At 62.9% G+C, this 55659-nt stretch carries 54 protein-coding genes (1 of these 54 cut by a window edge); 36 read left to right on the top strand and 18 right to left on the bottom strand.

Annotated elements, in window-relative coordinates; all coding sequences use genetic code 11:
• Together AC1RNA_RS09410 and glk are read left to right on the top strand one after the other, a co-directional pair.
• A protein-coding gene (locus AC1RNA_RS09410; RefSeq protein WP_492950931.1) for an MlaD family protein crosses the window boundary here: on the top strand, positions 1-134 show its end. The gene continues 730 nt to the left of window position 1, outside the view; the window shows 134 of its 864 coding nt (coding positions 731-864); its start codon lies beyond the left edge, outside the window; its stop codon occupies positions 132-134.
• Positions 131-1111 carry a glucokinase gene (glk, locus tag AC1RNA_RS09415; RefSeq protein WP_492950932.1) on the top strand — a complete coding sequence of 327 codons (981 nt, stop codon included), beginning with the start codon at positions 131-133 and terminating at the stop codon, positions 1109-1111. The genes AC1RNA_RS09410 and glk overlap by 4 nt, the downstream gene beginning before the upstream one ends.
• A gap of 63 nt (positions 1112-1174) precedes the next feature.
• Here the strand turns inward: glk and AC1RNA_RS09420 are convergent, their stop codons facing one another.
• A complete protein-coding gene (locus AC1RNA_RS09420; protein ID WP_009337013.1) occupies positions 1175-5440 on the bottom strand; it encodes an apolipoprotein A-IV repeat region-like domain-containing protein in 4266 nt (1421 codons plus the stop codon).
• Positions 5441-5792: 352 nt separating this feature from the next.
• Here AC1RNA_RS09420 and AC1RNA_RS09425 point away from each other — a divergent pair, with 352 nt between their 5' ends.
• The 3 genes from AC1RNA_RS09425 (at position 5793) to AC1RNA_RS09435 (ending at position 7783) form a co-directional block, all read left to right on the top strand.
• Positions 5793-6182: an Hpt domain-containing protein gene (locus AC1RNA_RS09425; protein WP_009337012.1), complete on the top strand. Its 390-nt coding sequence runs from the start codon at positions 5793-5795 to the stop codon at positions 6180-6182.
• A gap of 78 nt (positions 6183-6260) precedes the next feature.
• A complete protein-coding gene (locus AC1RNA_RS09430) occupies positions 6261-6581 on the top strand; it encodes a 2Fe-2S iron-sulfur cluster-binding protein (RefSeq protein WP_009337011.1) in 321 nt (106 codons plus the stop codon).
• A 173-nt stretch (positions 6582-6754) separates the two neighbouring features.
• On the top strand, positions 6755-7783 hold the full coding sequence (locus AC1RNA_RS09435) for an NAD(P)/FAD-dependent oxidoreductase (protein WP_492950933.1): 1029 nt from the start codon (positions 6755-6757) through the stop codon (positions 7781-7783).
• Positions 7784-7833: 50 nt separating this feature from the next.
• On the opposite strand, the gene AC1RNA_RS09440 is transcribed toward AC1RNA_RS09435, so the two are convergent.
• Together AC1RNA_RS09440 and AC1RNA_RS09445 are read right to left on the bottom strand one after the other, a co-directional pair.
• Positions 7834-9798, bottom strand: a complete 1965-nt coding sequence (locus tag AC1RNA_RS09440; protein ID WP_492950934.1) for an SGNH/GDSL hydrolase family protein — start codon at positions 9796-9798, stop codon at positions 7834-7836.
• A gap of 46 nt (positions 9799-9844) precedes the next feature.
• Positions 9845-10897, bottom strand: a complete 1053-nt coding sequence (locus AC1RNA_RS09445; protein WP_492950935.1) for a lysylphosphatidylglycerol synthase transmembrane domain-containing protein — start codon at positions 10895-10897, stop codon at positions 9845-9847.
• A gap of 353 nt (positions 10898-11250) precedes the next feature.
• Here AC1RNA_RS09445 and AC1RNA_RS09450 point away from each other — a divergent pair, with 353 nt between their 5' ends.
• Positions 11251-11757 carry a YciE/YciF ferroxidase family protein gene (locus AC1RNA_RS09450; RefSeq protein ID WP_009337007.1) on the top strand — a complete coding sequence of 169 codons (507 nt, stop codon included), beginning with the start codon at positions 11251-11253 and terminating at the stop codon, positions 11755-11757.
• Between the two features lie 41 nt (positions 11758-11798).
• Here the strand turns inward: AC1RNA_RS09450 and AC1RNA_RS09455 are convergent, their stop codons facing one another.
• Both AC1RNA_RS09455 and AC1RNA_RS09460 read right to left on the bottom strand, forming a co-directional pair.
• Positions 11799-12233, bottom strand: coding sequence for a hypothetical protein (locus AC1RNA_RS09455; RefSeq protein WP_009337006.1), 435 nt, complete (start codon positions 12231-12233; stop codon positions 11799-11801).
• A 70-nt stretch (positions 12234-12303) separates the two neighbouring features.
• Complete coding sequence (locus tag AC1RNA_RS09460) at positions 12304-12834, bottom strand: SixA phosphatase family protein (RefSeq protein WP_492950936.1); 531 nt, start codon at positions 12832-12834, stop codon at positions 12304-12306.
• A gap of 85 nt (positions 12835-12919) precedes the next feature.
• Here AC1RNA_RS09460 and AC1RNA_RS09465 point away from each other — a divergent pair, with 85 nt between their 5' ends.
• Positions 12920-14326: an NAD(P)/FAD-dependent oxidoreductase gene (locus AC1RNA_RS09465; protein WP_492950937.1), complete on the top strand. Its 1407-nt coding sequence runs from the start codon at positions 12920-12922 to the stop codon at positions 14324-14326.
• 116 nt (positions 14327-14442) lie between these two features.
• Positions 14443-14943 (top strand): peptide-methionine (R)-S-oxide reductase MsrB, encoded by a 501-nt coding sequence (gene msrB, locus AC1RNA_RS09470; protein WP_492950938.1) that lies wholly within the window; start codon positions 14443-14445, stop codon positions 14941-14943.
• A gap of 4 nt (positions 14944-14947) precedes the next feature.
• On the opposite strand, the gene AC1RNA_RS09475 is transcribed toward msrB, so the two are convergent.
• Positions 14948-15445: a DUF6428 family protein gene (locus AC1RNA_RS09475; RefSeq protein WP_492950939.1), complete on the bottom strand. Its 498-nt coding sequence runs from the start codon at positions 15443-15445 to the stop codon at positions 14948-14950.
• Between the two features lie 47 nt (positions 15446-15492).
• Here AC1RNA_RS09475 and AC1RNA_RS09480 point away from each other — a divergent pair, with 47 nt between their 5' ends.
• From AC1RNA_RS09480 to AC1RNA_RS09505, 6 genes are all read left to right on the top strand, one after another.
• Complete coding sequence (locus tag AC1RNA_RS09480) at positions 15493-15858, top strand: ArsR/SmtB family transcription factor (RefSeq protein ID WP_492951203.1); 366 nt, start codon at positions 15493-15495, stop codon at positions 15856-15858.
• Between the two features lie 7 nt (positions 15859-15865).
• A complete protein-coding gene (locus AC1RNA_RS09485; RefSeq protein WP_009336997.1) occupies positions 15866-16393 on the top strand; it encodes an arsenate reductase ArsC in 528 nt (175 codons plus the stop codon).
• A 3-nt stretch (positions 16394-16396) separates the two neighbouring features.
• A complete protein-coding gene (gene arsB / locus AC1RNA_RS09490) occupies positions 16397-17440 on the top strand; it encodes an ACR3 family arsenite efflux transporter (protein ID WP_492950940.1) in 1044 nt (347 codons plus the stop codon).
• A gap of 354 nt (positions 17441-17794) precedes the next feature.
• Positions 17795-19609 (top strand): flagellar hook-basal body complex protein, encoded by a 1815-nt coding sequence (locus AC1RNA_RS09495; protein ID WP_009336993.1) that lies wholly within the window; start codon positions 17795-17797, stop codon positions 19607-19609.
• A gap of 205 nt (positions 19610-19814) precedes the next feature.
• A complete protein-coding gene (flgK, locus tag AC1RNA_RS09500; protein WP_040297677.1) occupies positions 19815-21677 on the top strand; it encodes a flagellar hook-associated protein FlgK in 1863 nt (620 codons plus the stop codon).
• A gap of 7 nt (positions 21678-21684) precedes the next feature.
• Positions 21685-23232, top strand: a complete 1548-nt coding sequence (locus AC1RNA_RS09505; RefSeq protein ID WP_009336988.1) for a hypothetical protein — start codon at positions 21685-21687, stop codon at positions 23230-23232.
• A 77-nt stretch (positions 23233-23309) separates the two neighbouring features.
• Here AC1RNA_RS09505 and flbT read toward each other — a convergent pair whose 3' ends face one another.
• Complete coding sequence (flbT, locus tag AC1RNA_RS09510) at positions 23310-23735, bottom strand: flagellar biosynthesis repressor FlbT (RefSeq protein ID WP_009336986.1); 426 nt, start codon at positions 23733-23735, stop codon at positions 23310-23312.
• 382 nt (positions 23736-24117) lie between these two features.
• On the opposite strand from flbT, the gene AC1RNA_RS09515 reads away from it, so the two are divergent.
• From AC1RNA_RS09515 to AC1RNA_RS09530, 4 genes are all read left to right on the top strand, one after another.
• A complete protein-coding gene (locus tag AC1RNA_RS09515; RefSeq protein WP_492950941.1) occupies positions 24118-25737 on the top strand; it encodes a flagellin N-terminal helical domain-containing protein in 1620 nt (539 codons plus the stop codon).
• Positions 25738-25840: 103 nt separating this feature from the next.
• A complete protein-coding gene (locus AC1RNA_RS09520) occupies positions 25841-27742 on the top strand; it encodes a tetratricopeptide repeat protein (RefSeq protein WP_492950942.1) in 1902 nt (633 codons plus the stop codon).
• A 42-nt stretch (positions 27743-27784) separates the two neighbouring features.
• The gene (gene flaF, locus AC1RNA_RS09525; protein ID WP_009336980.1) at positions 27785-28150 is read left to right on the top strand and encodes a flagellar biosynthesis regulator FlaF; all 366 of its coding nucleotides are present in this window, start codon (positions 27785-27787) and stop codon (positions 28148-28150) included.
• 20 nt (positions 28151-28170) lie between these two features.
• Positions 28171-28545 (top strand): hypothetical protein, encoded by a 375-nt coding sequence (locus tag AC1RNA_RS09530; RefSeq protein WP_009336978.1) that lies wholly within the window; start codon positions 28171-28173, stop codon positions 28543-28545.
• Between the two features lie 84 nt (positions 28546-28629).
• On the opposite strand, the gene AC1RNA_RS09535 is transcribed toward AC1RNA_RS09530, so the two are convergent.
• The 4 genes from AC1RNA_RS09535 to AC1RNA_RS09550 all read right to left on the bottom strand — a co-directional run bounded on the left by AC1RNA_RS09535 (position 28630) and on the right by AC1RNA_RS09550 (position 31115).
• Positions 28630-28995 carry a hypothetical protein gene (locus AC1RNA_RS09535; RefSeq protein ID WP_009336977.1) on the bottom strand — a complete coding sequence of 122 codons (366 nt, stop codon included), beginning with the start codon at positions 28993-28995 and terminating at the stop codon, positions 28630-28632.
• Between the two features lie 177 nt (positions 28996-29172).
• Positions 29173-29664 carry a hypothetical protein gene (locus AC1RNA_RS09540; RefSeq protein ID WP_492950943.1) on the bottom strand — a complete coding sequence of 164 codons (492 nt, stop codon included), beginning with the start codon at positions 29662-29664 and terminating at the stop codon, positions 29173-29175.
• A gap of 15 nt (positions 29665-29679) precedes the next feature.
• Positions 29680-30006, bottom strand: a complete 327-nt coding sequence (flgJ, locus tag AC1RNA_RS09545) for a flagellar assembly peptidoglycan hydrolase FlgJ (RefSeq protein WP_009336975.1) — start codon at positions 30004-30006, stop codon at positions 29680-29682.
• Positions 30006-31115 (bottom strand): flagellar basal body P-ring protein FlgI, encoded by a 1110-nt coding sequence (locus AC1RNA_RS09550; RefSeq protein WP_009336974.1) that lies wholly within the window; start codon positions 31113-31115, stop codon positions 30006-30008. The genes flgJ and AC1RNA_RS09550 overlap by 1 nt, the downstream gene beginning before the upstream one ends.
• 305 nt (positions 31116-31420) lie before the next feature.
• On the opposite strand from AC1RNA_RS09550, the gene AC1RNA_RS09555 reads away from it, so the two are divergent.
• Together AC1RNA_RS09555 and dksA are read left to right on the top strand one after the other, a co-directional pair.
• Positions 31421-31831, top strand: a complete 411-nt coding sequence (locus tag AC1RNA_RS09555) for a flagellar assembly protein FliX (protein WP_009336973.1) — start codon at positions 31421-31423, stop codon at positions 31829-31831.
• Positions 31832-32115: 284 nt separating this feature from the next.
• Entirely contained in the window at positions 32116-32481 is a 366-nt protein-coding gene (dksA, locus tag AC1RNA_RS09560; RefSeq protein WP_002715155.1) for an RNA polymerase-binding protein DksA, read from the top strand.
• Positions 32482-33522: 1041 nt separating this feature from the next.
• Here the strand turns inward: dksA and AC1RNA_RS09565 are convergent.
• From AC1RNA_RS09565 to flgF, 5 genes are all read right to left on the bottom strand, one after another.
• Positions 33523-33696 carry a hypothetical protein gene (locus AC1RNA_RS09565; protein WP_197083197.1) on the bottom strand — a complete coding sequence of 58 codons (174 nt, stop codon included), beginning with the start codon at positions 33694-33696 and terminating at the stop codon, positions 33523-33525.
• Between the two features lie 587 nt (positions 33697-34283).
• Positions 34284-35033 carry a flagellar basal body L-ring protein FlgH gene (gene flgH / locus AC1RNA_RS09570; protein WP_009336969.1) on the bottom strand — a complete coding sequence of 250 codons (750 nt, stop codon included), beginning with the start codon at positions 35031-35033 and terminating at the stop codon, positions 34284-34286.
• A complete protein-coding gene (flgA, locus tag AC1RNA_RS09575; RefSeq protein ID WP_492950944.1) occupies positions 35033-36064 on the bottom strand; it encodes a flagellar basal body P-ring formation chaperone FlgA in 1032 nt (343 codons plus the stop codon). Before flgA ends, flgH begins: the two co-directional genes overlap by 1 nt.
• A gap of 15 nt (positions 36065-36079) precedes the next feature.
• Entirely contained in the window at positions 36080-36868 is a 789-nt protein-coding gene (flgG, locus tag AC1RNA_RS09580; protein WP_009336967.1) for a flagellar basal-body rod protein FlgG, read from the bottom strand.
• Positions 36869-36880: 12 nt separating this feature from the next.
• Complete coding sequence (gene flgF / locus AC1RNA_RS09585; RefSeq protein ID WP_009336966.1) at positions 36881-37651, bottom strand: flagellar basal-body rod protein FlgF; 771 nt, start codon at positions 37649-37651, stop codon at positions 36881-36883.
• 356 nt (positions 37652-38007) lie between these two features.
• Between flgF and fliL the strand changes: the two genes are divergently transcribed.
• The 5 genes from fliL to AC1RNA_RS09610 all read left to right on the top strand — a co-directional run bounded on the left by fliL (position 38008) and on the right by AC1RNA_RS09610 (position 44639).
• Entirely contained in the window at positions 38008-38511 is a 504-nt protein-coding gene (fliL, locus tag AC1RNA_RS09590) for a flagellar basal body-associated protein FliL (RefSeq protein ID WP_492950945.1), read from the top strand.
• Positions 38508-39707 (top strand): flagellar motor switch protein FliM, encoded by a 1200-nt coding sequence (fliM, locus tag AC1RNA_RS09595; protein WP_009336964.1) that lies wholly within the window; start codon positions 38508-38510, stop codon positions 39705-39707. Before fliL ends, fliM begins: the two co-directional genes overlap by 4 nt.
• Positions 39704-40129 (top strand): DUF6468 domain-containing protein, encoded by a 426-nt coding sequence (locus AC1RNA_RS09600; protein WP_492950946.1) that lies wholly within the window; start codon positions 39704-39706, stop codon positions 40127-40129. The genes fliM and AC1RNA_RS09600 overlap by 4 nt, the downstream gene beginning before the upstream one ends.
• Entirely contained in the window at positions 40126-40887 is a 762-nt protein-coding gene (locus tag AC1RNA_RS09605; RefSeq protein ID WP_492950947.1) for a MotE family protein, read from the top strand. The genes AC1RNA_RS09600 and AC1RNA_RS09605 overlap by 4 nt, the downstream gene beginning before the upstream one ends.
• Before the next feature lie 104 nt (positions 40888-40991).
• The gene (locus AC1RNA_RS09610) at positions 40992-44639 is read left to right on the top strand and encodes a tetratricopeptide repeat protein (protein WP_492950948.1); all 3648 of its coding nucleotides are present in this window, start codon (positions 40992-40994) and stop codon (positions 44637-44639) included.
• A 9-nt stretch (positions 44640-44648) separates the two neighbouring features.
• Here AC1RNA_RS09610 and fliP read toward each other — a convergent pair whose 3' ends face one another.
• Together fliP and AC1RNA_RS09620 are read right to left on the bottom strand one after the other, a co-directional pair.
• Positions 44649-45407 carry a flagellar type III secretion system pore protein FliP gene (gene fliP, locus AC1RNA_RS09615; RefSeq protein WP_009336960.1) on the bottom strand — a complete coding sequence of 253 codons (759 nt, stop codon included), beginning with the start codon at positions 45405-45407 and terminating at the stop codon, positions 44649-44651.
• On the bottom strand, positions 45404-46342 hold the full coding sequence (locus tag AC1RNA_RS09620; RefSeq protein WP_492950949.1) for a flagellar biosynthetic protein FliO: 939 nt from the start codon (positions 46340-46342) through the stop codon (positions 45404-45406). The genes fliP and AC1RNA_RS09620 overlap by 4 nt, the downstream gene beginning before the upstream one ends.
• A 353-nt stretch (positions 46343-46695) precedes the next feature.
• Here AC1RNA_RS09620 and flgB point away from each other — a divergent pair, with 353 nt between their 5' ends.
• The 11 genes from flgB to AC1RNA_RS09675 all read left to right on the top strand — a co-directional run bounded on the left by flgB (position 46696) and on the right by AC1RNA_RS09675 (position 55615).
• Positions 46696-47091 (top strand): flagellar basal body rod protein FlgB, encoded by a 396-nt coding sequence (gene flgB, locus AC1RNA_RS09625; protein WP_009336958.1) that lies wholly within the window; start codon positions 46696-46698, stop codon positions 47089-47091.
• 11 nt (positions 47092-47102) lie between these two features.
• Positions 47103-47528: a flagellar basal body rod protein FlgC gene (flgC, locus tag AC1RNA_RS09630; RefSeq protein WP_009336957.1), complete on the top strand. Its 426-nt coding sequence runs from the start codon at positions 47103-47105 to the stop codon at positions 47526-47528.
• 17 nt (positions 47529-47545) lie between these two features.
• Positions 47546-47869 carry a flagellar hook-basal body complex protein FliE gene (gene fliE / locus AC1RNA_RS09635; RefSeq protein ID WP_009336956.1) on the top strand — a complete coding sequence of 108 codons (324 nt, stop codon included), beginning with the start codon at positions 47546-47548 and terminating at the stop codon, positions 47867-47869.
• Between the two features lie 34 nt (positions 47870-47903).
• Entirely contained in the window at positions 47904-48167 is a 264-nt protein-coding gene (gene fliQ / locus AC1RNA_RS09640; protein ID WP_009336955.1) for a flagellar biosynthesis protein FliQ, read from the top strand.
• 19 nt (positions 48168-48186) lie between these two features.
• Positions 48187-48966: a flagellar biosynthetic protein FliR gene (gene fliR / locus AC1RNA_RS09645; protein ID WP_009336954.1), complete on the top strand. Its 780-nt coding sequence runs from the start codon at positions 48187-48189 to the stop codon at positions 48964-48966.
• A 3-nt stretch (positions 48967-48969) separates the two neighbouring features.
• Positions 48970-50040: a flagellar biosynthesis protein FlhB gene (gene flhB, locus AC1RNA_RS09650; protein ID WP_492950950.1), complete on the top strand. Its 1071-nt coding sequence runs from the start codon at positions 48970-48972 to the stop codon at positions 50038-50040.
• A 156-nt stretch (positions 50041-50196) separates the two neighbouring features.
• Positions 50197-52734 (top strand): cell cycle histidine kinase CckA, encoded by a 2538-nt coding sequence (gene cckA, locus AC1RNA_RS09655; RefSeq protein WP_492950951.1) that lies wholly within the window; start codon positions 50197-50199, stop codon positions 52732-52734.
• Between the two features lie 129 nt (positions 52735-52863).
• Positions 52864-53811: a Tim44 domain-containing protein gene (locus AC1RNA_RS09660; RefSeq protein WP_492950952.1), complete on the top strand. Its 948-nt coding sequence runs from the start codon at positions 52864-52866 to the stop codon at positions 53809-53811.
• A gap of 120 nt (positions 53812-53931) precedes the next feature.
• Positions 53932-54642: a glutathione S-transferase gene (locus AC1RNA_RS09665; RefSeq protein ID WP_492950953.1), complete on the top strand. Its 711-nt coding sequence runs from the start codon at positions 53932-53934 to the stop codon at positions 54640-54642.
• 68 nt (positions 54643-54710) lie between these two features.
• Complete coding sequence (locus AC1RNA_RS09670; protein ID WP_492950954.1) at positions 54711-55115, top strand: (R)-mandelonitrile lyase; 405 nt, start codon at positions 54711-54713, stop codon at positions 55113-55115.
• A gap of 137 nt (positions 55116-55252) precedes the next feature.
• Positions 55253-55615: a hypothetical protein gene (locus AC1RNA_RS09675; protein WP_492950955.1), complete on the top strand. Its 363-nt coding sequence runs from the start codon at positions 55253-55255 to the stop codon at positions 55613-55615.
• The last annotated feature ends 44 nt before the right edge of the window (positions 55616-55659 follow it).

Here is a 55659-nt window from a genome sequence, read left to right on the forward strand (position 1 = left end):
TCAGCCGCGCGGTGAACAATTTCGACCGCAACCCGACCCGTGTGCTGTTCGGCGCCAGTGCCACCGACAACCGCACGGCACCTCCGCAACCGCAGCCGGCACCGGCACGGCCGCACCGCCCGCCGGCGCGATGAACGTCACGGCAAGCGCAGGACTGGATGACCTGCGGGTCATCGGAGACATTGGCGGCACCCATGCACGCTTCGCGCTGGCGCAGCATGGCGCGTACAGCCATGAGCGGCGCAGCGATGTCGGCAAATACAATTCGCTGTTCGAGGCGATGCAGGATTACCTCGCCGCGCTGCCGCCGGATAAGAAGCCTTCGGTGGCTGTGATCGATGTCGCGGGACCGGTGCGCGGCGACAAGATCAAGATGACGAATCTTGCATGGTCGTTCTCCGCCGAGGACATGAGGCAGCGCCTTGGCCTGAAAGCGTTTCGGGTGCTCAACGATTTTGCCGCGGCGGCCTCATCCATTCCCTATCTGCCGAAGGCGGATTGCTTTGCCATCGGGCCGGATCATGCCGGTGCGAAAGGGCCAATCGGCGTGATCGGTCCCGGCACCGGCCTTGGTGTCGGTGCGCTGGTGCCGAACGGCGACCGCTGGACGCTCATTCCGGGAGAGGGCGGTCATGTCAGCCTCCCGCCGTCCAATGAGATGGAAGACCGGATTCTCGTCATTCTCCGCAAGCGGTTCGGCCATGTGTCCGCCGAGCGCGTGTTGTCGGGTGTCGGTCTCGTCAATCTTTATCAAGCCCTGTGCGAGATCGAGGGCGCGATGGCTGCGCCGCTGACGCCTGCCGATGTCACCGACCACGCCATGCGCGGCACCGATCCGACTTGCGTGAAGGCGTTCGGACATTTCTGCGAGATGCTGGGCACGGTCGCGGGCGATCTTGCGCTGACGTTGGGAGCAACGGGCGGCATCTACATCGCGGGCGGCATTCTGCTGCGCTTCAAGGAAGCTTTTGCAGCCTCCGGTTTCCGTGTGCGGTTCGAGAGCAAGGGCCGCTTCCGCGAATGGTTGCAAACCGTTCCCACGCCCTTGATCCTCGAAGAATCCCCGGCGCTGCTCGGGCTCGCCAATGTGCCGATCGAGGTGGATGCCTGAAGCCAAATAAAAAAGCGGAAGCCTGAGGCTTCCGCTTTTTTATTTCATTCGTTCGCGTGGCTGTCAGCCGAGGCGGCCTGCGGCGTGGGCGAGCAGGGTGTAGACAAGACCCGTTTCCGACGTCAGGTGGCCACGCAGCGCGGCCGGGCCACGCTCGTCGCGCGAGACTTCGTCCAGCAGCCGTTCGAACTCGTTGATGTAACGGTCCACGGTCTGCTTGAAGGCGCGGTCGGCGCGATACTTGCGGGCGACTTCATCGAATGCCTTCTGGCCCGACGGCGTGTAGAGGCGCTTGTTGAAGGCCTTGCGTTCGCCGCGCTGATAGCGGTCCCACATCTCGGCGGCGAGATCGCGATCCACCAGACGCGAGATGTCGAGTGACAGGGCATCCAGCGGATTGCCGCTCGGAGCGCGGGCCGTCTGAGAGGAGCGGCCGCGTTCGTTGACGGTCGCGTCGGTGCGATTGAGCAGGTCGGACAGCCAGCCGTCGCGCGCCTGATCGGAGCCGGCGGGGCTGACGGACGGTGCTTCGGTGCGGCGGCCGTTCGGCGCGCCGAGGTCCGGCGGCGGCAGGTTCGAGGCGCTGCCATAGTCGCGGCTGCGCGGCGCAGGGGCTGCGTTGCGGCTGTTCGCTACGGCCATCGCGGGCTCTTCCTGACGCGTCGTCGCGGCAACGTCGAGGCCGCGGCCATGGCGGGCGACAATGCGGTTGAGCTCGGCCAGGGCTTCGATCTGATCGACGATGACCTTGCGCATCTGCGCGGTGCTTTCGGATGCTTCCTGCGGCAATTCCAGCACGCCACGGCGCAGATCGGCGCGGGTGGCATCAAGTTCCTGATGCAGTTCGGCAGCCATCTGCTTCATCGAGTGGACGATGTTGCTGAACTTGTCGGATGCTTCCGCGAACATGCTGGCTGCATCCTGAGTGCCGCGATCGTAAATCTCGCCCATCGCCTCGAGCGTCTGGCGGCGCTCGTCCTCGACAGCCATGCGAACGGCTTCGAACTGACGGCCAACCGCGGAGGAGCTTGCCCCGGCGCTTTCGGCAACGACACGCGCGATATCGCGCGCGCGCAGCTCGGCGGCGTTGAGCGATTCCTCAAGCAGGCTGACGAAGCGGTTGAGGCGCTCGTCGAGATCGAGGGTGCGGGTGTCGATCGTGGTGGTGAGCTGTTCCAGCAGGCTCTGGCGCTCGGCGACGGACTGCGAGGTGCGCTCGTTGCTCTCTTCGACGGTGCGAACCGCATCGGACAGCAGACGGCCATGGCTCTCGAACTGGGCCGAGAGGCTGCTGAGGCCTTCCAGCGCGCCGGAGGTGGATTCGTTGAAGGTGCGCAGCTGTTCTTCCAGCGCGCTCGTCGAGGCGCTGTTGCGGCTGGTGACATCGTTGAGCGCGGTGACGAAATCGGCGACGCGCGTGACCAGTGCCCGCTCCAGCGAGTTGAGGTTTTCGTGGGCGCCGGTGAGCACTTCCTGCAGCAGGATGTTGCCTTCACGCAGCCGCTCGAACAGCGCGACCGTATCCGTGCGCAGGATCTTGCTGGTCTCCTGCATTTCGGTGACGGCGGCGGTCGCAACCTGGCGCGACTGGTCGATCGCAGCGCGGGTGCTGGTCTCGACGTCCTTCAGCGCCCTGCCGACGGAGCCGGTGGCCAACTCGCTCGCGGCGGTGATCTGGCGCGAAATGTCCGAGCTCTGGTTCATCAACTGCACGGTGAAGTCGCTGCTCTGGGTCTCGATCGCCTTGAGCGCGCTGGTGGTCGCGCCGCTGATGGTATGGGCAAACTCGTGGGTCTTGGTGCTGAGCGCCTCGACAAGCTGCGCGCTCTTGCCATCGATCATCAGGCTGAGCTGGCCGCTTCTGTCGCCGAGGATCGCCGCAAGCTGTTCGGTCTTGGCGGTGATGGCCTCGGTGAGCGGTGCACGCTTCTCGTCGAGGATGGCCGCGATGCGGTCAGTCTGTTCGCGAACGCCGCCGGTGATCTCCTCGACCTTGTTGCTGAGGGTCTGGCCGAAGCTTTCGGTACCGGTGGCGATAGTGCGCTCGATCTCGGCGGAAGCCGACTTGATCTGAGCACTGGCGTTGTTGGAGGCGAGGAAGAGGGTGCTCTCGGTCTCGCGCGCACTGGTCTGGATGGTGCGCTCCATCTCGGTCGTGGTGGCGCGCAACTGCGAGCCGACTTCGCCGGACAAGGCCAGCAGCGACTGCTGGGCGTTGCGGGCGCCGCTCTGGATCGCTTCGCTGGTTTCCACGGCGAGGTTGGTCAATGAGCGCTCCGAATCCTCGACGCGGGCCTTGATGCTCTGCGTGATTTCTTCGGTGCGTGAAATCAGGGTCTCGCTGGCCTTCTGCCCGCTCGCCTCGACGCGGCTGGCAGCGGATTCGACGCGGATGTCGAGCAGGTTCTCGAAGCGGACAACGCGGGCCTCGATATCGGAGGCAACCGAGCCTGCGTGGTTTTCGATGCCCTTCTGCATCTCGCCGAAGCGGGTAGAGAGAGTATCGGCGAGAGCGGTGCTCTGTGCGTCGATGGCCTGAGTGACTGTCTCGGCGCGCCTGTCGAAGGAGCTTTCGAGTGCGGACAGGCGCTGGTCGATGGTGTTGTCGAACGACTTGATCGTGGTGTCGAGCGACACTTCAAGCGTGGTGACGCGGGAATCGAGAGCGCTCTGGAAGACGCCAAGGCGTTCGTCGAGGGTGTCGCGGATCTGGGCGCCATGCGTAGTGACGCGCGTGTCGAAGGTGTCGACATAGGCTTTCAGGCTGTCGGAAATGCCCTGGGTGTGCTGGCCCATGCGCTCGACGATCTCGCCGCCATAGGTCTTCACCGTGCGGTCGAACTCCGCGACGTGACGCGTGATCAATGCGCCGAGCGTGCCGCTGTCGCGGGCGAATTTCTCGGCCAGCTCGCCACCCTGTTCACGCATCAGCGTCTCGAACGAGGCAATGCGGGAGGAGAGGGCTTCGTGCGTGCTTTCGGTCTGGCTCGCGACCTTGGCGACCAGCGTGTTGATGGTGACGTCGAGGGATTCGCTCACCTTGTCGCTGCTGGTGAGGATGTGGTCCGCAAGACGGGTGCTGGCCTCGTCCACCTTCGCGGCGAGGTCGATGGAGCGCAGCTCCATCTCGTTCAGCAGCGAGTCGCCGGAATTCTTGAGGGTGTCGTGAACCTGCTCGGTGCGCAGCGTGATGCCGTCGACGATCGAATTGGCACGCTGTTCGAAGTCGCCGGTGATGCGCTCGACGCGGTCGTTGAGCAACTCATGGATGTTGTCGGCGAGTTCGGCGAATTCGTCGTGGATGTGGCTGGTTTTGAAATTGAGGTTGGCGGTGAGCTGTTCGCTCGCCTCCAACACCGCGTTGGCGGTCTGGTTGCTGGCTTCCTCGAGGCGGTCGAGCAGGTCGCCGCCGCGCTCGCCGAGCGCGATGATCATGTTGTCGCCGGCAGCGGCGAACGCGCCGGTAATGTGGTCGCTGCGCTCTTCCAGCATGTGGGTGATGTTGTTCGTCACCTCGTCCACGCGCGCGGCGATGGCGTCGCTGATGATGGCGATGTCCTGACGCAGGTCGATCTGCACGCCCGAGATCGCGTTGCGAACCTGCTCGGCCTGGCCGACGAGGTTGTCGCGCTGGGTGGAGATGTCCTGAAGCAGGGCGCGGATGCGCACTTCGTTGTCGCTGTAGGCGCGTTCAAGCGCAGAAACTTCGTTGGTGACGAGGGCTTCCAGTTCGCCGGCACGCGCAATGGCGCGCTCGACGCCGTCGCCCATCGCCGCGACTTCACGGCGGATCGCCTGACCGACGGTGACCATGGCATCGCTCGCGACGTGCTCGGGCTCGGAGAAGCGCACGGCCATCTGCGCCATGGACTGGGCGATCATGCTCAGTTCCTGGCTGCGCCAGGAAACGCTCGCGATGAAGTAGAACAGGATGAGGGGCGTGACGAACACGCAGGCGAGGCCGACGAGAGCCAGCGCGCCGCCGTTCGAGCCGACCATGGCTTCGAGCGAGGGCAGGAAAGAGACGATCAGGAAGCCCGCGGCGGCAATCCACAGTCCCGAGAAAATGGCGGCGAAGGTATAGGCGCTGCGGCGGGGGCGGCCGCGCTGAAGCGACTGGAGGACCGCGCCGATGGCTTCGCGGTCGTCATTGGCGGCCTGACGGCCGAAACGGACATCGCCGAAATCGTTTTCGGGCGCACGGAGAGGTTCGTTGGACAGGGACGATTGGTCATCGGCCGCTTGCGATGGATCGGAGATGTTCAGCGCTTCCTGAATCGCGGAGAGGGCGACTTCAGTTGGGTCTTTGACCTTCGAATTTTTCGCCATTTACTGGTACGCCCTTGTTTATTCACGCACTTAAAGAGGGGAGCCGCAACCATGTGCCGCCGCGCCAGCCCGTCCTTGCCACATCCCGCAGGCCATGACTGCTGCGGATGGTGGCTTGTCCCCCATTTCCGCCAACATCCTATTGGCTGATTGGATCGAATGAAATGGTTCGCGTTAAGAACATTTTAATCATCGTTAACACGGCCATGGCCACCCCCGCCAAAGCCGCTGTTTTAGCGGCCGTCTGAAATTGTGGCAAAATCGTGTTGGGGGTGACGGGCCCGGTTTGGAAAGATTGCGTTAACCGAATCCGTGTTCGCTGGCGGTTAGGCCGTCCTGCGAGCAGGGTGCGATGCAGTTTTCAATCGAACAGGTTCCCTGGATGCCTTCGCCGCCGCTGGTCCCGATGCCAATGCCGCTCGACTTGTCCTATCTGCGCAGCATGACGCTCGGCGACATACGGCTCGAGCGCGAAGTGCTGGAGATGTTCAAGGCGCAGACCCGCGATCTGCTCGCGCAACTCGCTCCGCGACCTGAAAACGCCGCCGAGCTTGCGCATACGCTGAAGGGCTCCGCGCGCGCAATCGGTGCCTTCGAGGTCGGCGAGGCGGCCTATGCGCTGGAGAGCGGATTGCGTGAACACAGCGGCTTTGCGGCTGCGTTCAAGCAGCTTCGGGGCAGCGTGGATGAGGCTTTCGCGGCGATCGACGCACATCTCGCGGGCGGCAATTTATCCAGATAATCCGCGGCTTGACGCTGGTATGACGCTGTTGGAGCGGCTATAGACTGCTGCGAACTCACTGCCGCATCCAAGAGATCCATGGTCAAAATCAACTTCATCGATCACGCCGGCACCACCCGCACTGTTGACGTCGATGCCGGCGCGACGGCGATGGAAGCCGCTATCCGCAACGCTGTTCCCGGCATCGATGCCGAATGCGGAGGAGCCTGTGCTTGCGCCACCTGCCACGTCTATGTCGACGAAGCCTGGCAGGAGAAGGTCGGCCCGCCTTCGCCGATGGAAGAAGACATGCTCGATTTCGGCTACGACGTGCGCCCCAATTCGCGCCTGTCCTGCCAGATCAAAGTCACCGACGAACTGGACGGCCTCGTGCTGCGCACGCCTGAGCGGCAGGCCTGAGCGGCCGCTGCCTGCTTAGAATTCTTCTATCCTTACAATCTGTTAGATGCATGGCTGGGGGTGGTATTTTAGCCCTTTCCCCGGCGGCGATCCTTGGCTAGACAGACGCCGACAGCGGCCGCCGTTTTGGCCCGAGCCGCTTCCATTCCATTTTACGGCGACGAAACACCATCATGAGCGAAGCGATCAAGACCGATGTGTTGATCATCGGCGCAGGCCCCTGCGGACTGTTTGCGGTTTTCGAACTCGGCCTTCTCGACATGAAGACTCATGTCGTAGACATCCTCGACAAGATCGGCGGCCAGTGCGCCGAGCTCTATCCTGAAAAGCCGATCTACGACATTCCCGGCATCCCAATGGTGACGGGACAGGGCCTCACCGAGGCGCTGATGGAGCAGATCAAGCCGTTCAATCCGACCTTCCATCTCAACGAGATGATCCAGAGCGTCGAGAAAATCGGCGATCCTTTGTTCCGCGTCACCACCGACGCGGGCAAGGTGTTCGAGACCAAGGTCGTGGTGATCGCCGCGGGCGGCGGTTCGTTCCAGCCCAAGCGCCCTCCGGTGCCGGGCATCGAGGCCTATGAAGGCTCCTCGGTGTTCTATGCCGTGCGCAAGATGGAGCAGTTCCGCGACAAAGAGCTGCTGATCGTCGGCGGCGGCGACTCCGCGCTCGACTGGACGCTCAACCTTCATCCGATCGCCAAGCGCGTTACGCTGCTGCATCGCCGCGACGATTTCCGCGCCGCGCCGCACAGCGTCGAGCAGATGCGCGCACTCGTGGCGGACGGAAAGATGGATCTGAAGATCGGTCAGGTCACCGCGCTCGAAGGCGAGAACGGCGTGCTCAAGGGCGCCCAGATCAAGGGCAGCGATAATGCCGTCTCGACGGTCGTCTGCGATACGATCCTGCCGTTCTTCGGCCTCACCATGAAGATCGGCCCGGTTGCGGAATGGGGCGTGAATCTTGAGAACAATCTCATCCCGGTCGGTACCGAGACGTTCGAAACCAACGTCCCCGGCATCTTCGCCATCGGCGACATCAACACCTATCCCGGCAAGCTTAAGCTCATCCTCTCCGGCTTCCACGAAGGCGCGCTGATGGCGCAGAAGGCCAGCCGTTACGTGTTTCCGGACAAGCGTGTCGTGTTCCAGTACACCACGTCGTCCTCGAGCCTGCAGAAGAAGCTCGGCGTCAACTGAGACGCGCATGATCGCGCGGCTGCGTTGCCGCGCGATTTATCGATCTGCCTTTATCGCTTCAATTGTTGAATCGGGTCGATTGGCTCGCGCGTGACGTCGGCCTCGACTGGCGGCAGGCCGAGGATTGCGGCGGCGGCAGGCCACGCGGCATCCGCCATCGCGGCATGGCCTTCGGCGGTCGGATGAATGGCGCCGCCATACACCGCCGACAGCACGCCCCATGTCGCGTCATGAATATCGGTGGGCTGGCTCGCCGTTTTCGCCGCGAGCGGATAGGTCATCGCGGTGAAGTAACTGTCGTCCGCGTCCCTGATCCAGCGCGCGCGCGGCAGATAAGCGCGAAACTTGCTTGCACCCTGGCCGCAGGTCAGCGGATTGGATGCCGCCGCCACGATATCGGTGTTGAAGCTTTTGCCCTCGGCAGAAAAGCATTGCTGGTCGAACGCGGGATCGGTGGCGGCGCGGGCGCAGAAGCCGTGGTTCTGGAACGCGACCTGATGCTGATCGACGAACGTCATCGCATCGCGCGGCCCGTTGCAGATCGTGCCGCCGGTGCACAGTACGATGTTCTTAAGTTGCGGCAGGAATTCGCTCTCGACGAACTGCGATGTCTTGGCGAGGCGCTCGGGTGCTGCGTTGAAGGCGGGGTGAATGTCGAAACCGGCGAGGCCGCCGGGACAGGGCGCGCCGTTGAACAGCGTTGGATTCGCATAGGACACGAACACCACGCGCGACAGGTCGCCGCCGACGAGCGGCTTCAAGGCAGTGCGCAGCCGCTGGAAATTCTGCGGCAGCGTGCGCGTCAGCGTGCTGCGTGAATCCTCGACGCTCCCGATCATGCCGCTGCGCTTGAACAGCGTGCGTTCGGTGGTGCTGTCCACGATCACATCGGCGACGAGGCCGGAGAAGTTGATATCGTTAGCGCCAATCGACAGGAACAGCAGGTCGAGCTGGCGCTCGGGCTGACGGCGCTGCGCTGCTGCGAGAGCCTCTTTCAATTCGGCGACCTGCGAACCGACGGTCCCCGCGCAGTTCATTGCCGTCTTGGTGACGAGGCATTCGCGCGCGGGCAATGAGCCGAGCAATCCTTCATCGATGGTGGCGCCCGAACAGGCGAGCGGCAGATAGGTCACCGCGATGTGGGTGTATTGGATGGCGAGCGCGAGCGCGGCGCGGGTCTGATAGCTGTAGAGCGAGCGGTGGCAGGCGGCGTTGAACCATTGCGCGCCGAATTTCTGCCAGGCGAACAGTTCATTCGAGCCCGCCGCGCTCTCACAGGCGCGCGCGCCTTTATAGCCCTTGCGGCTTGGCCGGTAGTATTGCCCGGTCGAGCCTTCCAGATACGAGCGGAAGCAGAACCCATCGTCGGCCAGCGCCACCGGCCGGTCCGGGTTGCCTTCGCCGGATGCGATGGAATCGCCAAGACCGGCAATCAGGATGTCGCGGACCGCGATCTGGGTGGAATCATGCAGCGGCGTGTCGCTGCCGCCGCTCGAGACATCGACGCTGGCGATCGTGGTGCGCCCATTGCGGACGCGGAAGTTGATCGGCTCGGAGCAGTCGAGCGTGGTCTGGATTGGCGGACCTTCATTGTCGTTGAACGACCATGCGCATACCGAGCCGACCGGCACCGCGCCGGTCAGGCTGACCGTCACCGCATGATCGACCGGCGCGAGATAATCCTCCTTCACGCCGTCGCGCGTGCAAGGATTGCTGACGTGCCCGCTGGGATCGATGCAAAGTCTGCCGACCGTGTTGCGCGCCCAGCCACGGCCGTCGCTCTGAATCTCAAGCGCGTCCTCGGCGGCGAGCACGCTGCGGCCGGAAGACATGGCTTCGACCTGAAGCTGGAAATCGCGCTCCTCGCGAAATAGCCGGAAGCGGTTGCGCACTTCCCATGAAATCTGGATGCCGCCCGCGGAAGGTGGAGGTGCCGCGTCCTGAGCGCGTGCATCGCCGGCCCATGACAGGATGGCGAGGGCGAGTGCGAAGAGGGCGGTGGTTTGGCGGATCATGAGTTTGTTTTCACTGCATGTTGCGGTTGCAGGGATACAATGCCCGTCAGCCGTTTCTGTTCTGCGACGGCGGCGGCACTGTTGCCCGCGCCGGGCTCATGCAGGCCTTGCGCTTCTGCTGCCAGGGCAGGATGACGCTGAGCCAAAGCTCCCTTACTCCCATGATCGAGATCGCGATCGCGAACGGGATGAAGAAATAAAGCATGCGGAAAATCAGCAGCGAGGCCAGAAGCTGCTCATGGCCGAACTGGTTAAGTCCGACGAGCATCGCGGCGTCGAATACGCCGAGGCTTCCCGGCGCGTGGCTCGCAAAGCCGAGTAGGGTCGACAGGATGAAAACGACCGCCATCGACATGAAGTCGATCGGTGGATCGTTCGGCAGCAGCAGGTACATCGCCAGCGCGCAGAAGCCGAGATCGACGACGCCGATCAAGATCTGCACCAGCGTCAGCGGCGCCGAGGGCAGCACCACCTTCCAGCCATCCTTGCCGAGTTCGCGGCGGTTGCGGCCGACTGCGAGCCAGCACAGATAGCCGATGATGCCCGCGATCAGGCCGATGCCGATCAACTGATTGACCACTTGCGGCAGCAGGACGATCGATTCCGCGGCGGCGGGGTGCCAGATCAGACCGATGCCGAGCACGAAGGTGTTGCCGAGCCAGAAGGTCAGGCCGGAGATGAAGCAGATCTTGGCGACATCGATGGCGGTCAGATTCCAGTCCGAATAGATGCGGAAGCGGATCGCGCCCCCGGTAAAGACTGTGGCGCCGATATTGTGACCGATGGTGTAGCTCGTGAAACTCGACAGCGCCGCGATGCGGTACGGCACATGGAATTTACCCAGCGTGCGGAGCGCGAACAGATCGTAGAAGGTCAGGGTGCAGAACGCGCAGAACACGCAGAGGGCGGCAAGTGCGATGTTGCTGGCGGATTTGTCTTCGAGAGCCGCCAGAACCGCCGAGGTATCGATCCCCTTCAGCGTCTTGACGAGGTGCAGGACGGCGATGATGACGATGGTCAGGCTGGCGAGAATGCCGAGCCGTTTCCAACCGATCCATCTGTCGAACACGCTTCGCGACGCGCTAAGCAAACCCTGCATTCATCCTCCGGCGACCGTTATGAGCCGATTGAGGGATACGAACGCAAACGGCCTAGCCGGGTATTCATATGGCAAATCATGGACCGGAAAAACAGGCCATTTTGGCTTTGCATAGCAAGCCTTAACGGACAACATGACGCAAGAGAACACAGGCGGGCTGTGGGCGGATTCGCTTTGGTCCATGTCATATCGACGACAAAAGCGGCTCAATTGCGCCAAAACCGCGATTTGGCGTGTCTGCATAAAAAGGCTCGTTTCCCAGAAACCTGCGGCGCCGGTCCTCGTTGAGCGGACAGTCCACAATCCGGCGGTGGCGTTCAGGCGCCGCCGCCACACGTCAAAGGGAGCCGCCGATGGGACTGTTCAGCAAGGATATCAAGACACTCAACGATCTGTTCGTGCATCAGCTTGAAGACATTTATTACGCCGAGAAACAACTGGTGAAGGCCATTCCGACGCTGGCCGACAAGGCGACCAATCCGCAGCTCAAACAGGGCTTCCTGTCGCACCTTGAAGAAACCAAGGGGCATGTGACGCGACTGGAGCAGGTGTTCAAGATGCACGGCGTCGAGGCGAAGGCCGTCAAGTGCCCCGCGATCGACGGCATCATCAAGGAAGCCGATGAGGTGTCGGGCGAAGTGGCCGACAAGGAGGTGCTCGACGCCGCGCTCATCAACGCAGCACAGGCGGCGGAGCATTATGAGATGACCCGCTACGGCACGCTGGTCGCATGGGCGAAGCAGCTTGGCCGCAACGATTGCGCGTCGGTTCTGCAGAAGACGCTGGATGAGGAGCGCGCGGTGGACAAGAAGCTCACCGCGCTTGCTGAATCCAAGATCAATCTGAAGGCCGCGAGCTGAGGCTTTCAAAAAAACGCCACGCAGACATTGCGTGGCGTTTTTTAATGCCGGGCCAGCGCGAAATGGGCGCCCGCGAACGCCATCGCTGCACCCAGCAGCAAGGCGATGATGCCGTTATAGAGGCCGTGCAGCGTCGGCACCGCGCTCGGGCCCGAAGCTGCCTGTCCGGCCGCGATCAGTAACAAAAGGCCGCCCGCGATCAACGCATGTTGCAGCCGTCGCGGCAGATGGCCTGATACCGCGCTGAATAACAACGACGCCGTGACGTATCCGCCGACGAAGGCCACCGCCGCGATCAGCCACCAGGCGATGGCGGCGGTTGCGGGAATGACGCCGTTGCTGGATGCGCCCCATAGATCGCCGAGATCGAGACCGAAGCGCTGGCCGAGAATGTGGACGCCGAGCGCCAGCAGCATGCCGAACATCGCGGCGGCGCCGAGGATGAGGCGGGGAGAGAAGTAGGGCGTGCCGGGCATGGCGTGGATCGTTCCGTTTGCGCGGTTGTAGGATGGCGCATGCAGACAGGCAAGCGCGCGGGATTGCCGCCTAGGGGGCGTCGCTCTCGGCCTTGAGCTGTTTGGGTGTCATGAACTCCCGCAGCGTGTTGGTCTGCAATCCGAGATTCGACCACGCGGAAACCGGGCAATCGAACACCACGGCGCCGCAGGTCGGCAGGTTGTGGGCGAGTGCGGTATGTTCGGCGGCCGGCGCTTCGCCAATCAGATTCCATGCGAGTTCGTGCAGGCCGGGATTGTGGCCGAGCACGAGCAGCGTGGTGATGGAATCCGGAGCGCGGCGGATCGCCTTGAAGATCTGCAACGGATTCGAAAGATAGAGCGCATCCTGAAATTCGGCGCGGCAGCCGGGGAGGTATGGTGCGATGATGTCCCATGTCTCGCGCGCGCGGACGGCGGCGGACACCAGCGCGAGCTCCGGCGTCACCGGCTGGCTGGAAAGCCAGGCGCCTGTCAGCGCGCTATCCAGTTGGCCGCGCTCATCGAGGCGGCGGTCGTAGTCCTCGCCACTCGCGGAATCGCGTTCGGTCTTGGCATGGCGCAGCAGGATTAAATGGCGCATTGGTCTCCCGGGGGTGGCAGATAATGGGTGGTGTCTGGTGAGGGCCCATCGTGACAAGCATGGCGTCCGCCGCTAAATAAATCCAATGACAATTCCTCCGTCCGAGACGCCTGTCCACGCCCTTTGGGACGATTTGCCTGCGGCGGAGCCGCGCGCGGCATTGTCGCTCGACCTCGATGTCGATATTTGCGTCGTTGGCGGTGGTCTCGCGGGGCTGACAGCGGCGCGGGAAGCCGCGCGGCGCGGCATGAGCGTCGCGGTACTGGAAGGCCAGCAGGTCGGCTGGGCCGCCTCCGGCCACAATCTCGGCTCGGTGCTGCCGGGCTATGGCGTGCCGATCAACGATCTGATCGCGCGGGTCGGCATCGCGCATGCGCGCGACTTGTGGAAGCTGGCGGAAGAGGGCGGCGACTATATCCGCGACACCATCGCCACCTCCGTGCCGGATATCGCGATGACACCCGGCGCGCTCGAGGTCTCCACCACCGACGTGGGCGAGCGGCTGATCGGCTGGCTGCAGACCATCGGCGGCGAGTTCGGCACCGCGGTCGAAGGCTGGCAGATCGAACAAGTGCGCGATGCGCTGCGGACGCGCCGCTATTTTCATGCGCTGCATTTTCCCAGAGCGTTTCAGATCGACGGTGCGCGCTATCTGCGCGCGTTGGCGAAGCTTGCGGAAGAGGCGGGCGTGCGCATCTTCGAAAACACGCCGGTCATCAACATCGATTCAGCGGGCATCCGCAAGCGCATCGTCACGCCCTCGGCCAGGCTGCGCGCCGGGCAGATCGTGCTGGCGGGCAACGTCCATATCGGCACGCCGGCGCTGCGTCTTGCCTCCACCTTGATGCCGCTGTGGCGCTATGCGGCGGTGACCGAACCGCTCGGCGATCTTCTCAATGAGGTGATCGCCTATCGCGGTTCGGTACTCGATGATGACGGCATCGATCATTTCCGCATCGTCGATGGCGACCGCCTGCTGTGGTCGAGCCCGGAGACGACATGGCGCGGTAAGCCGGCGCGGTTCGGCCGCCTGATCCGCCGCCGGATCGCGACGGTCTTTCCGCAGCTTGCGCAAGCGAGGATCGAACGCGTGTTCTCGAGCGCGTTCGGCCAGACCGTGCACGGCATGCCGCAGATCGGAGAGTTGCGGCCGGGGCTGTGGGTTGCGAGCGGCTTCGGCCGGCAGGGACTGAACACCAGCGCGATGGCGGGACGCCTGATCGCAGCAGGCATTACAGAAGGCGACGACCGCTGGCGGCTGTTCTCACCGTTCGAACTGGTCTGGGCCGGAGGCAAGGCGGGCCGCGTGGTCGGCCAGTTCGCCGATGGCTTGTCGCGCGGACGTTCGGCGGCTGTCGGCACGCTGGCGCGCTGGCGGGAACGGGCGGCGGCGCGCGAAAGGCTTCGCGAGGAACGCCGCAGCGCGCGGATCGCTGCGGTGCTGGCGCGCACCGAGCGGGTGTCGCAGGACTTCGGGTCGGACCGGCGCTAGTGCCCCGAATCCGAAGTTCGCTTCTCCGGCCGGGGTAGAAAATTTGCCGCTGGAACGTAACGCCGGGGAGGCCGGTTCGTACCTTGGACAAACGGCACACTTACGGAGGTATCGCCATGATCGACCGGCGCGTTCTTTTGTCCACGGCAGCGGGGCTTGCGGCAGGCTGGTTTTCATTTTCGGGCAAGGCCCGGGCAGAAAAGGCGGCCGGTAAATTCGCGGTCGAAAAGACTCCGGAAGAGTGGAAGCGCCAGCTCACGCCCGCGCAGTACCACATCCTGCGCGAGGAAGGCACGGAACCCGCCTTTTCGAGCCCGCTGAACAATGAGCATCGCAAGGGGACGTTCGCCTGTGCGGGTTGCGATCAGGCGCTGTTCGCTTCCGAGACAAAATTCGACAGCGGCACCGGCTGGCCGAGCTTCTACGATCATCTGCCGAACGCCGTCGGCACGACCACCGACCGCAGCTACTTCATGGTGCGCACGGCGGTGCATTGCAGCCGCTGCGGCGGGCACCTCGGGCACGTCTTCAATGACGGCCCGAAGCCAACCGGTCTGCGCTACTGCATGGATGGCCTGGCGTTGAACTTCAAACCGGCATCGCCCTCGGCGTCTTAGGCGATCAAGCGCTTTTGGAAGTGCAGCACGATGCCTTTTGTTCTTCCAGCCATCGGTCGCGTGGTTTGCAGCTTGATGGGCGCGGCGAAAGCGGCACGCGCACGATATTCCCATCCATGATGACCGTATCGGCCTTGTAGAGCTGCATCGGCCGAACTCCGTCACTGACCTCGAAGGTCAGTTTGGCGTCCCAGGGGAATGGGACGCTCTGAGCGACCTTGTTCATGATCGCCAGAAACTTGCCGACCGGCATGTGACCGCGATTGTCTTCCACGATGTCCCATAGCTGGATGAAGGTTTCCTGCCAGCTTTCAGGATTTGCGCCGCAATCGAGCGCGTTGAACGTGCCCGTCTTCACTTCGGTCACGTGGTAGCTCGGGCGCACGTCACGCTCGTCGTAGTGGAAGACCAGCGCCTTTTCCTTATGGGCCTCCAGCGTCCCCAGCAGCGAATCCAGCGGAATTTCGTTGGCGGAAGAAACAGGCTTGCCAGGTTCGGACATTTGCTGTACTCCTACATTTCGATAATTATTGAAATATAGGATTGTCGATGGACCAACGTCAAGCGATCTCCGCGTTCGGTGCGCTGGCGCAAGACACGCGCCTTGCGATCGTGCGCATGTTGGTCAAGGCAGGGCCCCTGGGCATGGCGGCCGGCTCGATTGCCGAAAGCGCCGGCGTCGCCGCATCCAACGTGTCGTTTCACCTGAAGGACCTCGAACACGCAGGTCTTGTGAGTTCGCGGCGGGAAGCCCGCTCCATCATCTATTCGGCAAACTTCGAGACGCTTCGCGGCCTGATCGCCTTCCTGATGAAGGATTGCTGCAGCGGTCACCCCGAAATCTGCGATCCCCTGCTGGCCAGCGCGTGCTGTACGCCCGCCAGCAAAAAGACTCGGCGAAAAGAACGCGCGTGAGGCTCACATGACCGATCGAATATACAACGCCCTGTTTCTCTGCACCGGCAACAGTGCCCGTTCCATTCTCGCCGAATCGATCCTGAGGAAGGACGGGCAGGGACGGTTCCGTGCGTTCTCGGCTGGAAGCACGCCGAATGGTCACGTCAATCCGCTCGCCGTTCAGACGTTGGAGAATTTCGGCTACCCCACCGAGGGGCTTCGCTCGAAGACATGGCTGGAGTTCGCCCAGCCTGATGCTCCGGTGATGGATTTTGTCTTTACCGTTTGCGACAACGCCGCCGGTGAGGCTTGCCCCGTTTGGCCGGGCCACCCGGCAACGGCGCACTGGGGCATTGAAGACCCCGCCAAGGTCGTCGGGACCGAATTCGCAAGACGCACGGCTTTTGTTGTCGCGTTCGGCTTCATGAAGAAGCGGATCGAGGCGTTTATGAGCCTGCCTCTCGCAAGCATCGATAAACTATCGCTGAAGACGAAGCTCAACGAGATTGGAAAAATCGAGGGCAGCACGTCGCGTCAAAACGATGTGGCCTGAATCATGAGCGTGTTCGAGCGTTATCTTTCGCTGTGGGTCGCTCTGTGCATCGTGCTTGGGATTGCTATTGGGCATTTCTTCCCCGGGCTGTTTGAAGCAATTGCTGGCGCGGAAGTCGCCAAGGTCAACCTGCCGGTGGCGGTGCTGATCTGGCTGATGATTATTCCAATGCTCCTCAAAATCGACTTCATGGCGATTGGGGAAGTGCGTCAGCACTGGCGCGGCATCGGTGTCACGCTGCTTGTGAACTGGGCGGTCAAACCGTTTTCGATGGCGCTGCTGGCTTCACTCTTTATCGGCCACTGGTTCGCGCCGCTGCTGCCGGCCTCGCAAATCTCATCCTATATCGCCGGGCTTATCCTGCTTGCGGCCGCGCCTTGCACGGCGATGGTCTTCGTCTGGTCGAATCTTTGCAATGGCGAGCCGCACTACACGTTGAGCCAGGTGGCGCTGAACGATGTGATTATGATCTTTCTGTTCGCTCCGCTCGTCGGCCTCTTGCTGGGCGTTGCGTCCATTATCGTGCCATGGAGCACGCTCCTGTTGTCGGTCGGCCTTTATATCGTCATTCCGGTGATGATCGCTCAGGGCTGGCGGCGATCCATCATCGGACGTCCGGGACGTCTGGAGCAGACGCTGCGGACGCTTCAACCCGTCTCGCTGGTCGCCCTGCTCGCGACGCTGGTTCTGCTGTTCGCGTTTCAGGGTCAGCAGATATTGTCTCAGCCGCTCGTGATCGCGCTACTGGCCGTACCTATTCTGATTCAGGTCTATCTCAACGCGGGTATCGCCTATCTCCTGAGCCGGAGGCTGGGCGTTGCATGGTGCGTGGCCGCGCCAAGCGCGCTTATCGGAGCGAGCAACTTCTTCGAACTGGCGGTCGCCGCGGCGATCAGCCTGTTCGGGCTCAGTTCGGGCGCGGCGCTCGCCACTGTTGTCGGTGTGCTGGTGGAAGTGCCGGTGATGCTGTCGGTCGTTAAGATCGTGACGGCGTCGCGATCTTGGTACGATGCCGGAGCAGGACTGGCGCGAGAGTCCCGATCATAAAAATTCGGACCATCGCGCGACATGGCCGTACGAAAATATTTCAGGCCGAACAGTTGCGCCTGAAATGCCGGGCTGCTCCGTTCAAGCAGATGTCACCTCGCTCAGAGGCCGCAGATAAGGTTGCCGGCAGGGCGCCCGGATATTCCCGATCGATCGGCATCTTTCGATTGATGCGTGCGGCAATTCTTGCCGGGGATAGGCAAGAGCGCCCCGGTATTCTGGCCGGGGCGTTTTCATAACTCATTACCAAGCCTCGCTTTTTTCTTTGGCACGAGGCTTGCGACTCCTTCTTCGAATGCGGCTTTTTTCGGCACCCGGCTGGCCGCCCGGATTTCGAAGCTGGAGACGATAGTAATGGGTATTTTCGGCGCTCTCACCACCTCCGTCGCAGGCCTGCGCTCTCAGTCCTATGCCCTGGAGAACATCTCCGGCAACATCGCGAACTCGCAGACCACCGCCTTCAAGCGCATCGACACGAGCTTCCTCGACCTGATCCCGGACACGGGTGCGAACGCGCAGCTCGCCGGCAGCGTCAGCTCAAGCTCGCGCGAAACCAACACGGTGCAGGGCGACGTGCAGGCCGCCTCGGTCGCGACCTACATGGCGATCAACGGCGACGGCTTCTTCGCCGTGCAGAAGCCCGGCAGCTTCACCGACAACAACCCGGTGTTCGACGGCGTTGATCGTTACACTCGCCGCGGTGACTTCACGCTCGACAAGAACGGCTACCTCGTCAACGGCGCGGGCTACTACCTCGAAGGCATCCCGATCGACCCGACCACCGGCAACGTCACCGGCAGCGTGCCGACGGTGCTGAAGTTCGGCAACGACTTCCTGCCCGCGCAGCCGACGACGACGGTGACCTACCGCGCCAACCTCGCGAGCTATCCGCTCACCACCAAGCACGATACATCGGTGCCGGGCTCCGAACTCCTCAACGTCGGCGACTTCACCGCGAACCCGCTGATCGTCGGCACACCCGCGCAGCCTTACATCAATGGTTCGAAGAACGGCTCGGTGCAGAACAGCAAGCTGACGACGGCCACGCAGATCACTTCGGCCACCTTGCTTTCGGGTGCCACCAACACCGATTCGATCGCCACCGATTTCACTGCCGGTAACACCATCACCGTCAATGGCACAACCACGATCACGTTTACTGCTTCAGGCGGTCTCGACGATGCCACGCATATTCCAGTCGATGGGACCATTGCAGATTTGCTTGCCAAGATTGATGCGGCGAATGGAAACACGACCAATCCTTCGTCGGTCAGCGGCGGCGTGATCACTCTGAACACTGGCCTCGCCAATAACCTCACCGTCACCAGCAGCAATGCTGCGGCGTTTGCCGCGCTGGGTTTCTCCACCGCGACGGTGACAGCTTCACGTACTGGCGGCGGCACCGCGGGCACCGGCACGGTGATCGGATCGGATTCGCAGAATTTCATCGACGAATCGGTGTCGGGCGGCGCGACCACCGCTTACGACGTATCCGGCGCGCCGGTCAGTTTGCAGTTGCGCTGGGCGAAAACCGACAGCGCGAGCCTCGGCGCCGGACATAGCGACGTCTGGAACCTGTTTTACCAGACCAACCCAAATGCAACCGGTACAGATGTTGCCTGGCAGAACGTCGGCGTGAACTTCACCTTCGGCGCCAACGGCCAGATGAATCCGGCAGTGCCCTCGGTGACGCTGACCAACGCCACCATCGGCGGCATCGCGCTCGGCGACGTGACGATGAATTTCGGCGCGACCGGCCTGACGCAATTCGCCGACGCCAACGGCAACGTGCAGGTCAACCAGATCCAGAACGACGGCTTCCCCGCCGGTCAGTTGCAGACGGTGTCGATCTCCAACAACGGCCGCGTCGTCGGCAACTACTCCAACGGCCGCAACATCGACCTCGCCGCGATCACGCTCGCGACCTTCAACGGCCCGAACTTCCTCAAGCGCGTCGACGGCGGCGCATTCGAGGTGACCGATGAATCCGGCCAGGCGTTGTTCGGCAAGGGCGGTACCATCGTCGGCTCTTCGCTGGAAGGCTCCAACACCGACATCGCCGACGAGTTCACCAAGCTGATCGTCACGCAGCAGGCTTACTCGGCGAACACCAAGGTCATCACCACGTCGAACCAGATGGTTCAGGATCTCCTGAACGTCCTGCGCTAGTGGAGTGGATTTGACATTCGCTCACCCTGGCAGCGAGTTCGTAAAGCGAATGTCAAATCCAAAACCCCACTAGAAACTTATAATTGCTGGTGGTCCATGGATTCCAACATTCGCAAGAGAGGCTGCTGAGAATGGATGCGAATGTTGGAATCGGACCACTAGCGCGCATATTCCGCGCGTTCGTAGCTGAGATGGGCAGTTAGTTATGGGTCTGACACAAGCTCTTGCTACCGCGATGTCCGGTCTGCGTGCGAACCAGGCTGCGCTCTCGCTCGTCTCCTCGAATGTCGCGAACATCGAGACGCCGGGCTATGTTCGCAAGACCGTCAATCAGGTCCAGACCACCACGGGAACGGGAAGCGCCGGTGTTTCCGTCACCGGCGTGAACCGTGAGCTGGACGTCTATGTCCAGAAGCAGGTTCTCACCGAAACCTCGGGTGCGTCTTATGCGAGCACGCTATCGGCCGCTTTGCAGCGGTTGCAGGGCATCTACGGCGATCCCAGTTCGGATACGACGCTGGAGGCGGCGTTCAACCAGTTGACGGCTGCGCTGCAGGCGCTGTCCACCAGTTCGGATTCGCCGGCGGCGCGCTCGACGGCGGTGAATGCCGCGCAGTCGCTCGCGCAGATGCTGAATTCGACCTCGGCGGGCATCCAGTCGCTGCGCGCCGATGCTGAGTCTTCGATCAAGAGTTCGGTCGATGCTGCAAACAACGCGATGCAGCAGATCGCGACCATCAACAACCAGTTGCTCGGGACCACCGGCGACGACGCTGCGGCCGCCTCGCTGCTCGATCAGCGCGATCAATACATCACGCAGTTGTCGCAGTTGATGGACATTCGCGTCCTCACCAATGACCGCAATCAGGTCACGGTATTCACCAATTCCGGCGTGCAACTCGTCGGCAGTGAAGCGGCGAAGATCACGTTCGACGCGCAGGGCACGGTCACGCCCAATACAACGTGGAATTCCGATCCGTCGAAAAGCACGCTCGGCACGCTGACGCTGACTTTCCCGCATGGCGGCGATATCGACCTGATTGCGACCAATTCGATCCGCTCCGGCTCGATCGCGGCGAACCTTCAACTGCGCGACCAGACGCTGGTGCAGGCGCAGGCGCAGATCGACCAGTTGGCGGCCTCAATGGCGAGCGCGCTGTCGGACAAGGTCACGACCGACTCCACCGGGAATGGCGGCTCGCCCAACACGTTCTCGCTCGATCTGACCGGATTGCAGAACGGCAACAACGTCCAGTTCACCTATACGGACACGGCGAACAAGAGCCACACCATCACGCTGGTGCAGGTCAACGATCCTTCGGTGCTGCCGCTGAAGAACAGCGCTACCAACAATCCCAACGACGAGGTTTTCGGCGTCGACTTCTCTCAGGGCATGGGACCGGCGCTCACGCAGTTGACCGCGTTGCTCGGCGACAGGGGTTTGCAATTCTCCAGTTCGGGCGGACAGACGCTGCAGATCAGCGGTGATGCAGGCGGCACCGCGGTGGTCAATTCCGCGTCCTCGACGATCACCATGACGAATCTGACGAGCGGCAATCCGCAGTTGCCGCTGTTCGTCGATAATGGCGTGCCATACACCGGCGCAATCACCGCGACCGGCTCGCAGCAGACGGGCCTTGCGGGACGGATCAGCGTCAACAACCTTCTGCTCGCCGATCCGTCACGGATGATTGTATACGGCTCGGGGACGCAGTCCGGCGACACCACGCGGTCCGACTTCATTCTCTCGCAGTTGACGAACAGCTCTTACTACGTATCGCCGCAGACCGGGATCGGTTCGAATGCGACGCCCTTTAAGGGCACGATGCTGAGCTTCCTGCAACAGTTCACCACGATGCAGGGGCAGGCGGCTTCCTCCGCCCAGCAACTGGCCGACGGCCAGAATGTCGTGCTCTCGACGTTGCAGAATAAGCTGAACTCGTCTTCCGGCGTGAATATCGACGATGAAATGGCGCATCTGCTGGCATTGCAGAACGCCTATTCGGCGAATGCCCGCGTCATGTCCACGGTCAAGGACATGTTCGACTCGCTGCTGCAATCGGTGTGAGGCTGCAATGACTATTGAAGGCGTAAGCGGACGGACATCCTATCTCGGCAGCTCGCTGCTGAACATCAAGACGCAGCTCGATACGCTGACGCAGCAACTGGCGAGCGGCAAGAAATCCACGACCTATTCCGGTCTTGGCCTGGACAGCGCATTCGCGACCGGCCTGCGCTCGCAGATTTCGATGCTGTCCGGCTACCAGAACACGCAGACCAACGTGACGACGCGCATCAATGTCGCCAACCTGTCGCTGCAGGGTCTTGTCGATATGCGCACGCAGGTGCAATCGGCGGCCACCGGCGCGTCGCAGGTTCTCAACGCCAACGGCCAGACCTCGGGCCAGCAGATCGGCTATGCGTCCTTCACGCAGGCGATCTCGCTTCTCAACACGCAGTCGGGTGACCGTTATCTGTTCTCCGGCCGCGCGACCGACACGCCCTCCACGGCGGCGGCCGACGATATTCTCAACGGCGCCGACGGCAAGGACGGTTTGAAGGCGGTGATTGCCGATCGGCTGATCGCCGATCAGGGCACCGGCAACATGGGTCGCCTCACGACCGATGCCACCACCACGCCCGGCGTGGTGACGGTTGGCGAAGACGCCAATCCCTCGCCTTTCGGACTGAAACTTAGCCGCATCTCGACGTCGATCAATGGCGCTGTGGTGACGCAGCCTGCGACCGCGGGGCCTCCGACGCCATCCTCCGAAACGATCGATCTGAATGCCGCGACACCGAAGGAAGGCGACACCGTCACCTTCACGTTCACGCTGCCGGATCAGACCACGGAGACGGTGCAGCTCACCGCGACCACGGCGTCGCCCGCACCGGACGGCAGCTTCACCATCGACGCCGACCCGACGGTCACGGCGACCAACATGAAAAGCGCGCTCGATTCCTCGATCCAGACACTGGTGAAGGGACCGATGGTGGCCGCCTCCGCGATGGCTGCCGGACAGAATTTCTTCGACAATCCACCGCAGCGCGTCGGCGGCGGTTCGCCGGTCTCGCCGACCGCCACCACACTGGTCGACGGTTCGGCCACGACCGTGCAGTGGTACACCGGCGAACAATTGGGCAATCCCGATGCCGATGCACGTAATACCGCAGTCGCACAGGTGGATGGTTCGGTTTCCGTGAGCTACGGCGCGACGGCGAACGAAAGCGCTTTCCGTAACCTGCTGCAGAATATGGCCGTGTATGCGGCGGTGACGACGACGGTCGATCCGAATGATCCGAACGGCCAGAATCTCGCCAATGCGCAGATCTCGGCACTGAACGAGCGGGTCAACGCGAACCTTGCGGTGCAGCCCGGCACGACCTCGGTCGAGGACATCGAAGCCCAGTTCGCGGGCGCTCAGTCGGCGACGAAATCGGCCAGTACACGGCAGACGCAGACGACGTCGATGGCGCAGACGATGCTGGATCAGATTCAGGGCGTCAACGACGACGAGGTGGCCGCGAAGATCCTCGCGTTGCAGACCAGCCTTCAGGCTTCGTACCAGACCACTGCATCGCTCTATCAGCTCAGCCTGGTGAAATACCTGCCTGTCGGCTGACGGCCATCAGCCATCACCCCGCAAATGAAAAAGGGCTTCCTTCTGGAAGCCCTTTTTTCATGACCGTGTGCAGGTCGTCAGGCGGCGCCTTGAAGTGGTGAAGCCGAGGCGTTGTGGCGAGCCTTGGCGAGAAGTGCCGCCTCGTGCGCGATCAGCTTTCGCGATTCCTTGAGCGCCTTGTAATAGTCGCCGCTTAAAATGTGGTTATTGATCTCCTGGATGATCTCGACGGAGCTTGGCATCGCGCTGAGGAGATCGCGCATCAGGTCGAAATAGACCGGATGATGGTCCTGCGGATCGCGCGCCACATACATCAGTTGCACGGCCAGATAGAGCAGCTTCGCCGGGGTGTCGGCGGTTTCCGGAGTCAGAATGTCTTTTTCACGCAAGATCGGAACCCGTTCGCCTTCGATCAGCAGTTTGGCGCGCTGGTCGGTATTGGTGATGACGCAGGAGCCGATGATGATCTTTTCGTGCGGCTTCAATTCGACCTTTAGAGCCATGGTGTCCTCCGGCTACTCGATCCGCTTTCGATGTGAAGCCCTGTAACGGGGGGCGAAAGTGATGCAGGACTTCAAATCGGCGGTGCGAGGCATGAATGCCGCGGCTGCCGCGTTCGTACCAATCCTTTGCCGATCATGGTTAACGGGGCGTAAACGATACCGCATTGCGCGGAGCCAATTTGAGCAAAGGCGCCGGTTTCTGTTTGTGAAAGCAACGGGCCGCCAATGTTTAATGCCCATTTACCAATGACTTTTCGCGCAATTGGCCGCGCTTCATTCACGTTTTTTTAGACTGTTGGTTTCAGTCTGTCGGGAACGCCGCCCTTAGAAGGGGTGGCGTCACGCTCACACACGACGTGCTCTTACCAGAAAGGTTAGTACAATGTCAGATATCGTTCTCTCGGCGTCAGTCCGCCAGAACCTGCTGTCGCTTCAGTCGACCGCAGACCTGTTGTCCACGACGCAGAACCGCCTTGCCACCGGCAAGAAGGTCAACACTGCGCTCGACAACCCGACCAACTATTTCACCGCTGCTTCTCTCGACAACCGCGCGAGCGACATCAGCAACCTCCTCGACGGCATCGGCAACGGCGTGCAGGTCCTTCAGGCCGCCAACACCGGCATCACCTCGCTGCAGAAGCTGGTCGATTCCGCGAAGTCCGTCGCCAACCAGGCGCTGCAGGCGACCGTCGGCTACTCGACCAAGTCGAGCATCTCGGCGACGATCACCGGCGCGACTGCTGACGATCTGCGCGGCACGTCTTCCTACGTGAACGCCCAGGTGACCGGTTCGGTTGTGAACAACAACCTCGCCACGCCGGCTGCGATCACCACCGCGACCAAGCTGGTCAGCGCGGCGACCTCGGATACCCTGGCGACGACACCTGCCGACGGCAGCACGATCACCGTCAACGGCAAGACCATCACCTTCTCGACGGCGCAGACCACCAAGACCACGGATGGCAGCGGCAACGTGACGATCGGCGTCGGCGCCGGCAGCACGCTCACCGTCGGTGACGTTCTGTCCTCGATCGACACCATCACCGGAGCGGCCACCGCGTCCTCGATCGCGGGTGGCCAGTTGCAGGTCAGCACCGGCACGGACGCCGATCTCCAACTCGGCGGCACCGCACTGAGCGCGTTCGGTCTTAGCGCCGCAACGACTCCTCGTGGAACGACGACCCCGGTCGGCGGCTTGACGCTGTCATTTGGCGCCGTCGGCACCGGCACCGCGACCACCATCACCTTTGGTGACGGCACCGGCGGCACGGTCAAGTCCCTCAACGACTTGAACGCCAAGCTGTCGTCTGACAACCTGCTCGCGACGATCGACTCCAGCGGCAAGCTGACGATCACGACCACGAACGATGCGGCTTCGTCCGCCATCGGCACCGTGACCGGCACTGCGGCTCTCGCTGGCAAGGCGTTTGAGAACGCTTCCACCGGCGGCACCGCTGCTACGGGTGGCGCTCCGATCCAGGACGCTTCGGCCCTCGCGGTCCGTGCGAACCTGGTGTCGCAGTACAACAACATCCTGGATCAGATCACCTCGACTTCCCAGGACTCGTCGTTCAACGGCGTCAACCTGCTCAATGGCGATCAGCTCAAGCTGACCTTCAACGAGACGGGCAAGTCCACCCTGAAGATCCAGGGCGTGACCTTCAACGCCGCCGGCCTTGGCCTCTCGTCGCTGACCGCGGGCACGGACTTCCTCGACAACTCGTCGGCGAACTCCGTGATCTCGAGTCTCGACAAGGCCAGCTCCACGCTGCGCACCGAAGCTTCGGCTTTGGGTTCGAACCTCTCGATCGTGCAGATCCGTCAGGACTTCTCGAAGAACCTGATCAACGTGCTGCAGACCGGTTCGTCGAACCTCACTCTGGCCGACACCAACGAGGAAGCGGCGAACAGCCAGGCGCTGTCGACCCGCCAGTCGATCGCGGTGTCCGCGCTCGCTCTCGCCAACCAGTCGCAGCAGAGCGTGTTGCAGCTGCTCCGCTAAGCGAAGCGAACAGCCAAATAGAATCGAAGGCGGGGGAAACCCCGCCTTCTTTTTTTAACCCGCCATTAACCATAAAGGCCGCAGTTTCGGTTTCGACAGCCCCTTGAGGATCGCGAGCGAAACCGCGCCGATGAACCGCCAGCAGCGCCGAGCCGCCGCCAAATCGAATACGTCGGGCGCTCTTCAACCCGCGGCCGCATTGCAACTCGGCATCGCAAGTCATCAGATCGGCCGTCTGGCCGAGGCCGAAGGTTATTATCGTCAGGCGCTTGGCGGGCAGCGCCAGCAGCCCGATGCCCTGCATCTGATCGGTGTGGTTTTCATGCAGACCGGCCGGTTGGCGCAGGGGGTCGAGCTGATCCGCCGCGCCATCGCCCTCAATGGCACCAATGCCGAATATTTCGGGAATTTCGGCACAGGCTTGAGTCGCCTCGGGGATCTCGATGGCGCCGCCGATGCCTATCGCCGGGCGATTGCGCTCAATCCGGGTTTCGCGGCGGCCTTCCATGACTACGGCAATGTGCTGCTCGGGCAGGGAAAGCCTGATGAGGCGCTCACCTGTTACACACGCGCGATCGGGATCGACCCGTTCTATGCGAGCGCCCATCACCAGCGCGCGAAAGTCTTGCAGTCATTCGAGCGCCACGCCGAGGCTCTTGCGGCTTTCAATGAGGCGCTTGCGATCAAGCCGGACAATGTCGAGGCGCTATGCCGCCGGAGCACGGTGTTGTTCGCGCTGAAGCGCTTCGACGAAGCGCTCGCAAGCGTCGAGCAGGCCAAGAGGGTGGACCCGACTTACGTCGAGGCGTTCAATATCTGCGGGAGCACGCTGCATCGTCTTGACCGCTTCGATGAAGCGCTTGCAAGTTTCGCGCATGCGCTGTCGCTCGATTCCGAGCGCCCCGAAGTGCTGCTCAATCGCTCCGCGACGTTCGACGAGTTGCATCGTTTTGAGGAAGCGGCGCTCGATCTCGATGCCGCGCTGACAATCAACCCGCAGTATGCCGAAGCGCATTGGAACGAAGGCCTCCATCGGTTGCTGCTCGGCGATTATGCCTTGGGCTGGCAAAAGAACGAATGGCGCTGGAAATGCCCGGCGCTGAAGTTGCGTGATCCGGGATACAGCGAGCCGCTGTGGCTCGGTGAGGAACCGATCGCGGGCAAAACCATCCTGCTGCACAGTGATCAGGGACTCGGTGACGCGATTCACTTCTCGCGCTATGCGACGATGGTGGCGGCCAAGGGCGCGCGCGTGATCCTGTATGTCGAGCCGCTGCTCAAGGACGTGCTGAGGGATATCGAAGGAGTCGCGCAGTGCCTCGGAAAGGACGAACCGCTGCCTGCCTTCGACATGCATTGTCCGCTGTCGAGTCTGCCGCTCGCGTTCAGGACGACTGCCGACAGCATTCCCACCGATGTTCCGTATCTCCGCCCCGAGCTTGACCATGAACGATGGCGGGAGCGGCTTGCCGGAACGCATACGCCGCGCGTCGGGCTGGTGTGGTCGGGTAATCCCAATCATGCCAACGATCACCGCCGTTCGATCGCATTCGCGCAGCTTGCTCCATTGCTTGGTCTGCCGATGACTTTTGTCAGCCTGCAAAAGGATATCCGCCCAGTAGACCGCCTTGCGATGGCGCAACATCCGCAGGTGCTCGATCTCGGCAGCGAAGTCGAAAATTTCACGGATACGGCAGCGTTGCTGTCGTGTCTTGATGTGGTGGTGAGCGTCGATACCAGCGTCGTGCATCTCGCCGGTGCACTCGGCTGTCCGGTATGGGTGTTGTTGCCCTATACGCCCGACTGGCGCTGGCTGCTCGATCGGCAGGACTCTCCCTGGTATCCAAGCGCGCGGTTATTCCGGCAGGATGCAGCGCGAGATTGGTCTGCTGTGATCGATAACGTACGTGTTGCCCTGCAGAGGATTCCTTCGTTTCCGAAGCCTTCATTTCAAGCGAAAACGGAAGAGTGTCAGAGCACCAGTAATCTTATTTTAAGCCATTAAGTTTACACATTTTAACAGAGATAACCAAGGTTGGGATCCTCGATGTCGAACGCCGCCAACGCTTACGCCCGTGTTGCTCAAACCACGTCTTCTCCGCGCGAAATCGAGGCTCAGGCGCTGCTCAAGGCAGCGCGCCAGCTTCAGGACGTGATGAGCAATTGGGGCAAGGCGGGCACGGACGTTTCCGGCGCATTGCTGTTCAACCGCAAGCTCTGGTCGATCCTGCTCAGCGCGGTCACCAGCGACGAGAGCCCGCAGAGCATCGAGATCCGTCAGAACATCGCCAATATCGGCACGTTCGTTCTGTCGCAGACGGCGGAAATGCAGATCGCACCGAAGCCGGAATTGCTCAAGCCGCTGATCGAGATCAACTGCAACCTCGCCGCCGGCCTGTCCGGCCGCGCCTGATCGCAGCGAGAGAGACGCCTGTGGCCGACATCTACAGCATCATCTCGTCAAACTACGTCACCGTCGGCAGCAACATCGCGGGTCTGGCGAATTCGAGCACGCCTTACGTTCCGGTCGATGCGAGCCTGTATCAAGGCTCATGGACTGGAGCCTATGCGGACAACACCAAATTCACGATCCAGATTTCGAACGTGGATGGTTTCCGCGCTAAGGTCCGCTACCAGAGCGGTGCAACGCTGAAATATCAGGACGTTTTGATCAAGGACAACTCGTTCAAGTTCGGGGATTCGAAGTTCACCCTGACTGACACGGGCAAGGCCCAGGTCAAGACCGTAATGACCAATGCCGCGACCGGCGCGCAGACGCTCGAGACGGCCTACGCCACGATGAGCTGAAGCCTTTATTGGGTTTGAAAGCAGAGACAAAAAACAGGCCGCAGGAAATCCTGCGGCCTGTTTTGTTTGGATGGATCTCCGCCTTTATGCCTGGCGGTCGGCGTGGCGTTGAGCTTTTTTTTCTTCCTTGGCTTCGTCCTGCGCGCGCAGATAAGCCCGCGCCCGCAACCGCGTCTCATCAGGGTACTGATTGACGACGACGTTGGTGCGGTTGTCCACCACCTGATAAACGACTTCGGCGGCCGCCCGATCGATCATGATCTGATGGCCGAGACTGGTGTTGGCGCGCGGGTCCGAACTGTTGGTCTGGACGTTCGACGCCGCGATCACGGCCTTGTCCGAATTGAGTTGCGTCGGAACGGCCGACTTCGCAGCGTCAGGCACCTGCTGCACGACAGCAGGCGTCACAACCGATGCTCCCACCGGCCTGATGCTGAAATCCGTGCTCATGGCAGCCTCCTGGCCTCCTGTGAGTCAAAGTGCTTTCCTTTGCGGAGCACTTTGGAACAGGAAGTCTGAAGGCAGCGCTAGGACGCGCGTCGCAATTTAAATCGAATTGTCTCGTTCGCGCGTAAAACGAGAGCGGCATTGCGGATTCCCGCTTGTGCGGGAATGACGGGGAGGGGATTAGAGCGAGCGGCTGACCGTGAGCGGCGCGGCGTAGCGATGGTTCGGCGCGGCGCGCTGACCGGCGGCGGTATAACCTTGCGGATTGCGGCGGCGCTGGATTTCGCCGTTCACGCCGCGAATGATGCCTTCCGAGACCGCGTGCGCGGTGGCGAGCACGGTGAGGTTGACCTGCAACATGGCGCGGAACGTATCGTGGTGGCGATGCAGCGCCGCCAGCAGGTCCGGCGTCGAGCGCTTGAGATAGGCGGCGCTGTGCTTGATCTCGGACACGGCGCGCATGTAATCGCGCGAGGCTTCGCCCTTCTTGGCCTCGAGCATTATCGCCTCGCGAACGTTGCCCGCGCGCACCAGTTCCGTTTCCCGCTCGACGATGTCGAGCAGGCTCGCCATGATGTTCATCAATCCGTCCGCGAGCCGCCGCGCGTCGGCCGGTGTCGATGCCGGGACGATCGGTGCGGGGGCGGGGGTTTGGGAAAGCTCGGCGTTCATCTGAAACTCCCGGCGTTAAGCCGCCTTGTTGGCCTGTTGCGTGATCAACATGCGGTAGACTTCATTGCCGATGCCGATGCCGCCGGCTTTTGCGAAAGAGCGGGCGTACTGATCGACCATCATCGAGCGCCAGACCCCGGTGCTCTGCGTGTCGCCGAACGGGCCTTCGCCTTTCACGCCCGACATCATCTGCGAGAACATCGAGTTGAGGAACACCGCCTCGAAATCTTCCGCCTTGGTTTTGGCCTTGGCCTGATTTTCCGGCGAGACTTTTGCCAGCGCCTGGGCGAATACCGGATCGGGGCGGCCGTTGACGAGCGGGATGGAGGATGATGCGTTCATCACATCACCTCGATGTCGGCCTGGATCGCGCCTGCGGCCTTGATCGCCTGCAGGATGCTGATCATGTCGCGCGGCCCGATGCCCAATCCGTTGAGACCATCGACGAGTTGCTGCAACGAGACGCCGTCCTTCACGAGCGCGAGCTTCTTGCCGTCTTCCCGAACACCGACACTGGTGTTGGGCGTGACCACGGTTCGCCCGTTGGCGAACGCATTGGGCTGGCTGACCTGCGGGCTTTCCGAAATCGTCACGGTGAGGTTGCCTTGCGCCACGGCGACGGTGTTCACCCGCACGTCGCGGCCCATGACGATGATGCCCGATCGTTCGTCGATCACGATCTTGGCGCCCATGTCCGGCTCGACCTGCAACTGCTCGATCTCTGTCAGGAGTGCGACGACGTTGCCCTTGAACTCCGCGGGGATGCTGAGCTGCACCGTGGAGGGATCGACAGGCTCCGCGATCTTGTCGCCGAGATAGTCGTTGACGGCGGCGGCGATGCGCTTGGCCGTGGTGAAATCGCTGTTGCGCAACGCGAGGCGGACGTTGGGAAGCTTGTTCAGCGCGAACTCGATCTCGCGCTCGACCAGCGCGCCATTGGCGATGCGCCCGTTGGTCGGCACGCCCTTGGTGACGCTGGCCGCCTGGCCTTCCGCCTGGAAGCCGCCGATCGCAAGCGAGCCTTGCGCGACCGCGTAGACGTTGCCGTCGGCGCCGAGCAGGGGGGTGACGAGCAGGGTGCCGCCTTGCAGGCTCTTGGCGTCGCCCATCGCCGAGACGGTGACGTCCATCCGCGTGCCTTGCGTCGCGAAGGCCGGCAGGTTGCCGGTCACCATCACGGCGGCGACGTTGCCGGTGCGGATCGTGGCGCCGCGAATGTTGACGCCCATGCGTTCCAGCATCGCTTGCAGCGACTGCTTGGTGAAGGGGATGTTGTTGAGGGTGTCGCCGGTACCGTTCAGGCCGACGACGAGGCCGTAACCGATCAACTGGTTCTGGCGCACGCCTTCGATATTGGCGAGATCCTTGATGCGCGATGTCGCATAGGCTGGCGCGATCGCGATCAAGACCGCGATGGCCGCTCCGCACAGCGCCTGAAATAGCCGAACCATCCTCGCTCCCCGCTGAGGTTCTGTCTCACTGGTCCGCCCGCTCCCACAGGAGAACCGGGAAGTGTCTTGCGAGAGCCGTGCCAGTTTCCGGCGAATATGGCGCTTTGAAATTGCTTGGTTTTTCCAGCCGGGTACGAGTTTCGGGCCCGGTGCGGGTGCTCCGAACTTGCCGGACCGGCAAATTCTGCCGGGTCGTTTAGGAATTCTTAACCATGAGGGCGCAACTCTGCCGCCATAGCTCGTGTGTCCCTTCGTCGGGCTGAGAAGTTGCACAGCAACTAGGCCACCGGCCGAGCGAGACGATCATGCGAATCAACGGACCCAACGGCACCACTTTCGGAGCGCCCGCCTCGGGCGCGCGGCGGACAAGCACGGGCGGCTTTACGCTCGACGAACTGACGACGGCGACCGAGACACGCGCCGCAACCGCGCCGCGCGCGGCCACCGGCATCGATGCGCTGCTGGCGCTTCAGGGCATCGAGGAAGACCCGACCCAGCGCCGTAGGCGCTCCGTCGCGCGCGGCAAGAGCGCGCTCGATCTGCTCGACGACCTCAAGATCGGGATGCTGTCGGGGACGCTGGACTCCGCCATGGTCAACCGGCTGCGCGGAGCGGCGACCGACTTGAAGATGAGCTCGGGAGATGCGGGGCTCGATCAGGTCCTGTCGGAGATCGAACTGCGCGTCGAGGTCGAGATCGCGAAAGCTGCGCGGTGAAATAGCGCGGCAGGCTCCAGAAGGCCGCGGAAACGCTCTGGCGGCACCCGGCGAGAGTTCCTGTTTTTTCGCCAAAAATACCTGTTCTGCGGGCATTTTGGCAGTTCTATCCCCAGTTCCGCAGTTAACGGGGGCATAGCCCGGGCCGGGGCATTTCCCTGTATTGTCTGTCATGGATCGCCGCTATATAAGCACCGCCCGGCGACCCGGATCGCCCTGGCTGGGGATGAGAATCGGTGTTGGAAAAAGTGAAGGCCTATAAACCGTCGGAGAAGGAGCCGTTCATGAATGAACGGCAGCGCGAATACTTCCGCGCCAAACTTCTCGCCTGGAAGGAAGAAATCCTGCGCGAGGCAAAGACCACGCTTCAGCAGTTGCAGGAAGAAAACGTCAATCACCCCGATCTTGCCGATCGTGCATCGTCGGAAACCGATCGCGCCATCGAACTGCGTGCCCGCGATCGCCAGCGCAAGCTGATTTCCAAGATCGATGCCGCGATCCAGCGCATCGAGGACAATACCTACGGTTATTGCGAGGAGACCGGCGAGCCGATCTCCTTGAAGCGGCTCGAAGCGCGGCCGATCGCGACGCTGTCGGTCGAGGCGCAGGAACGCCACGAGAAGCGCGAAAAGGTCTATCGCGACGAATAGGGCTGAAAGCCCGATCCCGAAACAGGCGCGCGCGGCGGAATGCCGGGCGCGCCTTTTTGTTGATGCTCTTTGCGTAGGAACCCGCGGCTACGGCGCGCCTTGCGTTCCGTGGCTGATGACGCTGGCGATGGCTTTATGTCGGGCCAGGCCTAACCGCTTTCGCCACCCGGAAGCTGGTGTATGAGGCCCTTCTCCTCGTTCAGAACATTATCCTTCCGCAGTTGTTCTTGCGTCTTGCTATCCAAATGATCTTTGCTTTCCTTCTGGCCTGACATTGGCGGAAGGTGTCCGGTACTCTGAGGGTGGGTTTCATGACCCCTGGGAGTCTGCCTGCCTTGGCTTTCTTGATTGTAGCCCGACATCACGCGCTCTCCTTCGGTTATCGCTAACCAAGGCGACAACGGCGATCACGTTCCATCCAGCCGTTGAATTATGTCTATGCCCCACGAAACGGCCGCGGCCTTCGCCACGGGGCGATGCTAATTCAAGAAGCGCGTTTCTTTAGCTCGCTTCTTGGCTGCTGAGATTTTCGCTGTGTCGAATTTGTGTCAGCAATGATGCCAGTGATCGTGGCGTCTTCGGCTGCATGTCCGTATGTGTCAAAGACGTGCCCCCGAACGCTTTTCCAGCCGCCGCGCTTGGCTGTCGTAACCGGATCGACACCCGCATAAAGCATCGCTGTTGCGAATCCGTGGCGACAACTGGAAAGACAAATAGGAAATGCCAGTTTTCTCGATCGCGGCTTTCCATGCGCGGAATACCAACCGACCGTTCGTGACAGAAAAACACAGGCCGGATCTTGGTGCGCTCAAGATCGCCCAAAGCAATAACCAGACGGCAGGTGGCCCCAGGCGCGCATCGCGATTGCCGGGGTGCTGTTGATGCTGGCCGCATTCGGCTTCATGCCGAATTGAACTTCCCGCCGTGCACCGGGTTACGTCCACACCTCCCGGACTCAGGCCCGCCCCGGATGCCTCCGGCGGCGGGCTTTTTCTATGGCTCGGCGTGGCCGCACCTTCCGCGTCCATCATCTGGCGCGGTTCAATTATCTTTTGGATTTGTCGGTTTCGGCTCTTTTGCGAGTTCGTTGCGGATCAATTCGGCAACGGATTTGCGCTTGACCTCGTCGGTCGTCTCATCAAGCACCTTTCGGTAAAGCTTGAGATTCTCCGTGTGGAGGAACTTTAGATTCTCCGTGTCGAGGAACTCTTCCATCGCAGCCTCCTGGGCGGGGGACGGTGGCGGGACGCTGCGCCAAATGAGAGCCGGAGTCCAGCATCAAGCCCGCCCTCCATGCTCGGAGCGGCGGGCTTTTTCTTATTACCAGTAGCGATAATGATGGTGATGATGGTGCCTGCGGTAATACGCTCGCGAGTGGCGATAGCGGCCCGACCGCAGCCCCTCATAATATGATCCCGTCGTAACGCCCGCTGGATCGCGCGACCGATCCATGGAGGATGCTGAACGGGGCGGGTTTGGAACGATTGAATAGTCCTGCGGCGCTGCTATGGACGGCACCGTCATCACTGAAATGAATCCTACGGCTAACAATAGCTTTTTCATGATTTCCTCCTCTGTGAGGACTGAAATCAGCGAGGACGCCGAAGGTTCCGCGTCTCCGGTCCATGAACTTGCAAGGCTGCAATCATAAAAGCCCATAACAACGCTGTTTCCTCGCATCAGTAAAACGGCCGCGGCCTTCGCCAGGGGAGCTAGCGAAGGCCGCGTCGTAGACGCCTTTCCATGCCTAGGTTCACGGATCGGCGTGGGAGCTCGGAAGATCGCGAAGGGAGAGTTCGCGATCAGAACGGAAGCAGGATGTCCATCACCTGTTGTCCGTAGCGTGCCTGCTGGACGTCGGTGATCTGACCGCGCCCGCCATAGGCGATGCGGGCCTGCGCGATCTTGCTGGAGTCGATGGTGTTGTCGCTCTGGATGTCCTCGGGCCGCACGATGCCCGCGACAACCAGTTCGCGGATTTCATAATTGACGCGAATCTCCTGCTTGCCTTCGACCACGAGGTTGCCGTTCGGCAAAAGCTGCGTGACCACGGCGGCGACGTTGGTCTGCAACGCTTCCTGCCGCGTGATCGAACCCTTGCCGTCGGTGGAGGAGGTGGAATCCGTCGTCAGCATGTTGCCCGAGGTGTTGGTGCCGGGCACCTTCTTCACGCCGAAGAAGCTCGTGATGTTGGAATCTTCCGTACCGGACCTGCTGCGCTGGGTTTCGTTGGCGATGTTGGCCTTGTCGGTGATGTTGACGGTGATGGTGAGAATGTCGCCGACCTGATGGGCGCGCTGATCCTTGAAGAAGGCGCGCGAGCCGTTCCGCCACAGCGAGTTGGGGTTGTAGGATGCGGGCTGCGGCGTCGGCATCGGCATCGATACCGGCTTGTAGCCTGCCTTTGTCGTCGGGTTGTCGATCGACGACAGCTTCGGTTGCTCGCCGACATTGGCGAGGCGCTCGAGCGAGGAGCAGCCACCGGCGAGGCATCCGATCATCGCGAGTGCGGCAGCGGTGCAGAGAAGATGACGCTTTCGATGCCTGTACATTACTCGATCTTTCCGGTTGCGACGGAGTTGGCGGCGAGAGTCGCGGGCCGCATGGCGCGCGGCTGGGCGGCGATGATGGCGACCTGACCCGGTCCGACCACGATGCCCTGCACGGTACGTTTCGATTGCAGATTGAGGACGTTGACAGTGTCGCCCTTGGTGCCGGCCTCGAGCGCCTTGCCGCGGCCGGTGAGATAGATGCCGGGTGCCTCGTAGATCAGCGTGATCCCCTGATCGCGCGTCACCAGATCGGCCTTGGCGAGATCGAGGGTCCGCAGCGCCTGTCCGGCGCGCATCGCGCGGCGCATCTGCATGCCGATCGCGCGGTCGAGCGAAACTCCATCGGAGCCCACTTCGGATTTGGGACGGCGCTCGATGCTGACGTCGGATGCCTTGATGATGTCGTTGCGCTCCATCGGCCGCATCAGCACGGCGGCCTGCACGGTCTCGATCGCGGTGCCGGTGAAGCGCAGCTTCGCGGGCGAGGACGAGGTGTCGCTGGCGATGTCGAACAGCACGTCGAAGCGGCCGCTGCGCGGGTCGTAATAGGTGGCCACCGCGATCATTTCGCCGGTGAGCGCCGGATCGAGCTGGATGTCGCGCAGTTCGCGGTCGAAGGTGAGCGACAGGTTTTCGGGATCGCCAAGGCCACCGCGATGTGCGAGCGCCTTAGCCACCTGCTGCTCGATGTCCTTGGCGGGCAGCGGACGCGAGGCGCGGGTGATCGCGACTTCCTTGAGGCTATGGGTATCGACGCCGACCACCTGATTGGCACGCAGCGTCTCGATCAACTGCGCGGTGCGCACCATGCCGGTGGTGCCGAGGTCGGGCGCGCGATAGATCGCGATCTGCGCGGCGGTGCCTGCGTTGTCGACGAGATCGCCGATTCGCACCACGTCGCTCGAGATCACGACACTGGCGCGCAGCGAGGGGCCGTGGATCACGTCCTGCACGGGGTCCGCGAGAGCGGGCGAAGCGGCGAGCAGGAGTGCGGCGAAGGCGAGGCCGGTCTTCACGATGGTGTTTGTCATGATCGTGCTCATGGCTTAGCGCAGCATGCCGGTGGTGGATTGCATCATCTGGTCGGCGGCGCTGACGACCTTGGCGTTCATCTCGTAGGCGCGCTGGGCCGCGATCAGGTCGGAGATTTCGGACACCACCTCGACGTTGGCCTGTTCGAGGTTGCCTTGCTGGATGTCACCGAAGCCGTCGGCGTTGGCGAGGCCGTCCTGCGGCGGGCCGGAGGCCGGCGTATCGGTAAAGAGGTTGTCGCCGATCGACTGCAGGCCGGCCTTGTTGATGAAGCGGGTGAGGGTGATCTGGCCGAGCACCGAAGGCGTGGTCGATCCCGGCAGGATCACCGACACCTGGCCCTGCGCGTTGATCGTGAGCTGCGAGGCATTCTGCGGAATCGAGATGGTCGGCTGCACCAGATTGCCTTGCGCGTTGACGATGCGGCCCTGTCCGTCAGTCGTGAAAGAGCCGTCGCGCGTGTAGGCGTAGGTCGAGTCCGGCAACTGGATCTTGAAATAGCCTTCGCCGCGGACTGCGACGTTGAGATCGCCGCCGACCGGGGACAGCGTGCCCTGCGTCATCAGGCGCGGCGTGCCGACGGTCTTGACGCCGCCGCCGATGTCGATACCGACCGGCAGCACCGTGCCCTGATCGGAGGCTTGGGCGCCGACGCGCTGGACGTGCTCGTAGAGCAGGTCCTGAAAGCTCGCCATCTGCTTCTTGTAGCCGGTGGTGCGCAGGTTCGCGATGTTGTTGGAGATGACCTGGACGCTCAATTCCTGAGCGGCCATTCCCGTCGCGGCGGTGTAGAGAGCGCGCATTGTTCAATCTCCTTAGGCCGGGACGTCGGCGAGGGACTGGATCGCGTTCTTCCGCAGATCCGCCTGCTGTTGCATCAGGTTCGAGATGTTCTGGTAGGTGCGGGTGATTTCCAGCATCCGGCTCATCTCGGCGATCGCATTGACGTTCGACCGCTCGATGAAGCCTTCCTTGACGGTGGATACAGTGTCGGCCTGCCCGGTGACGTTCGCGGGCGCCGCGAACAGGTTCGAGCCTTCCTTCTGCAATTGCTGCCGGTTGGCGAAGGAGGTGAGCTTCAGCTTGCCGCGCAGGGAGTCGGTCTGGGTGATCGTGCCTTCCAGAACCGTGATGGTGCCGTCGTCCGTGATCTTGATGTCGTGGTCGGTCGGCTGGAAGGTGATGACGCCATTGGTGCCAAGGACCGGATAGCCGCTGGAGTTGACGAGCTGGCCCTGCGAATTGATCTGGAAGCGGCCGTCGCGGGTGTAGCGCTCGCCGCCCGGCGTCTGGACCGTGAAGAAGCCCTTGCCGCTGATGGCGACATCGAGCGGGCTCTTGGTGTTCTCGAGCGGGCCTTGCGAAAAGTCGCGGACCGTCGCGCGATCCTGCACGAAGCTGACGCGCCGGTCGCTGCCGGGAGCGAAATTGTCTTCATGAGCGCCGCTGCGCAGATATTCCTCGAACAGCGAGGAATCGGACTTGTAGCCATTGGTGCCGACGTTCGCCACGTTGTTGGCGACCACGTCGAGCTGCCGCTCAAGCGTCATTTGGCGCGATAGCGCGATGAGAGTCGTGTTCTCCATCGCAGTTCTCCCCTTGCAAAACCGCGATTGGCCTCTCCCAAAGCCGATGGCGGTTCGTTAAACCGTCTGCTCTCCCAAGCGGCCGGTTCGGGTTGAGTAATGCGAGGGTCGTGCCAGTTTCGAAAACTGTTGGATTTCAAATGGATAAGCGAAGGAGAGAGGCGCGGGGCGGGCGGCAATAAGGTCTTGTTGACCATGTTTGCCCGGCAAAATTTTCCCAGTTCGGGACCAAAAGAAAGAAACCGTTAACCATTGGCACCTAGCGTCGAGCGATCAAGGCGCTCATGCGCCGGCGGCCTTTGTCTCGCGTATTCAAGCCAGTTCGGCACATCGGGCTCATCCTGACGGGACGGGCGATGGCAGACGAGGATCAGGTCGTAGAAGGCACCGAGGAGGTCGCGGCTGAGGCTGCGCCGAGCGGCAAGCGCAAGATCTTCATGATTGCAGGCGCGGTGGTACTGACTCTCGCGGTGAGCGGGCTGGGCTGGTACGTGTTCCTGCGCGGCGGCCATGACGGGCAGCATGCCAAGGAGGAAGCCAAGGCCGCGCCGCCACCGGTCTTCCTCGACGTTCCCGATGTGCTGGTGAACCTCGCCAGCAATCCGGGCGAGCGCATCCAATATCTTAAGGTGAAGGCCGTGCTGGAGCTGAAGGAGGCTCCGCTGGTCGAGAAGGTGAAGCCGGCGATGCCGCGCGTCACCGATCTGTTCCAGACCTATCTGCGCGAACTGCGCGCCAATGACCTGAATGGCTCGATCGGTCTGTTCCGGATGAAGGAAGAACTGACCAAGCGCGTCAATGCCGCGATCGCGCCGGAGCATGTCAACGCCGTGCTGTTCAAGGAAGTGGTGATCCAATGACGCCGGGTGACGTCGACCAGGACGCCCTTGCCGCCCAATGGGAGGGCGCGCTCGACTCGGAGGATCCGGAGGAGGCGGCTGCCGAAGCCGCCGCCAATGAACTCACGGAGTCGATGGCGGAACAATGGGCCGCCATGGTCGATGGCGGCAGCCGCGGCATCAGCGGCGGCAAGTCCAGCGGCGAGCGGGTGCTGTCGCAGGAAGAAATCGACAACCTCCTCGGTTTCAGCGACGGCGAAGTCCATCTCGAAGACCATTCCGGCATTCGCGCCATCATCGACTCGGCGATGGTCTCCTACGAGCGCTTGCCGATGCTCGAAATCGTGTTCGACCGCCTGGTGCGGTTGATGACGACGAGCCTGCGCAATTTCACCTCCGACAACGTCGAAGTTTCTCTCGACCGCATCACCTCGGTGCGCTTCGCCGACTATCTGAATTCAATCCCGCTGCCTTGCGTTCTCACCGTGTTCAAGGCGGAGGAGTGGGAGAACTTCGGGCTGTTCACCGTCGATTCCAGCCTGATCTATTCGATGATCGATGTATTGCTGGGCGGCCGGCGCGGCCAGACCTCGCTGCGCATCGAAGGCCGGCCCTACACCACCATCGAGACCAATCTCGTCAAGCGTCTCGTCGAAGTGGTGCTGGCCGATGCCGAGCAGGCATTCCGGCCGCTGTCGCCGGTGACCTTTACCATCGACCGCCTTGAGACCAACCCGCGCTTCGCCGCCATCAGCCGTCCCGCCAACGCCGCCATTCTGGTGCGGCTGCGCGTCGATATGGAAGATCGCGGCGGCAACGTCGAACTGCTGCTGCCTTACGCCACCATCGAACCGATCCGCAACGTGCTGTTGCAGATGTTCATGGGTGAAAAATTCGGCCGTGACCCGATCTGGGAAGGCCATCTCGCCACCGAGATCGCGAAGGCGGAAATGTATGTCGATGCGGTGCTCTATGAAGCTGACATGCCGCTGAAGCAGTTGATGTCGCTGAAAGTGGGCGACACGCTGCCGCTCGATATCCGCCCCGATGCGATGGTGTCGGTGCGTTGCGGCGACGTGACATTGAGCGAGGGCCGGATGGGCCGGGTCGGCGACCGCGTCGCCATCCGTGTGTCGAAGCCGCTGCACAAGCCGCACACGACCTACGCGATGTTCGAAAAGCAGGACGAACAAACCAAACTGATGGAGGCACAATGAACCACATGATGGGAATGGCCATCGAGAGCCTCGTTGCTCTCCTGCTGATATGGACGATCGCCTACTGCCGAATCCTCAACAAGCGCCTCAAGATATTGAAGGCGGACGAGCAATCGCTGAAGGCGACGATCTCCGAACTGATCACCGCGACCGAAATCGCCGAGCGCGCGATCGGCGGCCTCAAGGTCACCGTGCGCGAATGCGATGAGAATCTCGGCGCGCAATTGTCCGAGGCCTCCGATCTGTCCGGCTCGCTCGGCAAGCAGATCGCGGTCGGCAGCGAAATCCTCAAGCGGCTCTGCGACATTGCGGTGGCGGCCCGTGCCTCGGCTGAGGGCGGTGCACCCGCGCGCACCGATGCGAAGTCGGTGGTCGCCGCGGCACAGGCCTTCTCCGAACGCCGGCGTGGTCTTGCTGCATGAAGAGTCTGCTCCGCGAATTCCGGGTCGTCCCGCTGCTCTTGATCGCGGCCAGTTGTCTGGCCGTGCTCAAGATCTCGGGCCTGGTTCTGGATGGCGGATATATTTTCCGGGATGACCCGCAGCGGCCGAAGTCTTGGGCGGAGAGCACCCTGAACTTCCCGACCGGCCGTACCCATACGCTCGATACGTCTGACATCACCGGATCGGTCGAGAAGGCTCCGGAGTCGAAGCCTGCCGAAACAAGCCCTGTTTCGACGACCCGGCCCGAAGACGTCGCGGCGCAGCCGGATCCGGCGACGGCGGTGTCGCCTTCGGAACGCGCAGTGCTGGAGCGGCTGCAGGCGCGGCGACAGGAGATCGAAACCCGCGCCCGCGAGATCGACATTCGCGAAAATCTCGTCAAGACCGCCGAGCAGAAGCTTGAGGGCAAGCTGCAGGAATTGAAGGCGACCGAAGCCCGCATCACGGCGGCCGAGGGTCAGAAAGCCAAGGCCGAGGCGGCGAAGCTGAAAGACCTCGTGACGATGTACGAGAACATGAAGCCGAAGGATGCCGCCAAGGTGTTCGACCGCCTCGATATTGCCGTTCTCTACCAGATCGCCTCGCAGATCGCGCCGCGCAAGCTGTCCGATATCGTCGGCCAGATGCAGCCGGAAAACGCCGAGCGGCTGACGGTGGAGATCGCGCGCCGGGCGGGCGGCGAGAAATCGGCGTCGCTGTCCGACCTGCCGAAGATCGAGGGGCGTCCGGTCAATTAAAGGCAATCGGAAGCGCCATGATTAACAGCGCGTTAAACGCAGGATTCTAGGGTGGTCCGGTTATCCGGACCCCGGCGTTCGGGAGAGCCAAAGAGACGGACCACATGGCCGGGCAGGCGGCGTTGGAATCCATAGGAAGGCGAGGGGCGTTCGGACGGCTGGTCCGGGCGCGCGCTTTCATGCGTGCGGCCTTCTCGGTTGCCCTGCTGGCTGTCGCGCTGGCGTGGCCGGGCCGGGCGGTTGCCGATCCGGTGAAGGGCGAGGCGACGCTCACTCAAGAGAACGGTTACGCGCGCCTGCTGCTGCGTTTCACGGAGGAAGTGCCGACCGAAGTGTCGATGGCGGGCGCGATCATGGTCATCCGCTTCGCCAAGCCGGTCGATATGCCGGTCGATGCGCTCAACGATGCGGTGCCCGCCTATGTCGGCACCGCGCGGCGCGATCCCGATGGTGCTGCGATCCGTCTCGCGCTCAACCAGAAGGTCCGCGTCAATCAGATGACGGCGGGCGAGCGGGTCTATATCGACCTGCTGCCGGAGAAATGGGTCGGCCTGCCGCCGCCGCTGCCTGCCGAGGTGGTGAAGGAATTGTCCGAACGCGCGCTCGCCGCCGAGCGCATTCTGCGGATGCAGAAGAAGGTCGAAGCCGCCGAGAAGCGCCCGCCGGTACGGGTGCGTACGGCGGTGCAGCCGACATTCGTGCGTTTTGTTTTTGAACTGCCGGAAGGCGTCAGCGTCTCGTCGTCGCTCAATGCGGACAAGTACACGCTGTCATTCTCGGCGCCGCTGACGTTCGATCTCGCCGACGCCCAGGTCGCGGCGCCTTCGAACATCAAGAGCATGAAGCAGTCGATCTCGGGCGACAATTCCGCGGTGGAGATCGCGCTGATCGGCGAGGTCGATGTTCACGGCTTCCGCGAGGAGCGCAATTATATCGTCGATATCGGCTTCGACACCGGCAAGGCGGGCATGGCCTTGAATCCGGCGCTCTCGCGCCCGGCAGCGGTGCAACCGGCGGCGAAGCAGGAAGCTGCCGCGCCGCCTGCGAAACCTGCTGCGCCTGCAACGCCCGCTGCAACGGCACCGGCGGCATCCGCCGCTCCCGCGGCTGCGCCCGCAGCTTCTGCCGCGACCACGGCGCCGCCGCCGGCACCAGCAGCGCCAAAGGCAGCCGACGATCACTCCGACCTGCCACGCAAGCCCAAGGAGGCCGAGGCGTCCAAGCCCGCGGACCTTCCCAGAGTGCCCGACGCGGCGGCGGCCAAGGCCGCGCCGCAGGCACCTGCGCCGCAAGCGCCCGCGCCCAAGGATGTGGCGGCGGACCATCCCCCGCAGGGTGTCGTCGCCAAGCGGACCAGCGCCAATTTCAAGGTGACGTTTCCGTTTGGGAGCAGCGTGCCGACGGCTTTATTCAAGCGCGCGGACTCGATCTGGATGATCGTAGCGGATAACGGCCCGCTCGATCTGCAGCCGATCAAGACCGAAGGCGGAGCGCTGATCGCGGCGGCGGAGAGCGTGCCAGTACAAGGCGGGCAGGCGATCCGCATCAAGCTCAACCGGCCGCAACTGGCGTCGCTTTCGGGCGACCAGCAAGGACTCGTGCTGACGCTCGCCGATCAGGACATCGCGGCTTCGCAGCCGCTGGTCGCGGAGCGCAATGTCGGCGACCCGACCCGCGCCAATATCAGCATCGCGATTTCACAGCCCGGTCCGTTGCTGCGTTTCCACGATCCGGAAGTCGGCGACACGCTGTCAGTGGTGACCATGCCGCTGCCTGTGCGCGGCTTCCTGCGTCCGCAGAATTTTGTGGAATTCTCGTTGCTGGAATCGGTGCAGGGCGTCGCCGTCTCGACGAATTCGGACGATGTCAGTGTCGAAGCCCGGCCGGACAAGATCGTCATCAGCAAGCCCGGTGGGTTGACGCTGTCTGCGGCGACGGCATCCCCTGATCGCACGGGCACGCCGGGCGGTGCGGTGTTCGATCCGGCCGAGTGGAGCAAGAACCAGAAGGCAAGCTTCCTGCCGCGCCTCGACGAACTGATCGACGCGGCTTCCAATGCGCCGGACGACAAGCGTCTTGCGGCCAATCTCGCTCTTGGAAAATTCTATCTGGCGCGTGGCTTCTATCAGGAGGCCAAGGGCGCATTCGATCTCGCGCTGTTGAAGCCGCAGGCGCAGGACAACATGCAGCCGGCGCTGATGGCGCGCGCGGTCGCAGAGATTCTGGTGGGCCGCATCGAGCCCGCCATGAAGGATCTCAACAATCCGGTGATCGCAGGCTCCTTCGATTCGGAATTGTGGAAGGGGCTGGCGGCGGCGCGTCAGGAGAAATGGGCCGACGCACGGGAGAAGTTCAAGAACGTCGGGTCCGCGATCATCTCTTTGCCGCTCGATCTGCAGCGCATCATCCTGATCGAGGCGATGCAGGCCTCGCTGGAGGTGCGCGACTATGATGGCGCCGCCGCGCGCAGCAACGATCTTCAGACGATCGGTCCGATGCCGGAACAGGCGATGCGCCTGCGGCTGCTACGCGGCCGTCTCGCCGAGGCGCTCGGGCGCGACCGCGATGCGCTGGCCGATTATCGCGCGGTGCGCGCCTCAAGCGACCGGCCTTCGGCGGCGGAGGCGGCGCTGGACGAGATCGCGCTCTTGCAGCGAAACAACAAGATCGAGCCGGACGCGGCGCTGAACGATCTCGAAACGCTGTCCGTGCTGTGGCGCGGCGACGAGACCGAGATTAAGAATCTGCAGATGCTCGCGCATCTCTATGCCGAAAAGGATCGCTATGCCGAGGCGTTCGCGGCGGCGATGACCGCGACACGGCTGCGGCCCAATTCGGAAGTCTCCCGCCAGATGCAGGATGAGGCATCGGCGCTGTTCGCGCAATTGTTCCTGAGCGACAAGGGCGACAGCCTGCCGCCGATCAAGGCGCTCGGCCTGTTCTACCAGTATCGCGACCTCACGCCGATCGGCCGTCGGGGTGACGAGATGATCCGCAGGCTCGCGGATCGCCTCGTGGCGGTCGACCTGCTCGATCAGGCGGGCGAGCTTCTGCAATATCAGATCGATCATCGCCTCGAGGGCGCGGCGCGAGCGCAGGTCGCGGCGCGCCTTTCGATGATCTATCTGATGAACCGCAAGCCGGCGCGCGCCATCGCCGCGTTGCGCTCCACGCGCATCGGCGATCTTGCGGGCGAGGTGCGCCAGCAGCGTCTGCTGCTCGAGAGCCGCGCGCAGAGCGATGTCGGGCGTTACGATCTCGCTTTGGAGTTGATCGCGAACGTGCAGGGCCGCGAAGCGATCCGGCTGCGTTCGGATATCTATTGGGCCGCGCGGCGGTGGCGGGAATCGGCCGAGCAGATCGAGGTCCTGTACGGCCAGCGCTGGCGCGATTTCCAGCCGCTGACCGATAGCGAAAAGAGCGACGTCATTCGTGCGGCGATCGGCTACGCGCTTGCCAACGACGCGCTCGGCCTGTCGCGCTGGCGTGAGAAGTACGGACCGAAGATGACGACCGATGCCGATCGCCACGCCTTCGACATCGCGTCAAAGCCGGGTTCGGCCGATCCGGCGGCGCTGGAACGCATCGCGAAAATGGCGGCGACGGTCGATACGCTGGACGGTTTCCTGCGCGAGATGCGCAAACGTTTCCCCGATGCCGTGGCGCGCGCGAAGATCCCGCATATACCCGGCGATGCGGAAACCACGGGCGCATTGCCCGCGATCGTCGGAAAAGTCTCGTCTGCGAAGTAACGCTGCGCGTCAGCCGCCGCCGTAGCTCTGCACCAGACTGCCAGCGACCAGCGACCAGCCGTCCACCAGCACGAAGAAGATCAGCTTGAACGGCAGCGACACCACCACCGGCGGCAGCATCATCATGCCCATCGACATCAGCACCGACGACACCACGAGGTCGATGATGAGGAACGGCAGGAACAAGAGGAAGCCGATCTCGAACGCGCGCTTGAGTTCGGAGATCATGAAGGCGGGGATGAGAATCCGCAGCGACATCTCGTCGGGCGTGGCCGGCGGCGGCTCGCGGGACAGGTCCATGAACAGCTTGAGGTCTTTTTCGCGGACGTTCTTCTGCATGAAGCCGCGCAGCGGCGCGATCGCGAGCGGCAGGCCTTGCTCGACGGTGAGCTGGTTGGCGATCACCGGCTTGACGCCGTCGTCATAGGATTTTTGCAGCACCGGGCCCATCACGAAACCGGTGAGGAACAGCGCCAGCGCGATCATCACCGAATTCGGCGGCGCGGTCGCGGTGCCCATCGCGGTGCGCAGCAATGACAGCACCACCACGATCCGGGTGAATGACGTCATCATCACGAGGATTGACGGCGCGACCGAAAGCACCGTCAAAAGCGCGATGAGCTGGATCGCGCGCGCGGTGACGCCGCCGCCATCCGCGCCCTGGCCGAAATTGATGCTGATATCCTGCGCGAACGCAGGCGTGGCCAGCGTTGCGGCGATCAGGACGGAAAGGAAAAGAACTCTACGCGGAAGTTTCGCCGACCTCACGTCGGGTTCTTTGGGCGGCCGAGCAGGCTCGCCATCTCGTCTTCGAGGTTCTCGAAGGCGGGGCGGGCCGGTTCGGCTTCATCGGGGGCATCGAGCGAAGCCGCGCGGGGCGCGGGTGCTTCCGGCGCCACCGGAGGCGCGCCGATCCGTTCCGATGAATTCACGCTGACGGTGCGCGTCTCGGTCGCTTCGATGCGCGTGCTTGGGCGACGCAAGGCTGCCTCCAGCCGCTGCGCCATTTCGGCGAGGTTCTGGTCGGCGGCCGAAACCGGCTCGGGCGCGCGCGGCGCGGGGCGTACGGGCGCAGCGGTGTCGAGGCGCGGCGTGCGCGACAGGGAAGGCTCCAGCCGCTCGCTGCGCGGCAACGGACGTGACGCTGGGCGTTCGGCGCGCAACGCCGGTTCGGGGCGGACGATCGGCTCCGGTGCAGGCCCGGCAAGGGTGTCGTCGCGGGGGCGTTCGGGTGCGAGCGAAGGACCGCGACGCAGATCGTCGCTCAGCGACGGCCGCGCCGGGCGCGGTGCGGGCGGCGCCATGGTCGGCTCAGGGAAATCGAAGGATTCGGCGCGGTCGCTTGCGGGCTCCGGCCAGTTGGTATCCGGCAGAGGAACGCGCGGCGGCAGTTCGGTGCCTGCGGGAGTGCGCGGGGCGGCGGCATCCCGCGTTGCGCCGCTGCGCACGATGTTCGGCTCGACGACGATATCGCTCGGGCCGCCGATCATCAAAAGGTGTTCGACATTGTCCCGGCGCACCAGCACGAGGCGGCGGCGGCCATCGACGGCGGCGGCGTCGATCACGGCGAGGCGGGGCATCCGGCCCCGGCTGTTGCTCGATCCGATTCCGCGTCCGGCGAAGCGGCGCACGAGGTAGGCGGCCGCGCCGATCAGCGCCAGTACGATCAGGATGGCGAAGAAAATCCATACTATCTGCGACATCCGGTGTGTCCTCGTTGGAATCCGATGGCTTCGAGTTTTGGGACCGGCATCGAAACAACCACCCGATCGGGAAGGAGTTTCGTGCCATCCGTTAATCTGTTCCGGCCGAAAAATACCGGAGACTGGCCCTCTTCATAAACCAGGAATCGGTCAAACCCAACCCTCAAGGCCGCGATATCAGGCACTTAGCGGGCCTTATCACGCAATCCTGTTGAAAATGAATGGGCTGGGCCGCCATAGCCACGTCACAACAGGTTAACGACGGCGGTCATTTTAACTCTCCGTTAACCATACAGGCGGCAAATTCTGCCTAGCTGCGGCGTGAGGCCGAAGCGCATCCGGCGGAGGCCGTCATGGCGATCACCGATCTTCCGATGTTGTCGATGCTGCGGACCAAGATGCAATGGCATCAGGAGCGCCAGCGCGTTCTGGCCGAAAACGTCTCCAATTCCGATACCCCGAACTTCCGCCCGCGCGATCTGGTCGAGCCGACCTTCGACAAGACCGGCATCAACGGCATGCATGAAATCTCGATGGTGCGCACCAGCGCCAATCACATCCAGGCGGCGGGCGTCAGCGAGACATTCGGCTCCAACACCGGCGGCTACGAAACGCGGCCCGCGGGCAACGCCGTCAATATCGAGGACGAAATGCTGAAGGTGGCGTCCAACCAGATGGACTACGCCGCCGCCACCTCGCTCTACACCAAGAGCCTCGATCTCATCAAAACCGCCATCGGCAAGCGCTAGGGAGATGCGTCATGGCTGAAAGCATGGACTTCCTCAAATCGATGAGCATCGCCACCTCCGGCCTGCGTGCGCAGGCGGGGCGGATGCGGGTGATCTCCGAAAACATCGCCAACGCCGATTCGACCGCGAGCACCGCGGGCGGCGATCCGTATCGGCGCAAGGTGCCGACCTTCTCCTCGACACTCGACCGCACGCTCGACGCGCAGGTGGTGTCGCTCGGCCGGGTCAAGACCGACACCACGTCGAGCTTTCGCATCAAGCATGAGCCGGGCAACCCGGCGGCGGACGCCAACGGCAATGTCAAATATCCAAACGTCAATTCGCTGGTCGAAATGACCGACATGCGCGAGGCCCAGCGGTCCTACGAGGCCAACCTCAACATCATCAGCGCGACGCGCCGGATGATCCAGCGCACTCTCGACATCCTCAAGGCCTGATCGGAAGGGATTCAATCATGGCAACGCCTTCAGTCGCAGCCAACGCCTATGCAAGCCTGTCACGCATCATGGACTCCGCCACGAGCTCCGGCGGGGCAGGGAAGATCGCCGGTACCAGCGGTGGTCCCTCATTCAGTTCTCTGGTGAAGGAAGCGATGAACGGCGTGCTCGACGCCGGGCGCAAATCCGATGCGCAGACGGTGGCGATGGCGTCCGGCAAGGCCAACGTGATGGACGTGGTCACGGCGGTCGCCGAAACCGATGTCGCGGTGTCCACGCTCGTTTCCGTGCGCGACAAGGTCATCCAGTCCTACGAAGACATCATGAAGATGCCGATCTGATCGATCGTTTCGCTCTTACCCAAGGAAGACAGACATGACCGGCCCTGAAGTTCTCGAAGTGGCGCGCGATTCGATCTGGACCATCGTATTGGTCTCGGCGCCGGTCCTGCTGGTCGGCCTCGTGGTCGGCGTCGCGATCTCGCTGGTGCAGGCGCTGACGCAGATCCAGGAACAGACACTGGTGTTCGTGCCGAAAATTCTGGCGGTGTTCATCACGCTCCTGGTCGCGCTGCCCTTCATGGCGGATGCGATGCACAGCCACATGATGCGGATTTCGTCGCGAATCATCGGCGGATAAGACAGATTATGCGGCAGCCATGCGCATCGACATCTCATTCCTGCCGGCACTGGCGGCGACCTTCATGCTGGTCTTCGCCCGTATCGGCGCGATGATGATGCTGTTGCCGGGATTTGGCGAAGCCAACGTCCCGGTCCGCCTGCGTCTTGGCATTGCGCTGATGCTCACGCTCATCATGCTGCCGCTGCATCGCGCGGCCTATCACGTCGATCTGTCGTCCATGACGTCCGTGATGGTGCTGATGGTTCATGAGATCATCGTCGGCGTGGTGCTTGGCGCGACCGCGCGCTTCACGCTCGCGGCCCTCTCGGTGGCGGGCTCCATCATCGCCCAGCAGGTGGGGCTCGGTTTCGTCACGGCGGTCGATCCGACGCAGGACCAGCAATCTGTGATCGTGGCGAATTTTCTCACCATTCTCGGCATCGCGCTGATCTTCGCCACCGACACGCACTATCTCGTTCTGGCGGCGCTGAGCGACAGCTACACGCTGTTCTCGCCCGGTGAACTGATGCCGAGCGGCGATGTCGCGGCGCTGGCGACGAAGGCGTTCACCGTCGCATTCAAGATCGGCGTGCAGTTGTCGGCGCCGTTCATCATCTTCGGTCTCGTCTTCAACCTCGGCCTCGGCATGCTGGCGCGGATGATGCCGCAGATGCAGGTCTATTTCGTCGGCGTCCCGCTCTCGATTCTTGCGGGCTTCCTGCTGCTCGGCGTCGTTCTCGTCGCCGTGATGGGCACCTTCCTCACTTATTTCAGCGGCGTGATGCACCAGCTCGCGCCGGTGAGCGGCGGAGGGTAGGCCGTGGCAGAGGAAGGCGACGAGGACAAAACACAGGACCCCACGGCCAAACGGCTGGAAGATGCCCACAAACGCGGCGACGTCGCCAAGAGCATCGAGGTCAACACCTGGTTCATGATCGCGGGCGCGACCTTCATCATGTCGTCGTTCTCCGGATCGATCGCCAACAAACTTACGGTGCCGTTGAAGAACCTGCTGGAACATGCGGGGCAGATGAAAACCGACGGGCCAAGCCTGCTGCTTCTGGTAGGGCGGCTCGAGACCGTGATGCTGACGGCGCTCGGCATTCCGTTCGCGCTGCTGATCGTCGCTGCGGTCGGCAGCCATCTCATCCAGCACCGGCCGGTCTGGTCGGTCGACCCGATCACTCCGAAATTCAGCAAACTGTCGCCAATGTCGGGCGCGAAGCGGCTGTTCGGCAAGCAGGCGGCGGCGAATTTCGCCAAGGGGCTGTTCAAGGTCATCGTCCTCGGCGTCGTGATGGCGATGGTGATGTGGCCCGAGCACGAACGCGCCGACGTGATGGTGCGGATCGATCCCAGCCTGATGCTCGACCTGACGCGCTCGATGGCGCTGAAGCTGATGGGCACGGTGGTGGCGATGCTCGCGATCGTCGCCACGCTGGACTATCTGTTCCAGTACCGGAGCTGGTTCGAGCGGCAGAAGATGTCGCTTCAGGAAGTGAAGGACGAATACAAGCAGTCCGAAGGCGACCCCCACATCAAGGGCCGCATTCGCGCCCTGCGCGTGGCGCGGATGCGCAAGCGCATGATGGCCGCGGTGCCGACCGCCTCTGTGGTCATCACCAACCCGACCCACTACGCGGTGGCGCTGAAATACGAGCGCGGCATGCCCGCGCCGATCTGCGTTGCCAAGGGCGTCGACCTGATCGCGTTCAAGATCCGCGAAGTTGCGGCGGCCCACGATATTCCGGTGGTGGAGAACGTGCCGCTGGCGCGTGCGCTGCATGCGTCCGTCGAGATCGACGACGAGATTCCGGTGGAACATTACCATGCGGTCGCCGAGGTCATCGGCTACGTCATGAAGCTGAAGCGAAGCCTACGGCGAAACTGAGGACCGGACTGACGTGGCGCTTGCATTGCAGACCCCGATTCAGGCACTGAGGGCCTATTCTGCGCTGGTTTTCCGAACCTCGCGGCATGGACTCAAGGACTTCGGACCAGGACTTTTCGTGTCGCAACCCGCTTCAACCCGCTTTGGCGGCACCCGATGAAGGCAGACCTGACCCCCGGCAAGCCGGATCATCTCGTCTCTGCCGAGCCCGCGAGGCGGGGCGGCAGCATCGCGCTCGTCCTCATCATCGCGGTCGCGGTGGTCGCGGCAGCGGTGGCCTTCATGGTGCTCGGGCGCAGCCATGCACAGCCGTTCATCCTCGGACTGATTTCCCTGCTGGCGATGGTCGGCCTGTTCACGCTGTTTGCCTTCGCCGCCGGGATCGTGCGGTTCGCTGACCGGGGCGCAGAAAACCCGCTCATGAAGCCGATGGCGGATAACGCCTTCGACGGGCTCGCGGTGACCGATGCGCGCGGTCACATCGTTTATTACAACAACGCCTATCTGGCCCTCACGGGCGCCGCGAACGCGCAGGAGGTGCGTCCGGTCGAGCGGGTGTTCATCGGCAACCCCGATGTTTCAGAGGCGGTGTTCCGGCTTTTGAAGGCGGCCAAGGAAGGCAAGCGCCAGCAGGAGGAGGTCCGCGTCACCGATGCCGAGCGCGGCGCGCGCTGGCTACGGATGCGGGTGCAGCCGCTCGGTCACAGCCGCCGTGAATCCCGCTACGCGGTGTGGTCGGTCGCCGACATCACCCGCGACCGCGAGCGGCAGGAGGACGTGTTCCAGGAACTTCAGCACGCCATCGAATATCTCGATCATGCGCCGTGCGGGTTCTTCTCGGTGACGCCGGGCGGCGACCTTGCCTATGTCAACGCCACGCTGTCGAACTGGCTCGACTACGATCTGGCGGAAATCGGGTCCGGCGGGTTGAGGCTCACCGACATTCTGTCGGGCGACGGCGCGGCGCTGCTCACCTCGATCACGCCGGAGCCCGGCGAAGTCAAAACGGAAGTGTTCGATGTCGATCTGCGGATGCGCAGCGGCAAGACCATGCCCGCGCGGCTCTACCACAAGCTCGCCTTCGGCGCCGACGGCGTGCCGGGCGCCTCGCGCACGCTGGTCATCAACCGTGCCCGCGACGAGCATGCCGATCCGCAGCGCGCGGCCGAAGTGCGCTTCATGCGCTTCTTCGATCACACGCCGATGGCGATCGCCACGGTGGATCGCGACGGCCAGATCGTTCGCGCCAATGCACGCTTCGCCAAGCTGACGCAGGGCCTGTCGGCGCAAGCGAGCGCCAACAAATCGATCTTCGCTGTGGTGCACGAACGCGACCGTGGCGAGGTCACGGCCATCCTCGGCCGCGCCACCGAAGGGCAGGGCGATATTCCGCCGGTCGAGGCGATGCTCGACGGCGACAAGGACCGCTGGGGCCAGTTCTTCGTCACGTCGGTCGAGCATGACGAGCGCGATGCGGAAGTCGCGATCGTCTACCTGCTGGAGACGACAGAGAAGCGGCAACTGGAGAACCAGTTCGCCCAGTCGCAGAAGATGCAGGCGGTGGGCCAGCTCGCGGGCGGCATCGCCCACGACTTCAACAACGTGCTGTCCGCCATCATGATGGCGAACGATTTCCTGCTGAACGCGCACAAGCCGACCGATCCGTCGTTCCAGGACATCATGCAGATCAAGCAGAACGCCACGCGCGCCGCGACGCTGGTGCGGCAGTTGCTGGCGTTCTCGCGCCGCCAGACGCTGCGCCCGCAGGTGCTCGATCTTGGCGACGCGCTGTCCGATCTCACCATGCTGCTGAAGCGCCTGATCGGCGAGAAGGTGAAGCTCGATGTCGTCCACGGCCGCGATCTGTGGCCGGTGAAGGTGGACGTCTCGCAATTCGAGCAGGTGATCGTCAATCTCGCGGTCAATGCGCGCGACGCGATGCCCGAAGGCGGCAAGCTCGCGGTCAAGACCAGCAATGTTTCGGCGCAGGACGTGGCGCGGCTGCAGGCCAAGGGCATGCCGGCTGCGGATTACGTTCGCATCGAGGTCAGCGACACCGGCACCGGCATGACGGCGGAGATCGTGGACAAGATCTTCGAGCCGTTCTTCTCCACCAAGGAAGTCGGCAAGGGCACCGGCCTTGGCCTTTCGACCGTCTATGGCATCGTCAAGCAGACCGGCGGCTTCATCTATGTGGACTCGACGCCCGGACAGGGCACGATGTTCAGCATCTATCTGCCGCGCCACATCGTCGAGAAGGATGCGGAGCCGCAAGCGCCGGTGGCCGAGGCGGCCGCGGCGAAGGCCAAGCCCGCCGATCTCACCGGGCAGGGCACCATCCTCCTGGTCGAGGACGAGGACGGCCTGCGCTCGCTGAACGCGCGCGGCCTGCGTTCGCGCGGCTATACCGTGATCGAGGCGGAGAATGGGCTGGATGCGCTGGAAGCCCTCGAGGCCGAGGGCGGCACTGTCGATCTTGTCGTTTCCGACGTGGTGATGCCGGAAATGGACGGCCCGACCATGCTGGCGGCGATGCGCAAGACCAACCCGGCGCTGAAGATCATCTTCGTGTCCGGCTATGCCGAGGATGCCTTTGAAAAGAGCCTGCCGGACGGGGAGCAGTTCGCCTTCCTGCCCAAGCCTTTCACGCTGAGTCAGCTTGTCGGCGCGGTCAAAGAGACGATGAACGGCTGACGATTTGACGCTGCAAGGCCCCCCGCCGCGACCGACCGACGCAGGGAATGCACTCGTTCCCATCTTCCCTTTTGTCCCGAATTCACCATTTTGGTGCTACGTCCCCATGGCGGGGATGGAGGATTGTTCATGATCGTCTCGCAGCGCGCTCGCGCCTTGCTCAAGACCCTTGTTGTTATTCTGTCCGTGGCGATGCCGCTGACGTTGACCGTGACCGCCGCGGATGCGCGGGTGGGCGGCGGCTTCAGCTCGGGCTCGCGCGGCAGCCGGACGTTCGCGCCGCCGCCGCCGACGCGGACCGCGCCGAACGCGGCCCAGCCGATGCAGCGGACCATCACCCCGAACACGACCGCGCCGGTCAACACGGCGAACCGTGGTGGCTTCTTCAACCGTGGCGGCCTGCTCGGCGGTCTCGCCGCTGGCTTCCTCGGTGCGGGCCTGTTCGGCATGCTGTTCGGCAATGGGTTGTTCGGTGGGCTCGGCGGGCTGTCGTCGATCCTCGGCCTCGTCATCCAGCTCGCGCTGATCTACTTCGTGGTGCGGCTTGCGATGTCGTGGTGGGCGAACCGCAACGCGCCGTCCTATGCCAATAACGCGCCGCCGCCGAATCCGAATGCGGGGCAGAGCTATGCCCGCACCGGCTTCGGTTTCGGGGCGGGTAGCGGCAGCGCGCCGCTTGAGATCACGCCCGCCGATTACGAAGTGTTCGAGCGCCGCCTGAACGAGGTGCAGGAGGCGTGGTCGAACGAGGACATGAACCGCCTGCATGCGATCGCGACCCCCGAGATGGTGTCGTACATGTCGCAGGATCTGGCGTCGAATTCCTCGCGTGGCGTGATCAACAAGGTCACGAACGTCAAGCTGTTGCAGGGCGATCTTGCAGAAGCCTGGCGCGAGGGCTCGACGGACTACGCCACGGTGGCGATGCACTTCTCGCTGGTCGACAAGACGATGGAGCGTTCCAGCGGCCGCATGATTGAGGGCAGCGACACGCCGCAGGAGGTCACCGAAATCTGGACCTTCGTGCGCCGCCCCGGCGCTGACTGGGAATTGTCGGCGATCCAGCAGACCAGCTAAGGATCGCAGCCTAACGAAACCGAAAGACGCCGCGTTCGCGCGGCGTCTTTTTTATTGGCGCGCGCTGGCGAAACAATCCCGGTTCCGTATCGTTGACTGCGAACGGAACGGAGCCGGGCAATGACATATGAACTGTTTTACTGGCCGACCATTCAGGGGCGGGGCGAATATGTGCGGCTCGCTCTGGAGGAGGCGGGTGCGGAGTATGTCGATGCCGCCCGCCGCAAGGGTGGCGAAAAGCGGATGATGGCGATGATGAACAACCGGCGGCTCGATCCGCCGCCGTTCGCGCCGCCATTTCTGAAAGCGAACAAGCAGGTCATCGCGCAGGTCGCCAACATCCTGCTTTATCTCGGCACGCGTCACGGCCTTGCGCCGAAGTCCGAGGCGGGGCGGCTGCGCCTGCATCAGCTGCAACTCACGATCACCGATTTCGTGGTCGAGATTCACGACACCCACCATCCGCTCGGGCCGACGCTCTATTATGAGGACCAGCGGCCACAGGCGGTGAAGCGTTCGGACGAATTCTGGAAATCGCGCGTGCCGAAATTTTTAGGCTACTTCGAGGACATCGCGGCGCGCGGCGGCGGGCCTTATCTCGACGGACGCCGGGTGAGTTATGTTGATTTGTCCCTATTTCAGATCGTGGAGGGGCTGCGCTATGCTTTCCCGAAACGCACGAAGCGCTTCGAGCGGAATATTCCGTGCCTTGTCGCGTTGCATGACCGCGTCGGCGCGCGGCCGAACATCGCCGCTTATCTACGAAGTGAGCGGCGCATTCCGTTCAACACCGATGGTATTTTCCGTCACTATCCCGCGCTCGACCGATAGCCGGGCGGGAGTGGCTTTACCGGGCGAAGTTGTTTGCTAGGCTGACTTCGAGAGATGAGGAGAAGCGCATGAAGATCACGCATCCCGGAGACGTGCCCTCGCGGCGGCCGCCGGAGGAGTATTTCACCGGCACGGTCTGGATGGACCCGATGATCCAGGCGCCGGCTCCGGCGCGGCTGCAGGTGGCGAAGGTGAGCTTCGAGCCCGGCGCGCGGACGGCGTGGCACACCCATCCGCTTGGGCAGACGCTCTATGTGCTGTCCGGTTGCGGGCTGATCCAGTGCGAGGGCGATCGCATCCGCACCATCAAGCCCGGCGACGTGATCTGGATCCCGCCCGGCGAGAAGCACTGGCATGGCGCTTCGCCGACCAACAGCATGGTGCATCTGGCGATGCAGGAGTTGCAGAACGGGGTCGCCGCCGAATGGCTCGAGAAGGTCACCGACGAGGAATATGCGGGGCGCACCGCATAAACCGATCGTGAACCGGGCGGGGGCTCCGGAACTCTTGCCAAGCGCCCCAATCCTGACTCATTGTGAATGTCAGGTGAATGGATTCGCCCGACACCGCAATGCGTGTTCCAGCACGCGGCCCTCAGGACGGAGACACCATGCGCATCATTACCCCTGTGGTCTATGCCGGACTGCTCGCGGTTTCGATTTACGCCGCGCTGGCCCAGACTTCGCCGATCCAGTACACGCCCCCGGCGCCGGAGGCGCAGGCCCCCACCAAGCTCGCTTACGCCGCGCCGAACGACGGCGCGCAAAAATCCGCCAAGTCTGCGGTTCGCGTCAGCAAGCGCGATGCCTGCCGCCAGAAAATCGCCGCCAGGCATCTCAAGCACCGCGAGGCGCGCGACAAGATGCAATTGTGCGTGGCGGAGGCCCGCGTCGAATGCCTCAAGCAGGCGATCGACCGGCATGTGCATCCGAGCCAGCGCCGCCTGTTCGTGCGAAGCTGCGTGGCATCCTGAGCAAATACAAAGAGTTTGTGATAAGGCCGGGTGATGAGCCCGGC

This window comes from Afipia sp. GW821-FHT14H12 (genome assembly GCF_058803465.1).

What these genes read in the sequence shown, in the direction of transcription:
- glk (WP_492950932.1), top strand. Translation starts at nt 131, where the DNA reads ATGAACGTCACGGCAAGCGCAGGACTGGATGACCTGCGGGTCATCGGA.
- AC1RNA_RS09420 (WP_009337013.1), bottom strand. Translation starts at nt 5,440, where the DNA reads ATGGCGAAAAATTCGAAGGTCAAAGACCCAACTGAAGTCGCCCTCTCC.
- AC1RNA_RS09425 (WP_009337012.1), top strand. Translation starts at nt 5,793, where the DNA reads ATGCAGTTTTCAATCGAACAGGTTCCCTGGATGCCTTCGCCGCCGCTG.
- AC1RNA_RS09430 (WP_009337011.1), top strand. Translation starts at nt 6,261, where the DNA reads ATGGTCAAAATCAACTTCATCGATCACGCCGGCACCACCCGCACTGTT.
- AC1RNA_RS09435 (WP_492950933.1), top strand. Translation starts at nt 6,755, where the DNA reads ATGAGCGAAGCGATCAAGACCGATGTGTTGATCATCGGCGCAGGCCCC.
- AC1RNA_RS09440 (WP_492950934.1), bottom strand. Translation starts at nt 9,798, where the DNA reads ATGATCCGCCAAACCACCGCCCTCTTCGCACTCGCCCTCGCCATCCTG.
- AC1RNA_RS09445 (WP_492950935.1), bottom strand. Translation starts at nt 10,897, where the DNA reads ATGCAGGGTTTGCTTAGCGCGTCGCGAAGCGTGTTCGACAGATGGATC.
- AC1RNA_RS09450 (WP_009337007.1), top strand. Translation starts at nt 11,251, where the DNA reads ATGGGACTGTTCAGCAAGGATATCAAGACACTCAACGATCTGTTCGTG.
- AC1RNA_RS09455 (WP_009337006.1), bottom strand. Translation starts at nt 12,233, where the DNA reads ATGCCCGGCACGCCCTACTTCTCTCCCCGCCTCATCCTCGGCGCCGCC.
- AC1RNA_RS09460 (WP_492950936.1), bottom strand. Translation starts at nt 12,834, where the DNA reads ATGCGCCATTTAATCCTGCTGCGCCATGCCAAGACCGAACGCGATTCC.
- AC1RNA_RS09465 (WP_492950937.1), top strand. Translation starts at nt 12,920, where the DNA reads ATGACAATTCCTCCGTCCGAGACGCCTGTCCACGCCCTTTGGGACGAT.
- msrB (WP_492950938.1), top strand. Translation starts at nt 14,443, where the DNA reads ATGATCGACCGGCGCGTTCTTTTGTCCACGGCAGCGGGGCTTGCGGCA.
- AC1RNA_RS09475 (WP_492950939.1), bottom strand. Translation starts at nt 15,445, where the DNA reads ATGTCCGAACCTGGCAAGCCTGTTTCTTCCGCCAACGAAATTCCGCTG.
- AC1RNA_RS09480 (WP_492951203.1), top strand. Translation starts at nt 15,493, where the DNA reads ATGGACCAACGTCAAGCGATCTCCGCGTTCGGTGCGCTGGCGCAAGAC.
- AC1RNA_RS09485 (WP_009336997.1), top strand. Translation starts at nt 15,866, where the DNA reads ATGACCGATCGAATATACAACGCCCTGTTTCTCTGCACCGGCAACAGT.
- arsB (WP_492950940.1), top strand. Translation starts at nt 16,397, where the DNA reads ATGAGCGTGTTCGAGCGTTATCTTTCGCTGTGGGTCGCTCTGTGCATC.
- AC1RNA_RS09495 (WP_009336993.1), top strand. Translation starts at nt 17,795, where the DNA reads ATGGGTATTTTCGGCGCTCTCACCACCTCCGTCGCAGGCCTGCGCTCT.
- flgK (WP_040297677.1), top strand. Translation starts at nt 19,815, where the DNA reads ATGGGTCTGACACAAGCTCTTGCTACCGCGATGTCCGGTCTGCGTGCG.
- AC1RNA_RS09505 (WP_009336988.1), top strand. Translation starts at nt 21,685, where the DNA reads ATGACTATTGAAGGCGTAAGCGGACGGACATCCTATCTCGGCAGCTCG.
- flbT (WP_009336986.1), bottom strand. Translation starts at nt 23,735, where the DNA reads ATGGCTCTAAAGGTCGAATTGAAGCCGCACGAAAAGATCATCATCGGC.
- AC1RNA_RS09515 (WP_492950941.1), top strand. Translation starts at nt 24,118, where the DNA reads ATGTCAGATATCGTTCTCTCGGCGTCAGTCCGCCAGAACCTGCTGTCG.
- flaF (WP_009336980.1), top strand. Translation starts at nt 27,785, where the DNA reads ATGTCGAACGCCGCCAACGCTTACGCCCGTGTTGCTCAAACCACGTCT.
- AC1RNA_RS09535 (WP_009336977.1), bottom strand. Translation starts at nt 28,995, where the DNA reads ATGAGCACGGATTTCAGCATCAGGCCGGTGGGAGCATCGGTTGTGACG.
- AC1RNA_RS09540 (WP_492950943.1), bottom strand. Translation starts at nt 29,664, where the DNA reads ATGAACGCCGAGCTTTCCCAAACCCCCGCCCCCGCACCGATCGTCCCG.
- flgJ (WP_009336975.1), bottom strand. Translation starts at nt 30,006, where the DNA reads ATGAACGCATCATCCTCCATCCCGCTCGTCAACGGCCGCCCCGATCCG.
- AC1RNA_RS09550 (WP_009336974.1), bottom strand. Translation starts at nt 31,115, where the DNA reads ATGGTTCGGCTATTTCAGGCGCTGTGCGGAGCGGCCATCGCGGTCTTG.
- AC1RNA_RS09555 (WP_009336973.1), top strand. Translation starts at nt 31,421, where the DNA reads ATGCGAATCAACGGACCCAACGGCACCACTTTCGGAGCGCCCGCCTCG.
- dksA (WP_002715155.1), top strand. Translation starts at nt 32,116, where the DNA reads ATGAATGAACGGCAGCGCGAATACTTCCGCGCCAAACTTCTCGCCTGG.
- AC1RNA_RS09565 (WP_197083197.1), bottom strand. Translation starts at nt 33,696, where the DNA reads ATGGAAGAGTTCCTCGACACGGAGAATCTAAAGTTCCTCCACACGGAG.
- flgH (WP_009336969.1), bottom strand. Translation starts at nt 35,033, where the DNA reads ATGTACAGGCATCGAAAGCGTCATCTTCTCTGCACCGCTGCCGCACTC.
- flgA (WP_492950944.1), bottom strand. Translation starts at nt 36,064, where the DNA reads ATGACAAACACCATCGTGAAGACCGGCCTCGCCTTCGCCGCACTCCTG.
- flgG (WP_009336967.1), bottom strand. Translation starts at nt 36,868, where the DNA reads ATGCGCGCTCTCTACACCGCCGCGACGGGAATGGCCGCTCAGGAATTG.
- flgF (WP_009336966.1), bottom strand. Translation starts at nt 37,651, where the DNA reads ATGGAGAACACGACTCTCATCGCGCTATCGCGCCAAATGACGCTTGAG.
- fliL (WP_492950945.1), top strand. Translation starts at nt 38,008, where the DNA reads ATGGCAGACGAGGATCAGGTCGTAGAAGGCACCGAGGAGGTCGCGGCT.
- fliM (WP_009336964.1), top strand. Translation starts at nt 38,508, where the DNA reads ATGACGCCGGGTGACGTCGACCAGGACGCCCTTGCCGCCCAATGGGAG.
- AC1RNA_RS09600 (WP_492950946.1), top strand. Translation starts at nt 39,704, where the DNA reads ATGAACCACATGATGGGAATGGCCATCGAGAGCCTCGTTGCTCTCCTG.
- AC1RNA_RS09605 (WP_492950947.1), top strand. Translation starts at nt 40,126, where the DNA reads ATGAAGAGTCTGCTCCGCGAATTCCGGGTCGTCCCGCTGCTCTTGATC.
- AC1RNA_RS09610 (WP_492950948.1), top strand. Translation starts at nt 40,992, where the DNA reads ATGGCCGGGCAGGCGGCGTTGGAATCCATAGGAAGGCGAGGGGCGTTC.
- AC1RNA_RS09620 (WP_492950949.1), bottom strand. Translation starts at nt 46,342, where the DNA reads ATGTCGCAGATAGTATGGATTTTCTTCGCCATCCTGATCGTACTGGCG.
- flgB (WP_009336958.1), top strand. Translation starts at nt 46,696, where the DNA reads ATGGCGATCACCGATCTTCCGATGTTGTCGATGCTGCGGACCAAGATG.
- flgC (WP_009336957.1), top strand. Translation starts at nt 47,103, where the DNA reads ATGGCTGAAAGCATGGACTTCCTCAAATCGATGAGCATCGCCACCTCC.
- fliE (WP_009336956.1), top strand. Translation starts at nt 47,546, where the DNA reads ATGGCAACGCCTTCAGTCGCAGCCAACGCCTATGCAAGCCTGTCACGC.
- fliQ (WP_009336955.1), top strand. Translation starts at nt 47,904, where the DNA reads ATGACCGGCCCTGAAGTTCTCGAAGTGGCGCGCGATTCGATCTGGACC.
- fliR (WP_009336954.1), top strand. Translation starts at nt 48,187, where the DNA reads ATGCGCATCGACATCTCATTCCTGCCGGCACTGGCGGCGACCTTCATG.
- cckA (WP_492950951.1), top strand. Translation starts at nt 50,197, where the DNA reads ATGAAGGCAGACCTGACCCCCGGCAAGCCGGATCATCTCGTCTCTGCC.
- AC1RNA_RS09660 (WP_492950952.1), top strand. Translation starts at nt 52,864, where the DNA reads ATGATCGTCTCGCAGCGCGCTCGCGCCTTGCTCAAGACCCTTGTTGTT.
- AC1RNA_RS09665 (WP_492950953.1), top strand. Translation starts at nt 53,932, where the DNA reads ATGACATATGAACTGTTTTACTGGCCGACCATTCAGGGGCGGGGCGAA.
- AC1RNA_RS09670 (WP_492950954.1), top strand. Translation starts at nt 54,711, where the DNA reads ATGAAGATCACGCATCCCGGAGACGTGCCCTCGCGGCGGCCGCCGGAG.
- AC1RNA_RS09675 (WP_492950955.1), top strand. Translation starts at nt 55,253, where the DNA reads ATGCGCATCATTACCCCTGTGGTCTATGCCGGACTGCTCGCGGTTTCG.